We start from the raw sequence: 55614 nt of genomic DNA, 5'->3' as shown, positions 1-55614 counted from the left end.
CCGCGGCGCGATCGTCGTCGTACAGAGCCAGGTGCTCGACCACCCGGTACCCAGGCGGTAGCGGGATGTCGAGGTCGACCTTGTCGGTCTCACTCCGGTTCACCACGAACACCGTGAGTTCCCGGGTGTTCTCGTCGTACGTCGCTGTGCTCCACAGCGCCGGGACCCGGCCGAAGGCGGCGGTGTCCACGTCCGGGCCGTCGGTGACCACGGTCTGCAGGACGGTCGGGCCGGCGTACTTCGCGGTCAGCGCGAACGGGTGGAAGATGGTCTGCCGCCAGGCCGGGCCGCCGGGCTCGGTGCGAATCGGGCCGATCACGTTCACCAGTTGCGCCAGGCAAGCGATCTTCACCCGGTCGGCGTGCCGGAGCAGGGTGATCAGCAGGCTGCCGACCACCACCGCGTCGTCGACGGTGTAGGTGTCCTCGATCAGCGGGCTCACCTCGCGGATGCCGAGACCGAGCTCACCCGGGAAGTGCTGCTGGTACCAGACGTTCCACTCGTCGAACGACAGGGTGATCTCCTTGTCGCTGCGCCGGAGCGCCTTGACGTGGTCGGCGGTCGCGATGATCGAGGTGATCATCCGGTCCATCTCCTCGGCAGCGGCCAGGAAGCTGGCCTGATCACCGTCGCGAGGCTCGTAGTAGGCGTGCAGGCTGATGTGGTCGACGAGGTCGTAGGTGCGCTCGAGGACGACCCGCTCCCACTCGCCGAAGGTCGGCATCCCGGCGTTGCTGGACCCGCAGGCGACGAGCTCGAGCCCGGGGTCGACGCGGCGCATCGCGTTCGCGGTCTCCTCGGCGAGCCGGGCGTACTCCTCGGCGGTCTTGTGGCCGATCTGCCAGGGGCCGTCCATCTCGTTGCCCAGGCACCAGACCCGGATGTCGTGCGGCTCGGGGCTGCCGTTGGCCACCCGGCGGTCGGGCAGCTCGGTGCCGGCCGGGAGATTGCAGTACTCGAGCAGCTCGACGGCCTCCTTGATCCCGCGGGTGCCGAGGTTCACCGCCCAGATCGGGTCGACGCCGGCCTTGCGGGACCAGGCGACGAACTCGTCGGTGCCGAACTGGTTCGGCTCGATCGCCCGCCAGGCCAGGTCCAGCCGGCGCGGCCGCTGGTCCTTCGGGCCGACGCCGTCCTCCCAGTCGTAGTTGGAGACGAAGTTGCCGCCGGGGTAGCGGATGGTGCTGACGCCGAGCTCGCGGACCAGCTCCAGCACGTCCTGGCGGAACCCGTCGGCGTCCGCGGACGGGTGCCCGGGCTCGTAGATCCCGGTGTAGACGCAGCGTCCCATGTGCTCGACGAACGAGCCGAACAGCCGCCGGTCGAGCGCCCCGACGACGAACGCCGGATCCACCACAAGCCGTGCCACGAAGCCTCCCAGCGATCTTTACAACGATTAACACGGATTTCTACAACGATTGACATCTGCTGTAAAGGGTTGGGCGCTGTCTGGTGATCCCCTGCCGTAGCGAGCAGGTGCTCGGTGCGGTGGCTCGGCGTGCTGGAGTGAAGGCCTCGATGTGGTTTCATCGTGGTCTTTGCTCCAGTGCGCCGAGGTGCCGTGCCGAGTGCCGCGCAGTAGGCAGGGGATTGCCAGACAGGGCCCTTGACCCCGCACACTGAGTGACATGCCGAGAATCCAGTCAGTCGTGATCCACTGCCGTGATCCGTACCTGCTCGCGCCGTTCTGGAGCCTGGCCACCGGCCTGCCCATCCATCCGGACGACGTCAAGTCGCTGTCCTCGCACTCGCTGGAGGACGACGAGTCCGTCCTGCTCGGCGCGCGGGAGGGCTTCCACGTCTGGATCACGCCGGCCGACGAGCTCAAGCCGGCCGGCCGGATCCACCTCGACGTCACCGGTGCGGACGACGACCTGCGGTCGCTGCTCAAGGCCGGCGCGGCGGTCGTCCGGGAGCTGCCGCACTGGACCGTGCTGTCCGATCCGGAAGGCAACGAGTTCTGTTTCGTCCCGGCCGTGGCACACTCGGGCTCGTCGACCACGTGAGCGGGCCGGGTGACAGCCGGGTGAGACGGAGGTACGGATGACGACCAGGCTGAGTGATGTGGCGGCCCGCGCCGGGGTGTCGGTGAAGACGGTGTCGAACGTCATCAACGACTATCCGCACATCACCTCGCAGACCCGGGCGAAGGTCGAGGCCGCGATCGCGGCGCTGGACTACAAGCCGAACGTGAGCGCCCGTTCGCTGCGCAAGGGCCGGTCGGACTTCATCGCGCTGGCGATCCCGGAGATGGCCTCGCCGTACTTCGCGGAGCTCGGCGCCGCGATCAGCCGGGCCGCGAAGAAGCGCGGGATCACCGTGCTGATCGACCAGACCGAGGGCGAGTCCGGGGCCGAGAAGCTGGTCCTGGACGGCATGCGCGGGCAGCTGATCGACGGCATCATCTTCTCCCCGATCACCACCGCTCCGGCCAAGATCGGTACGGCGGGAACCGCGAAACCCCTGGTCCTGCTGGGCGAACGGCCGACCGGCGGCTCCTTCGACCACGTCGCGGTCGACTCGGTCCAGGCGTCCTTCGACGCGACCACGCACCTGGTGTCGATCGGCCGGCGCCGGATCGCGGCCATCGGCGTCGGCGGGGGCGCCGGCACCGGCGCCGTACGGCGGAAGGGCTATCGGAAGGCGTTGAAGGCCGCCGGGCTGCCGCACGATCCGGCGCTGGAGCTGGCCGGGACCGGGTACCACCGGCCGGACGGCGCGGCGTCGATGCGCGAACTGCTGGCGCTGCCCGAGCCGCCGGATGCCGTGTTCTGCTTCAACGACCTGCTCGCGCTCGGAGCCCTGCGCACGTTGGCCGACGCTGGGTTGAAGGTGCCGGACGATGTCGCCGTCGTCGGGTTCGACGACATCGAGGACGGCCGCTACCACTCGCCGTCACTGACCACGATCTCGCCGGACAAGGAGTGGCTGGCGGAGAACGCGGTCGGCCTGCTCCTGGAGCGCATCGCCGGCAATGCCGAGGCCGCACGTCGCGACCTCAGCGTGCCGTACACATTGGAGATCCGAGAGTCGACCGCCGGCTAGAAGACCGCGACTCTCGGCGGTTCAGCGAGGGACGACCTTTGCGATCAGCGGTCGGGGATTCCGGCCAGCTGCTTGGCCAGGCCGTTCTGCGTCTTGTTCAGCCGGCCGACGAGCCCGAGTACGGCGTTGCGCAGCGGGCGGACCGGTCGCGGAACGTTGGCCAGCCGGGTCAGTCGATGCGCCAGCCCGACGACGCGGAGAGCCTCGGTGCGACTGGTCGCAGCGTAGGTGTCGAGCTCCGACTCATCGCCTTGACCGAGGGCTGTGGACAGCGCTTCAGCAAGGGCGATCGCGTCGCGGAGGCCGAGGTTCATGCCCTGGCCGCCGGCCGGGCTGTGAGTGTGCGCGGCGTCGCCGGCCAGCAGCACGCGCCCGGCGCGGTAGTTCTCCGCCACCCGCTCGTGGATCCGGAACCGCGAGCCCCAGATCACCTCGGTCACCACCGGCGCGGTCTTCCGCGGTCCGCGAGCAGACAGCAACTGCTGGGCGTAGGCGAGGTCCGGGTGCTCCGGCGCCTTGTCCACCGACGCGACCAGCCGGAACGATCCGTCCGGCAGCGGCGCGATCACCAGCAAGCCAGCAGTCGCGAAGGACAGCGAGACCTCCTCGGCCGGCAGTCCGTCGGCCCGGACATCCACCAGGCTGAAGTTCAGCTGCAGGGTGTTGCCCGGCATCTGCAGCCCGGCCAGCTCGCGGATCGTGCTGTGCATGCCGTCGGCGGCGACGACGTACTGCGCCTGGATCACGTCGCCGTTGTCCAGCGTCACCTCGGCGCCGTCCGCGGACTGCGTCAGGCCGGTGGCGGAGTACGGGCGAAGGACGGTCCCACCGAGCTCTTCGAGGCGCTCGAGCAGGATCTGCTCGGTCTGCCACTGCGGGATCATCAGTGTGAACGGGTAGTCCGTGGGCAGATCGCGGAAGCTGACCGGGACCAGGCGGCGGTCGCCGTCGCGGATCGCGAAGTCCTGCAGTTCGAGGCCGAGCTCGATCAGGCGCTTGGTGACGCCGATCCGCTCGAGCATCTCCAGGGTCCGGGCGTGGATCACCGAGGCGCGCGAGGTGTTCGAGCCCTCGGCCTGCTTGTCGACAACCACCACGGAATGTCCGCGCAACCGCAGCTCGGTTGCCACCGCGAGCCCGACCGGGCCCCCGCCCACCACTACGACCTCGACACTCTTCGGAGTCATCGTTGCCCCTTTCCGTATTTATCAACGCCTGTTGACTTTTACTCTAGGGACGGTCGCCGGAAAAGTCAACAAGTGTTGGCATATGCTGGAGGCATGGCGGAACGGAAGTCGGACCGGACCCGGGCGGCGATCCTCGCGGCGGCGCGGGAGCGGTTCGGTGCGGACGGGTACGAGCGGGCCACGATCCGGGCGATCGCGGCCGACGCGGCGATCGACCCGGCGATGGTGATGCGGTACTACGGCAACAAGGAGAAGCTGTTCGCCGCGGCGGCCGAGTTCGACCTGCGGTTGCCCGACCTCGGCGGCGTACCGCGAGACGAGCTGGGGGAGGCGCTGATCCGGCACTTCCTGACCCGCTGGGAGGGCGACGACACGCTCCGCGCGTTGCTGCGGGCAGCGGTCACGAACGAGTCAGCGGCCGAGCGGATGCGGGAGCTGTTCGCCGCGCAACTCGCCCCCACTCTGCGCGAGTTGAAGGTCGACCAGCCCGCAGTCCGTGCCGGGCTGATCGCCACCCAGACCCTCGGCCTCGCCCTCTGCCGCTACATCCTCGAGCTCGGCCCGGTCACCGCACTGACGCATGACCAACTGGCGGCCGTTCTCGGCCCGACTCTGACTCGCTACCTCACTGCCCCGCTGGGCTGATCCAGCGCTGCGTGGCGGGGAGAGCTTCCTCCAGGGGCGGGAGGTGGGGGTGCCACTTGAGCTCCCACTCGAGGGACAGTGGGTAGTCCTGGCCGTCGAGGGCGCCGAGCAGGTCCTGGATCGGGAAGTCGCCGGTGCCGATCGCGACCGGGCGGTACTTCTGCTGCGAGTCCGACTCCTTGATCTGGACGAACTCCAGCCACGGCTTCAGCAGCTCGAACGACTCCGCCGGGGTCTCGCCGTGGCTCCAGGTGTGGGCGCTGTCCCAGATGACCTTGGTGTTGTGGCCGGGGACATCGGAGTCGAGCAGCGTGAGCAGCCCGGCCATCTTGCGGCCGGCCGAGTGCGAGTCGTGGGTCTCCAGCAGGATCTGGCTGTCTCGCGGTGCGCTCGTGACCCGGTCGAGGGCGCGGATCTCGCCGGCGCTCGGCGAGTCCGCCGTACCCGCGGCAGCGCTCGGATCAGGGTCGCCGGGGAAGACCCGGACGCCGCGGGCGCCGAGGTCGGCGGCGAGCTCGAGGTGCGCCTCGAGCGGCTGCTCCTCGACCGCGCAGAGCTTGACGTAGCTGCTGACCGCGAGGATCTCCAGGCCGGCGTCCTCGATCCGGGTCCGCAGCTCACGCCGCTCGGCCGCGGTCAGGCCGGTGTTCGTGAACTCCTCGTCCGCGGCCCGCAGTTCCAGGCCGGAAATGTCGTTGCTTTTGGCAAGTTCCAGGACATGGTCGAGAGACGCTCCGGGGCAGCCGAGCGTGGAGAAGGCGAAAGTCATACGGCCTATTCGATCAGACCCAGCGGCGGCGCGGGTGGGTGCGCGGAGTGGTGCTGGTCTGGTCGGCCTGCTCCTGGTGCTCCGGGGCCTGCGGCTGCTCGTACGAGTACGGCGACTGCTGCTGGTACTCCGGCTGCTGCTGCTCGGGCTGCGAGTAGTAGCTGCCGTTGTAGTCCGTCGAGCTGTACGACGACTCCGACGCGTAGCTCTGGTTGTAGCTGTCGTACGACGGCTGGACGTTGCTGTACTCCGACCCGCTGTACGACGTCGGGCTGTAGGAGTCGTACGACGCCGACTCGTAGCCGTTGCCGCTGGAGTAGTCGCTGGCAGACGAGGACGAGTAGCCGTAGTCGGTGGACTCGTAGCTGTTGCCGTTCGAGTAGTCCGACTGACCGTACGACGCGTAGTCCGAACCGGACTCGAACGACGACTGGTAGCTCGCGGACTGGTCGTCGTACGAGCTGTAGTGGCTGTCGTCCGAAGCGGGGGTGTACGACGGCTCCGGACCGTACGACGGGACGGTCGGCAGCGGCTTGGACGGCGTCAGGAAGTCGTCCTGCTGGGGCGTGACGACCGGAGCCGGCTCGTAGTAGCCGGAGGACGCCGACACCGGCGACGAGCTGTGCGACGACGGTCCGTAGACCTCGTGGCTCTGCGCCGGCGCCACCTCGTGCGAGCGCGAGGCAGCGGGCTGGATCGCCGACGGGCTGTCCACCGCGACCCGAGCGGCCCGGCGGCCGGCGCGCGCAACAGGCGCGGGCTCAGGCTCGGGCGCGGGGGTGGGGTCGGCCTCCACGGGGGAGGTCGACGTCAGGTAGTCGGAGGTCGACTCGTACGAGTAGGTCTCGGAGTAGTTGCTCGCCCAGGACGGCGCCTCGGGCTGCGGCTGGTACTCGGGCTGGAACTGCTCCTGCGGCTGGTACTCGGCCTGCGGCTGCGGCTGGTATTCGGCGGCTGGCTGCTGGTACTCCGCGACCGGCTGCTGATACTGCGCGGCTGGCTGCTGGTAGTCGGCGGCCGGTTGCTGGTACTCCGCGGCCGGGGGCTGGTAGGAGTACGGCTCCGGCTCGACCACGGTCAGCGGCGGCGCCTCGTTCAGCCAACTGCTGCTCGACGCCGACGTCGACAGCGGGTCCTCGGTGTTGCTGAGGTAGTCGCTCCAGCTGGTCCGCTCGTAGCTGGTCTCTTCGGGCTTCTTCTCTTCCTGCCACGCGGTGACAGCGTCGAACTGCTCGGTCGCGGGACCGGCGTCGTCCTTGTCGTCGTCCTGCCAGCTCTGCACGACCGGCGCGAACGGGCTCCACTTCGGCGCCTCCTCGACCGGCGCGTCACCACCGAAGGCCGCGGGCGCCGCGGGCGCACCACCGAACGGGTTGCCACCACCGGAGAAGCCACCGGCCGCCGCACCGTCGCCCGGGAAACCGGCGGCGGGGGCAGGAGCGGGGGCGAACGGGCTGGCAGCCGGGGCCGGAGCGGGACCGCCGCCGGCCATCTGCAGCTCCGGCTGCCGCTCGAGCCGCAGTGCGGGCGCCGTAGCGCGGGCCGGGCTGTTGGCGATCGGCTCGTGGATCGCAGGCTGCTCGTCGGTGTCGTCGTTCGCGTACGTCGGTACGGCGGTCAGCTTCGGCTCGCGCTGGTCCCACCACGGGACCCACTCGCGGCTGGTCTGCATCGCGTTGATCTTGCGGATCACCATCGTCGCGGCGATCGCGGAGACCGCGGTCAGCACGAGGGACGCCGTACCGGCCAGGGCGATGCCGCGCAGCGACCCGACGGTCGCCTCCATCCACATCAGGAAGCGGCGGACCACCACGTCGAACGCGAGTGCGCCGATCCAGGTCACCCACCACACGGACGTGAGGGCGGGAGTCCTGAACCGGCGCAGGTCGTCGGTGTACACAGGGGTCTTCGGATCGCTGGCCAACCAGACGTCGTCGACGATCTGCTTGGGGTACCAGAGATTGGGTCCGGGACAGAACCAGCTGGCGAGCACCCAGCCATGGCTGCGGCGATGGTCGGCCTGGCAGAACACCTCGGAGTTGACCCGGGCCCGCCAGAGCCAGATGACGAAGACGACTGCGGCGGCGACCGAGATGACCACGTTGGGCACCGCGGTGACCTTGGCGATCGCGTCGGCGCGGTTCAGGTCCGCGTCGTCGACGTTCGGCATCCCGCCCAGGTAGCGGTTGACGACGGAATACGTGTTCCAGTCCGACCAGGTGGAGAGCAGATGGGTGAGGGTCGACGCGCCCAGGAGTCCGATGGCGATCTTTCCGACCGTCCCGACCTGCTGGAACTCTTCAGCTGCGTGCGGCTGCCAATCTTCTTCATGGTTCTGGACAGCAGACAGTACTGCTGGCTGCGGGTGGCTCACGTTCGTCCCTCGCGTTGCTGGAACTCCGTCTGTTCGGCGTTTCGGCCAAATCCTGCCCCCGCATGACCGAGCCACATTGATACCACGAAGTAAGTACCCGTGTGGAGCCGGGTCCAGCACGGAGGGTGTCGACTTAACGTGTTCTTTTCGTCCGCCCATCACCACTTGTAACGACGGATCGGACAGTGCGTGACGGTTTGGTTTACCTCGCAGGGGGTTGGAAGCCGGGCTGCGACTCGCCGATCGACCACCACGGCACCCAGGCCCGGTTCGTCTGCAGCTCGTCGATCCGCTGGATCAGGATCACCGCCAGCACGGCCGCCGCGGTGGTGAACAACGCCGAGATCGTGGACAGTACGACGTTCGTCCGCAGGTCGGGGAGCTCGGTCGCACCGCCGATCACCCCGCGCTGGACGATGTTGCCGGTGACCAGGCCGACCACCCAGGTGAGCCACCAGGCCCAGACCAGCCGGGTGCCCGGGATGCCGCGCAAGGTCGCGGTGTGCGGCGGCGTCCGCGGGTCGCTGGCGGCGACGATGTCGTCGACCACCTGCTTGGGGTACCAGAGGTTCACCACCGGGCAGATCCAGCTGCCGAGCACCCAGCCGCGGGTGAACCGGTGCTCGCCGCGGCAGAACATCTCCGCGTTCCACCGGACCCGCCACAGCCACACGACGAACACCGCCGCGGCCGCCAGCAGGGCGAGCGCGGCAACGATCCCGAGCGAGCCGGAGATCAGGTCCGCCTCGGCCAACTGGTCCGGGTCGTCGCCGTACTGCTTCACCGTCTGGTACGAGTACCAGTCGGACCATGCGGTCGCCCAGGTCGACACGGTGACGACCCCGATCAGGATCGACGCGGCCAGGCCCATCGCCCGCTCGGAGCTGAACCAGCGGTCCAGCGGCTGGGTCGACATGTGTCACAAATAGCACAACACGGCGTGACCAGGCGAGAACAACAGGTGCTGGAGGAGGGCGTGTCCGACGCCCTAGCTTGGTGTCGGCCGCGGTCGATGTCGCGAAACGGCCAGAAAGTGTCGGTGCGGGGCGGCAGGATGAGGGTATGCGCTGGTCCGTCATCGACTCACCCATCGGCGACCTGTCCCTGGCCGTCGACGACGCCGGGCTGTGCCGGCTGAACTTCGGGCGGGTCGACCGGCACCTGGAGCCGGACCCGCTGCTGACCGAGACCGCCGAGCAGCTGAAGGCGTACTTCGCCGGCGAGCTCAAGGAGTTCACCGTCCCGCTGTCGGTGCGCGGCGGCTCCGAGTTCGAGCGCGCCGTCTGGGCCCAGCTGAGCCGGATCCCGTACGGCGAGATGCAGACGTACGGCGAGGTCGCGAAGATCGTCGGGGACGCGGGCGCGGCCCGGGCCGTCGGCACCGCCTGCAACCGGAACCCGATCGCGGTCGTGGTGCCCTGCCACCGGGTCGTCGGCGCCGGCGGCAAGATGGTCGGCTTCGGCGGCGGCATCCCGCTGAAACGGCACCTGCTCGAGCTCGAGGCGCGGATCACGCTCGAGACGCTCTGGAGCTGATGCGCGTCCGGAAGCGAAAAGGTGTCCCCACCAGCACGCTGTGAAACCTGACGAAGATCTGACACCGGGCGACGCGTGCGAAGCCGTCCGGTGGGCTACTGGCGGGCTAAGGTCGCTAACAGCGATCACATCGTCACGTTTGAAGCGGGCGCTTCACCTGTGGCGTTTTGGCCCGCGTACCTCCCTGCCCCCCGGAAGACGCATAAATGAACAGAACTCACTCGACCGCACACCTCCACCCCGACCTGAGCGCCCTGATGGACAAGAGCGCCGAGGACTGGTCCGCACCCGAGATCCAGAGTGCTGCCCGCTCGGCCCTGAAACTGCACGCACCCGACCGCGAGCCGCTGACCTGGGTCAAGCGGTTCAAGATCGTTCCCTGGCTGCACCGCAACGACGCCGTCTGCCAGCACTGCGGCGGCACCTACCCGTGCATCACGCACCGGTACGCCACCCAACTGCTGTCGGCAGGCCGCTACACGATCGCCAAGCCGCAGCCCGAAGACGATGAGAACACCCAGCAGAACCTGAACTGAGCCGATTCTCGTCCGGCGTCGTTCGCGCAAGGCGACGTCGAAGGCAAAACGAAGGCCGCGAACCCCCTTCCGGGGGTCGCGGCCTTCGCCGTTGCGGTGGTCGGAACATGCAGTCGCCGGTCACCCGGCGGCCGGATGCTGCTGTCCGGTCAGGTGTCGGACGGCTTCGGGTTGCTCGTCTTCCGCGGGGTGGTCTTCTTCGCGGCGCCGTTGGCGGCCGCGTTCACCTCGGCGTCCGCGTCCTCCTTGGCGGTCTCGGTCGTGGCCGACTCCGCCTTCGGGGCGTCGGTCTTGCCGTTCGACTCGGCCTTGGCGTCCGGCTTCGACTCGGTCCGGGTCTCGCTCGGGCGCGACGTCGTACCGGCCGGGGCGGAGCTGTAGTCGCGGCCGCTGGTCGGGGTCGACTGCCAGGCCGGCTCCGGCGGGGTCAGCAGCTTCTTCACGGCCGCCGCGGCCAGGGCGCCGAAGCCCAGGAACAGCACGACCTTGCGGAGGCGGTGGCTCTTCTTCCTCGGTACGTCGAGCTCACCCTTGAGCGCGGCCTTGGTGGCCCTGCCCCGGCGCGAGGTCTCCTCGACGACCGGCTCGGCGGCGGCCGCCAGCGACGCGAGCGCCGCGGTCACCTTCGGCAGCACGTCATCGTTGAACCGCTCGCGGGCCTTCTCGGCCGCGTGCTCGGTGGCCGGGCCGACCTTGGCCAGCGCGTCGTCGATCACCGGGCTCGCCTTCTCCACCGCGACTCCGGCGTAGTGCGCGCCGCGCTCGACGGCCTTCTCGGCGTACGGCGACACCTTCTCCCGTGCGGTGCCCACAGCCGGACCGATCTTCTCCGACGCGGACTCGGCAAGCGGCCGGACCCGATCCTTCGCGGTCTCGACCCGGCCCTTGGACTTCGACAAACCCACGGTTCCCTCCTCGGTGCCGCCCGCCTCGGTGGGCAGCCATCTGGCCCATCGGCGGTATGGACGCAACTGATACGACTCTGGACAAATCCGGCTTCGTCTGCATCGTACGACGTACCCAGCCGACAAACCCGCTCCCGAGCATCCAGCCAGGCAGCTTGTAACGATCCATCCCACTGAGCCCCCGGTGCCCACCCACCCCCACCGCAACCCCAGGCCCCCTGACCCTCGAGCCTCAGAGCGGAGTGGATGGTCGTGCTTTTCGGGCGGTCGGTGGGGGTTTGCTTGGGGGCGCATGACAGGATCGATGACGTAAGCCGTAACGAATAGGAGTGACTCCCGTGGCCGAAGAGCTGTACGCGACCCTGCAGACGACGAAGGGTGACGTCGTCATCAGGCTGTTCCCCGATCACGCGCCGAAGACGGTGAGCAACTTCGTCGGCCTGGCCGAGGGCACCAAGGAGTGGACGGACCCGCAGACCGGTCAGCCGAGCAACGCCAAGTTCTACGACGGCCTGACCTTCCACCGGGTGATCGACGGCTTCATGATCCAGGGCGGCTGCCCGCTCGGCACCGGCACCGGCAGCCCGGGCTACGCCTTCGACGACGAGATCCACCCGGAGCTCAAGTTCGACCGCCCGTACCTGCTGGCGATGGCGAACGCCGGCATCCAGTTCGGCAAGGGCACGAACGGCTCCCAGTTCTTCGTCACCGTGGTCCCGACCCCGCACCTGAACCGCAAGCACACGATCTTCGGCGAGGTCGTCGACGACGAGTCGAAGAAGGTCGTCGACGCGATCGCGACCGCGAAGACCGCGCCGGGCGACCGGCCGATCGAGCCGATCGTGATCAACGCCGTTGTCGTCGAGCGCCGCAACGCCTGATTCTTCTCTGCGGGCCGGGCCGTGTGCCAGCACAGCCCGGCCCGCGCCGACACTCTGGGGAAGGACCGCCCGTCGTGACCGAGACCGTCTGCTACCGGCACCCGGATCGGCCCGCCGGGGTTCGGTGCCAGCGCTGTGACAAGCCGATCTGCCCGGAGTGCATGAAGAGCGCCGCGGTCGGTTTCCAGTGCCCGAACTGCTTCGCCGACGGCGTGAAGTCGGTGCCGCGGACCCGGACGTCGCTGGGCGGCATCCAGCGCGGGAACCCGCAGGTCGTCACGATCACGATCCTGGCGATCAACATCCTGGTGTTCATCGCGGTGCGCGCGGGCAGCAGCCGGATCGTCAACGACCTGGTGATGGTCCCGGTGCTCGTGGAGTCGGAGCCGTGGCGGCTGCTCACGTCGGCCTTCACCCACGTGCAGATCTTCCACATCTTCGCGAACCTGTTCATGCTTTACCAGGTCGGTCCGCCGCTGGAGCAGATGCTCGGCCGGACCCGGTTCATCCTGCTGTACGTGCTGTCCGCGCTCGGCGGCAGCGTCGCGGTCTGGTTCCTCGCCGCTCCGGTGTCGGCGACCCTCGGCGCGTCCGGCGCCGTCCTCGGCCTGGTCGGCGCGCTGCTGGTGATCAGCCGCGCCCGCGGCATGGACGTCACCTGGATCCTCGGGTACGTCGCCGTCACCGCAGTCATCTCGGTCCTGCTGCCGAACATCTCCTGGCAAGGCCACCTCGGCGGCTTCGTCGTCGGCGCAGCCGTCGCCTGGCTCTTCCTCCAAGACACCAAGCGCCGCCGCAAGAACAAAGCCCGGACATGACCCCCGACGAGATCACCGGCGTGGACTCCTTTCTGTACGGGTGTGTCGGCTGATGCGGTACCGGCTGTTCGGGCCTACCGGTCTGCGCGTGTCCGAGCTCTTCCTCGGCGCGATGCGGTTCCACTCCGTCGACCAGGCCCGGCCGATCGTCGACCGGTACGCCGACGCGGGCGGGAACATGATCGACACCGCCGACGCGTACGGCGCGAGCGAGGACATCGTCGGCGAGATCCTGGCCGGCCGCCGGGACCGCTTCGTGCTCGCCTCGAAGTACACGCTGTCCCGGGACCGGACCGACATCAATGCCACTGGCAACCACCGGAAGAACCTCCGGCTCGCGCTCGAGTCCAGCCTGCGCCGGCTGCGCACCGACTACCTCGACGTCTACTGGGTGCACTACTGGGAGCGGCACACCCCGATCGAGGAGACGCTGCGCGCACTCGACGACGCGGTCCGGGCCGGCAAGATCCTGTACGCCGGGATCTCCGACGCACCCGCCTGGCTAGTTGCTCGCGGCAACACGCTGGCCGAGTGGCGGGACTGGTCCGGGTTCGCCGGGCTGCAGGTGCCGTACAGCCTGCTGCAACGCGACATCGAGCGCGAACTGCTGCCGATGGCGGAAGCGTTCGGCATGACCGTCGCCGCCTGGGCGCCTCTTGCCCACGGCAAGCTCGCCAAACCCGCCGGCCCCGATGCCGACGAGCGCGAGCGGGCTGTGCTGGCCGCAGTACAAGAGGTCGCGAAGGAGTTGGACGTCACGCCGTCACAGGTGGCGCTTGCGTGGACCCGAGTGCACTCGCGCGCCGTCCACCCGTTGGCCGGGGCGAGCTCGGTCGAGCAACTGGCGGACAACCTGGCCGCGATCGACCTCGCCCTGCCCGCGGACGCCGTACGACGCCTGGAGTCCGCGACCGCGTTCGAGCTCGGCTTCCCGCACAGCTTCATCACCCCCGACCTGCTCGACCCCGAGCACATCGACGCCCGTTGAATCTTAAATGGCCTAGGCCACAATTCCTGATCGTTTCGGTGAACGCCCATCACCACCGCGCCCACCGCTCGTCGTACCAGGTGACGTCCCGACGGGGGACCAACTTGGTAAGGACATCCCGATGAGTCCACGTGCGGTAGACAAGCGAGCACGGCCAGGCAACGAGCACCACCACTGCTCGTCAGCGCAGCAGCAGGCAGGTGTCGCCGAACTCGTGCCAGAGGTAGCTCCGGTTGAGGGCCGCATCGTAGGCGCGTTGGACGGTGTCGCCGCCTACGACCGACTCCAGCAGGAGCAGGTGCGAGGCTTCGGGCGCGTGCATACCGGTGACGAGGCCGTCGACGACGCGGACCGGGTGGTCCGGGCCGAGGACAAGGTCGGTCCAGCCGTGCGAGGCAATGACCGTGCCGTCGGCGGCGACCGCTGACTCGACTGCTCGCACTGCGGTGGTCCCCACTGCGATCACCCGGCCGCCGTTGGCCTTCACCCAGTTCACCAACCGGGCCGTGTGCGCCGGCACGTCGTACCGCTCGGGCAACGGTGGTTCGTGGCTGTCCAGCGAGGACACACCGCAGTGCAGCAGGATCGGCGCGATCAGTACGCCTTCCGACGCGAGGTGACTGACCAGCTCGAAGCTGAACGGCCGCGCCGCACTGGGCATCTCCGCGCTTCCAGGCTCGCGTGCGAAGACAGTCTGGTACGACGCAAGCGGCCAACGCCGGCCGACGTACTTGTAGGTGATCGGCCGGCCGTGCCGCTGCAGATAGCCCACCGCGTCGGGTACTGGCGGCTTGGCTCGCCACAGCCGCGTGGAGTCCGGCTGGTACGGCGCCAGCAACGTCAGCACGCCCTCCGGCAGCTCCACCTGGTCGCCGGACGTGCCGCCGAACATCGGTGCGCCGCCGTTGCGCAGCTCGACGACCCAGGTGCCGTCGTCGAGTGCAGTGGAGAAGTGAACCACGACAGGCGCCACACCAGAGCCGGTGATCCACGAGCCGTCGACTGCGGCGGGCAGCGTGCCGGACGTGTTCACCAGCAGGAGGTCACCGGGTCGCAGGTGCTCACCGATCCGGTCGAACCGGGTGTGCGTGACGGTCGACCCCTCCGCGACCAGCAGCTTCACCTGGTCCCGGGACAGACCTCTCGCCTCGGGTGGTTCGGTGGCGTTCAGCGAGTCGGGCAGGACGAACCTCGTGTGGGGGTGCACCCTCACGACGTCACCGCCGGCGCGAACTCGGCCGCTCGGTACCGGCCACTCTTGGGACGGCTGTCGAGCAGCTGCAGGAACGCCGGTACGACGGTCGCCGGCTCGGGCCGGTCCGAGATGTCCTCACCCGGGAACGCAGCCTGGTGCATCGCCGTACGAAGGTCACCCGGGTCGACGGCGTAGACGGCCAGCGACGGGTGCTCGGCGGCCAGGACTGCGGTGGCGTGGTCGAGAGCGGCCTTCGCGGAGCCGTAGCCGCCCCAGCCTTCGTACGCCTCGACTGCCGCGTCGGAGCTGATGTTGAGCAGCACACCGGATGCTGCGGTGAGTTCAGGGAGCAGTGCCTGGGTGAGTGCGATCGGTGCGATCACGTCGACCTCGTACACGCGTCGCAGCTCGTTGAGGTCGGCCTGTCCGAGCGGCTGCAGCGGACTCGGGCCGAGGTAGCTCGCGTTGTTGACCAGCAGGTCGAGTCGGCCGCCGAGCTCGATCACCGCGTCGACCAGATCGGCACGGTGCTCGGGATCGGTGACGTCGCCGGCCAGCGGTACGACGTCGGTGCGGCCGGCCAGCGCGTCGGCGGCGTCCTTGAGGGCGTCGGCGCCGCGGGCGTCGATCACCAGGGCCCACCCGCGGTCGGCCAGCCCGTGCGCGAGCGCCAGCCCGAGACCGGCGGACGCGCCGGTGATGAGAGCGACAGGACGGTTGGATGCTTCAGGAGTCATGCCACCAACCGTCATACTTCAAGTCAACTTGAGGTCAAGAGAATCCCCGGATTCATCACGTTGTCCGGGTCGAGCACCCTTTTGACCGCCTGCAAAGCTTCGACTGCGAGCGGTCCGATCTCCTCCGCATAGGCAGTCCGATGGTCGGTGCCGACGCCGTGGTGATGACTGATCGTGCCGCCGGCCGCTGCGATCGCCTGGCTGGCGGCGGCCTTCGCCGTACGCCACTGCGCGACCGGATCGTCTGTCTGCGCCGAGATCACCGTGAAGTACAGCGACGCACCGGTCTCGTAGACATGCGACACATGGCAGAGCACGAGCGGCGGCGTGCCTTGCTCGGTCAGCGACTTCACCAGCGCCTCGGTCACCGCAGCCTTCAGCCCCGGCAGCTTCGACCAGAACGCCGCCGTCTCGAGCGTCTCCACCAGCGCGCCCTCGTCCAGCAACGGATCCCGCAGGTACGGCGCCCGGTACCGCCCCACGCGCCAGGTCTCCCCCGGACCTTCACCCAAGTTCTGGCCACCGGCCGCGGTCAGCGCCTCAGCCGTCGCCGCGTTGTACGGCCCATCGAACCCGACGATCGCGAGTACGCCGCCCGACCCGCCACCCAGGACATCCGGATCGGCGAGGTTCACCGCAGTCTCCGCCTCGTCCGACAACCGCAGCACGGTCGGCAACGGCCCGTCCTGCGCCAGCCGCCGGATCGCAGCCAGCCCGGCCTCGAAGTTCTCGAACCGCCAGCCCTCGAAGTGCCGCTCGGCCGGCCGCGGCCGGATCCGTACGACGACCGACGTGATGATCCCGAACGCGCCTTCCGACCCGAGCACCAACTGCCGCAGGTCTGGACCGGCCGCGGACATCGGCGCCCGGCCGAGCTCCACGGTCCCGCGCGGAGTCGCGAGCGTCAGCCCGACCACCATCTGGTCGAACCGCCCGTAGCCCGCCGACGACTGCCCACTCGACCGCGCGGCCGCGTACCCACCGATCGACGCGCCCTCGTAGGACTGTGGAAAATGCCCGAGCGTGTACCCGCGCTCGGCCAGCAGCGCCTCCGCGGCCGGACCACGGACGCCTGCCTGCAAGGTCGCCGTACGCGAGATCTCGTCGATCGCCACGAGTTGGTCGAGGCGGCGCAGGTCGACCGTGATGAAGCTCCGGTCGGCAGCCAGGCCGCCGACGACCGACGTACCACCTGAGTAGGGGACGACGGCCAAGTCTTCCTCGGAGCAGGCGGCGAGCAGGGCCTGCACCTCGTCGTGCGAGCCGGGGTAGACGACAGCGTCGGGCATGTCGGTGGTGTCGCCCGCGCGATGCCTGAGCAGGTCCGGAGTCGAGTAGCCGCGAGTGTGCGCCCAGCGGGAGTCCAGGTCGGTCGTGACGTGATCTTCGCCGACGATCGTGGCCAGGAAGTGCAGTTGCCCGGTCGTCAGGCCGGGCCGGCATTCCGGATCCACGGGTGCCGAAGCGGGTCGCCGTACGCCGAGATGCTTCAGCGCGTCGACGGCCGCAGCCGGGAGCTCGACGCGGTGGTCGGGGTCGCCCCAGCGGCCCGGCGTGAGATGCACCACCGGCAGGTCCGACTCGGTCATTCTGATCTCCCGATCGCTGGGCTGGAGGGGTAGCGTCCGTGGCAGGTGCGACCCCCTGGCTCCCACCTGCCACGGACAGTTCCCGGACGCCACAGTCGCTGATACACTCTGACGTGTGATGTCTCAGCGTAGCAGCGAGTCGGCTCAGGAAACAGCGTCCGAGACCAGTACGCGTCCAACGCCCGCCAACGCGATCGGCGAGGAGCGGATCCTGGACGCGTCCTACGAGCTGCTGCTCGCGATCGGGATGCGCCGGATGACGATGGCCGACATCGCCCGGCACGCCGAGGTCTCCCGCGCGACCCTCTACCGGCGCTGGCCGAACGTGCAGGCCGTGGTCGCCGCGCTGATGACCCGGGAGTGGACCACCGCGCTGATGTCCGCGTTCCAGCCGGACGCGGTGGACGGCCGGTCCCGGCTGGTCGAGGGCGTGGTCGAGGTGGTCGCCAAGACCCGCGTGCACCCGCTGATGCGCAAGATCATCGAGCTCGACCCGGAGTTCCTCACGCCGTACCTGCTGGAGCGCCGCGGCAGCAGCACGGTCGCGCACCTCGCGCTGGTCGAGGAGGGCATCAAGGCCGGCCAGACCGACGGCTCGATCCGGTCCGGCGACCCGGTCTGGCTCGCCCGGCAGATCATTCTCGTCTCGCTGGCCTCGGCCGTGTCCGGGCCGGTGATGGCCTCCAAGGACGAGTACCCGCATCTCGATGACGAGCTGCGGGTGATGCTCACCAGGTATCTGACGCCATGATCAGCGTGGGCAACGCCAGCCTGAACGCGGCGCGCCGGACCCGCGAGCTGGAGTGGCTGGACACGGTCGGCAAGGTCGACGTGCTGGTCATCGGCGGCGGAGTCACCGGTGCAGGTGTTGCCCTGGACGCGGCCGCGCGCGGCCTGACCGTTGCCCTGGTGGAGAAGCACGACCTCGCGTTCGGCACCAGCCGGTGGAGCTCGAAGCTGGTGCACGGCGGGCTGCGGTACCTGGCCTCCGGCCACGTCGGCATCGCGTACGAGAGCGCGGTCGAGCGCGGCATCCTGATGAAAACGACCGCGCCCCACCTGGTCCACCCGGTGCCGCAGGTCGCTCCGTGGTTGCCACAGGCAAGGTTGGCGCAGGCCGCGCTGCTGCGGGGCGCGTTCCTCGGCGGCGACGTCCTCCGCACGTTCGCGCGGACCAGCGACGACTACCTGCCGCACTCGCGCCGGGTCAGCTCGGCCGAGATCCTCCGCTACGCGCCGACGCTGCGTCCGGACGGCATGCGCGGCGGCTTCCTGACCTGGGACGGGCAGTTGTACGACGACGCCCGCCTGGTGGTCGCGATCGCGCGGACCGCAGCGCAGTACGGCGCTCGCGTGCTGACCCGGGTCGCAGCCACCGACGTCACCGGGCGAGGCGCCGTACTGGTCGACCAACTGACCGGACAGCGGCTGCAGATCGACGCGTCGGTCGTGATCAACGCGGCCGGGATCTGGGCCGACCAGGTTGCCTCGGAGATCAAGCTCCGGCCGAGTCGGGGGACCCATCTGGTCCTGCCGCAGTCGGCCTTCGGCGGGCTGTCCGCCGTACTGACCGTTCCGGTGCCCGGTCAGCTGCGGCGCGTCGTGATGGCGATCCCGGCGCCGGACGACCGGGTGTACGTCGGGCTGACCGACGAGGAGGCCCCCGGACCGGTCAGCGACGTGCCGCACGCGACCGATGCCGAGATCGACTTCCTGCTGTCCACAATCAGCTCGGCAGTGCAGGTGCCGCTGACGCGGTCCGACCTGCTGGGGACGTACGCCGGCCTGCGGCCACTGCTCGACACCGGTCACCACAAGGGCGAGGACAAGACCGCGGACATCTCCCGTCGGCACGCGGTGATCACGAGCGCCGACGGGCTGGTGACGATCGTCGGCGGGAAGCTGACGACGTACCGGCGGATGGCGCAGGACACGCTCGACAAGGCGCTGCAGCAGTCCACGCTCTCGGTACGACGCCCGTGCTTGACGCACCGGATTCCGCTCGTGGGCGCGGCCGACCGCGTGCGGTTGGCTGCCGTGCGGGCGCCGTCGCGGTTCGTCCAGCGGTACGGCGTGGAGGCGCCGGACGTGATCGCGGGAGCGCCGTCGTTGCTGGAGCCGATCGCGCCGCGGTTGCAGACCACGTTTGCGGAGCTGCTGTTCGCCGTACGGCATGAGGGTGCGCTGACCGCGGACGACGTCCTGGATCGGCGGACGCGGATCGGGTTGTCGGCGGCGGACCGCGAGCTGGCGATGCCCGCCGTCCGGGAGGCGTTCGCCGGCGTCTGACCTCGGCCTGTGGATAACGGGTTGAACGCTCCCAGGGCTGGGTTAACTTGGCTGCGAGGGGGTGAAGAGGTGACGCAGCCGTACCCGCGGCCTGGTGGTCCGCAGCCGTTCCGGCAGCCGTATCCGGTGCCGCATCGACCAGGGCCGTATCAACCTGTGCCGAGTCAGCCCGTGCCGCCGCGGTACCGGCCGTTGCGGAAGATCGCGCTGGTCAGCATCGCGCTGATGGGCCTGACCGCGGTCGGCGCGGTGATCCAGACCGCGCTGATGTGGAGCTCGTACGACGAGGTCAAGCGGTTCGTGTACGGGTTGCTCTCCGAGGAGGAGCTCGACCGCGCGGTCAGCTCGATCGCGGGCACCGGGCCGCTGCTCAACCTGGTCAGCTACCTGCTGATGGGGACGGCGATCGCGTTCCTGATCTGGCTGTGGCAGGCGCGGGAGAACGCGGACTTCCTGCACTCACCGTTCGCCCCGCGGGCCCGCGAGCAGCAGGGGCAGCTGCACCGGCATGCGAACGGCTGGGTCGTCGGGTCGTGGTTCTGCCCGGTCGTGCAGTTCTGGTACCCGCTGCAGATCGTCCAGGAAGTCACCGCCGCGAGCGAGCCGCCGTCGGAGCACGGGGTGTCCCGCCGCGGCCCGATTCGGGCGCTGCTCTACGGCTGGTGGGCGACGTGGACCGGGTTCTGGGTGATCGTGGTCGGCGGTAGCGGGTTCGCGGTCATCGCGTTCATCGTCTGGATCGTGCGCCTGGTCGACGCGGCCGACACTGCGGACCAGACCGGCGACTACGTCGACATCTACGACCTGCAGGACTTCATGGTCCGGGTCGCGCTGAGCGTCAACATCGCCTTCACTGTGGCAACCGTGCTCCTGATCGCGGCCGCTGTCGCCGCCTCCCTGCTTCTGCTTCGCGTCACGCGCTGGCAGCACGACCAGTCGACGATGCCGCCGCCGACTGTTGCGCCACCCGAGCCGCCGCAGTACGCGCCGCGCTACAGCCAGCCCGGCCCGACGTTCCCGTCGTACCGCCCGCATCAGGGGTAGGCGAGGACGGCGGTCGCGTCGTCGTACCGCTTGCCGCGGAAGCTCGCCGCCGGCGCCTTTTCGTCGTAGGCCCAGACCCGCTCGGCGAGTTCGCGGGGTCCGTCCGCGCTGAGAACGTTGAGCAGGTCGTCCCAGGTGTGGCCGTAGCGTTCGACGTACCGAGCCGCACCGTCGGACAGTACGGCGATCACCTCGACGTCGGCGCGGTCCGTCGTACCGGCGACCGCCTCGTAGGCAGCCTTGGGCTGGGTGCTCGCGACCCAGAAGCCGCCCGGCTGGTTTCGCAGCCGTCGGACCGCGTCGAGCGTGTACTCGGGCAACAGATCGATTCGGTCGTCGCTGTGCACGGACACCTGTCCGCCGGCCGACCTCATCACCACGGGCGAGTCAGCCAGGACGAGGTGTTCGACGGTGTCCGCGCCCACCCGCACCATCGCGACTGTGGACGACGGGCTGTCCGGATTGTCGAGGTCACAGCTGTCGGCGTGGCCGGCGCAGACCGCCGCGATCGCCTCGGCAAGCAGGTCCGGCAGCGGCGCAGTCGAGCGAGACAGCAGAGGTACGACGAGCTGAGCGCCCAGCTGACCGACCAGCCAGGCCACCGTGTGCCGGCAGCCGGAGTCGACGCCTCGCGGTGCGGTGGCACCGTCGAGGACGACCACGAAGTCGGGTCCGGTCAGGACGAGATCCTCGTTCACCGCCGGCGGTCGACGGTCGGGCGCGGGCTGGGTGAACGAGCGGATCTGCACCTGCCCAGTCTCTACGGTCGCGCGGCCCAGCTGTCGGCGAGGGACTGCTCGAGGGAGATCTTCGGGGACCAGCCGAGCTGCTTGCCGATCAGCGCAGTGTCCGCCTGCTGCCAGGTCGCGCCGCGAATCGTGTCCGGTCTGGCCTCCTCGACGATCTTGGCCGGCTGTCCACTCAGTTCGAACAGCTGACCGGCGACGTCGCGCGCCAGACTCGCCCGTCCGGTGCCGACGTTCAGGACCGGCGGCGGCTTGGCATCGGCAAGCGCCACCGCGACCACCGCTTCGGCGACATCGCGGACGTCGACGAAGTCGCGCCAGACGTCGAGCGACCCGGCCTCGATCGTGTGCCTGGACCGCAGGTCCCGGATCACCCGGCCGGTCAGCGTGCTCTCCGGCGCGTCCGGACCGATCACGTCGAACACCCGCAGGACGACCGCGTCGGCGCCGTTGCGCTGGGCGCGGAGCACGAGCTCCGAGCCGGCCAGCTTGGTGAGGCCGTACGGACCGGCCGGGCAGGGTTCGGTCTGTTCGTCCTGGCTGGTGCCTTGCGGTGCACCGCCGTACTCGGCGGCCGAGCCGAGGTGGACGAAACGGGCATGGCTGGCGTGGTCCCGGGCCGAGGCGAGCAGGGCCTCGACCGCGATCACGTTGGCCCGGACCAGGGTCGCGGAGTCGCCCAGCGTGGCGCCGGCCGCGTTGATGACGACGGTCGGTTTGTACATGCCGATCTGGGTGTCCAGCGCGTACGGGTGCATCGCGGCCAGGTCGCACAGCCGGTGCGGCTCACCCCGGCTCCGGCTCAGGCCGCGGTACTCGATGCCGCGGTCGGCGAGCAAAGCGCAGATCCTGGCGCCGAGGAAGCCTCCCGCGCCGAACACCATCACCCGCTCAGTTCCGGTCACTCCTCCATCGTGCGGTCCGTACTTGTCGGTCCGCCTTCCGTTCTCCGTCGTACCCATCACAAATGCACCAGCCGCCGACTTGCGGCACTGTGTCGGTACGGCGTGACAGGCTGGCCGGGACGTCTCAGCGACAGGGGACACCTCACTGACAGGGGAGCGCGATGCCAGACCGAGTGGACGGGCGGCCGCCGGCGCCGACCGAGTCGACGATCCGCGACTGGGATGACGCGGACCCGTCCGGCGAGACCTACCGCCGGGTGCTGTTCATCGACTCCGACCTGACCGAGGTGGACAACCGCGGCGGGGTCTTCGAGGAGTGCACGTTCCGCGGAGTCCGGTTCAACGCGTCGACGCACACCGACGCCGCGTTCGTGAACTGCACGTTCGTCCGCTGCTCGCTGTTCGACACCACGTTCACCCGGTGCAAGTTCGTCGGCAGCTTCTTCGACGACTGCACCTACAACCTGCTGAAGGTGTCAGGCGGCGACTGGTCGTTCACCGGGCTCCCGGGCGCGGACCTGCGCGGGACCGAGTTCACCGGGGTGAAGTTCCGGGAGGCGGACCTGACCGGCGTCCGAGCGGCCAAGGCGGTGCTGCGTGATCTCGACCTGTCCGGCGCGTCGCTGCACCGGGCCGACTTCACTGCGGCCGATCTCCGTGGCTCAGACCTCTCCACCCTCGACCCACTCACGGTTGAGCTGAAGACCGCCCGGGTCGACATCACCCAGGCGATGGTCATCGCCACGTCGCTCGGCCTCGATGTACGGCCTTAGGTCAGCAGACAGCTCCTGAGCCTGTGGATATCTCCGTGTGATCGTGTTGGCATCCCCCGTTTCATCCACAGCCTGTGGATAACTATCCGGATAACTTCGTACTCGCTCTGTGAGAATCTCACCGCGCCCGAGCGATCTGACGGAGGCCGTTCGCCGGCTTGGTGACCGGGACGGGCACTGGAAGCGGCCAACGGACCAGTTCGCGACGGTGCCGGGCCGGGGGCCGCCCGCGGACCACGAGCATCGCCGAGTGCTCGACGACGTACGGGACGGCGACCAGGCGGCGGTCGCGGATCAGGGTCTGCAGGCCGGCGGCCAGGCCGACGCCGGCGAAGGCGCCGAGGGTGTTGGCGACCAGGTCATGGAGTTGGCAGGAGCGGCCGAGTTGCGGGACCAAGGCCTGGATGGCCTCGACCGAGGCGGACATCCCGATGCCGGCGGCGATCCCGTCGCCCGGCCGGCCGCTGGCCAGCGTCAGCATCCCGGCGGCCGGGACGAACAGCAGCACGTTGAGCAGGCCCTGGATCGAGGTCAGGCCGCCGGTGGTGGTCAGGTAGGTGCCGCACTGGCCGATCTGGCCGAGGTTGTGCGCAGTCGGGCTGAGCGTGGCCGCGAGCACCAGCGCGAGGGCGCCGGGCAGGCAGAACGCCGCCAACCGGGGGACCAGGTCACCCGGCCGCCGCAGCTTCGACAGCGCGATCGGCAGCGCCATTCCGGTCAGCACGAGCCAGGTGTCCAGCAGATGGGGGATGCCGCGATAGGTCTCGAGCACGCGTCCGAAGCCTCCCGTGGTCGACCGGCCGACAGCTGTCTTCCTCGCCGAATTCGCTTCCTGACAAGACGATCAGCCGACCGCTCCCACAGTCGCCAGGCTTGTCCGGACATCTGCACGCACCCGCAAACAATCCGTGACAATCCGAGCACAAAATGTCACCAAAGACCCATGCCTAAGGCAACGATCATTTGCTGCAGCCTGCACCGAGGCGCTAGCGGCGGTTCCGTGCGACCGCGGCCGCGGACTCCTCGTCGCCGGATGCGCGGAGGCCGTCGATCACGCCGTCGATGTCGGCGTCCGGCCGGTTCTGGCTGAGCTTGACCTTCGCCTCGATCCGGCTGATCGCGAGCTCCACACCGACGATCGCGCGCAACTGCCCGGCGACGAACTTCTCCGGTGCGTCATCCACAGACCACGGCTCGGCTCGGCCGGCTTCGTGGTGGTCCGACAGCCGCCGTACGACGTCCTCGACCCAGGCCGGGTCGTCGTGCACGGTCAGCTTCCCGTAGACGTGCGCCGTCACGTAGTTCCACGTCGGGACGACCCGGCCGTGCTCGCGCTTGGAGGCGTACCAGGCCGGCGAGACGTACGCGTCCGGGCCGCGCATGATCACCATCGCCTCACCGATCACGTACTGCTGCCAGTGATCGTTGTTGCGGGCAAGGTGCCCGAGCAGCACGTTCCTTGAGCGGTCATAGACGAACGGCAGCATCGTGGCCACCAGCCCGTCCGGCGTCATCGTCACCAGGTCGGCTGCCCCGTGGTGGGTCAGCAGCTCGTGGACCGCCTCGTCATCGGCAGCGAAGTGCTTCGGAACGTACACGGCACCAGCCTCACCGACGCGCGCATCGGCCGATAGATCCAATCCGCGCAGGCTTCGTCAGTCCACTCAGTGACTGACTTCGTGCTCCCACTGGTCGCGCGGCTGCGTGTGGAGGCGCCAGTAGTGCTCCGCGATGTCGTCCGGGTCGTACGCCGTACCCGGAGCGACTGCACCGCCGACCGTCACGCTCGCAGCGTGGATGCCGGAGTCGCCGTACTGCTGGTCGAGCAGTGTCACCAGCGTCCGTACGCCGGCCTTGCCGAGCGACAGACTCGCATAGCCCGGCTTCGGCTCGGGCATCCCGCCGGTGATGATGAACGACCCGCTGCCGCGCTCAACCATCGCCGGTACGACGTGCGCCGCCGTGGTGATCGCCCCGACCACGTTGACCGCCCACGCGTCCAGATGCAGCTGCGCGGTCAGGTCGCCGACGGCGTCCGGCTGGATGATCGCCGCGTTGTAGACGACCACCTCCGGTACGCCGTACTGCTCGACGACTCGGTCGAGCGCCGCACGCAGGCCCACCTCGTCCGTGCTGTCGGCCGTCAGCGCGAGTACGTCACCGGTGATCCCGTCCGCGACCGACTTCACGGTCGCTTCCGACCGGGCGATCAGCCCGACACTCAACCCTGCCCGTGCAAACCGCCGCGCCACCGCCGCGCCGATCCCAGGCCCTGCTCCTACCACCACAGCTGCTGCCATGCCGGAACCTTAAAACCTCACATCAATGTCAGAGTCAAGTCAGTTCTTGAGTTTGGCGGCCGACTCGTAGTCGCGGCGCCAGTCGCCGGTCGGTGCGAGGATCACCCGCTCGGTGCCGGCGGCCTCGTACGCCTCGAGTTGCTCGGGCGAGTCCAGCTGCGGCGCGACGACGGTTGCCTTGATCGGCGCCCGGTCGTGCAGCCCGTTGATCTGGTCGAGGGCGGTTTTGACCTCGTCGGGCGACATCGCGATCGTCGCCCAGCCGTCGCCGTACCTGGCCGCTCGCCGGAAGGCCGCCTTCCCGTTGCCTGCGACAACGATCGGCGGGACGGGCGCACCGGGTGCGATCGTTGCCTCCACGCCGTCCTTCAGCGTTGCCGGCTTCCCGGCGATCAGCTCCGGCAGTACGGCGAGGGCCTCGTCCGTCAGCCTGCCACGGTCGGCGAAGGACACGCCCGCCGCCCGCCAGCCGATGTCGCCGTGCGCGAGGTTGCCGGTGCCGACTCCGAGGACGAGGCGGTTGCCGGACACGAGTTGCAGCGTGCTCACCTGCTTCGCCGCCCAGGCGACCGGTCGCAGTGCCAGCAGCATCACGTTGAACCCGACCGTGATCCGCTCGGTCACCGCCGCCGCGGTCGCCAGCACCACCGAGCTCTCCAGCATCGGCGCGCTCGCGATCAGATGATCCGTCGACCACACCGAGTCCAGCCCGATCTCCTCCGCGAACCGCGCACTCTCCCGGACGTCCCCGAGAATCGGCTTCGATGGGTCCGGCGTCGACGTCGGCAGGATCACTCCGATCTCAACTGTCATGCTCACCCTCAACCCGGTTCGTTGCCGAGTTGTTCCGCTCGAGGACTCATGGTGTCCGCCATTCGCCCTAGGGTCGTCGGCGTGAAGGTGTTGAGCCCACGGGCCCTTGGACGTGCGCTGCTCGAGCGGCAACTGTTGCTCGAGCGCGTCGACCTGCCTGTGGTGGCGGCGGTCGAGCGGGTGTTCGGGCTGAACGCGCAGAACCCGAATGATCCGTACCTGGCGCTGTGGACCCGACTCGAGTCCTTCACGATTCCCAGCCTGACTGCGGCGATCGAGGATGGGTCGCTGGTGCGGTCGACGATGATGCGGGCTACTCAGCACTTGATGTCGGTGGACGACTTCTGCTTCGTGCGGCCGGCGCTGGCGCCGTTGTTGCGCCGCGTGCAGCGCAACGCGTTCGGCCGCCGTACTGCCGGAGTCGATCTCGACGCGTTGGTTGTTGTGGTGCGAGAACTGCTTGCCGATGGGCGGACGATGACTCGGCCGGAGTTGGGCCGACTGCTCGCCGAACGCTGGCCGGTCGACGAACCGACAGCACTCGGCTGGACAGCGCAGTACCTGCAGCCTCTCATCCATCCGGCGCCGAGCGGGACGTGGAACGTGTACGGCGCAACGCCGTTCGCGCTCGGGCCGATCGGGATCGCGGACGTGCGCCGGATGGTCTTGCGCTACCTGGCCGCCTTCGGGCCGGCGACCGTTGCGGACGCGCGAACGTGGTCCGGGGTGAGCGGGCTGCGCGAGGTGTTCGCCGACCTGCGGCCTTCGCTGCAGGTGTACGCCGACGAGTCCGGGCGCGAACTGTACGACCTCCCCGATGCCCCACTGCCTCCCGAGGACATCGAGGCACCCATCAGATTCCTGCCCTCGTTCGACGCGACCCTCCTCGCCCACGCCGACCGCACCCGCATCATGACCAACGAGATCCGATCCCAGGTCTGCATAGGCGCCGGCGTAGCCCCCACCCTCCTCCTCAACGGCACCGTCGCCGCCACCTGGACCACCCAATCCACCCCCAACACCACCGTCCTACAAATCCACCCCCTCCGCCCCCTAACCAACCAGGAAGCCATCGAGTCCGAAGCTTTACGCCTCCTGACCTTCACCCACCCGACCAGCAGCAATCGCATCGAGTTCCTCCCACTCGAGAACTCGGGCGCGCACTAACTGCTGCCGTTCGAGGTGTGCCCGGAGAAGGCGGTGGACGCCGTCGAGAACGGAGATGCGACCGTCGGGCCGCCGTACGACGTCGATCGGGTAGCGCAGGTCAGCGGCCATCGTCCGCGCGTACTGGTCTCGGTAGGTCTCCGGGTCGGCAGCAACCTGCATCGGGCTGATGCGAAACGCTCTGCCCTGATGTGTCCAGAACGGAAGCTCCAGGTGCCACGCCAACTCGGCGACGTGGAGCTCGACGACTGGAAGGTCCAGCTTCCACAGCAGCTCGGGATCCCAGTGGAAGTCGAGGATGACGTCGTACAGCTCGGGCGGCACCTCGCTCGACAGCGGGAAAGGCCGTCGGCGGGGTGGACTGTTGTCGTGCATCGGGGGAAGGATAGGCGGGCCGGCTGGGGAGGTCGTGTGACTCATCTGCTTCGTGACAGTGGTGCGATGACGGTCTATGGCGGTCCAGCGGCCTCCGCGGTGGCCGGATCCGGAGTATCCACAGCACCTGCTTTTCGACATCGTCGTACCGGACACCGAAGCAACCGGCGCATTCGTGGGGTTGAGCGAGTGGTGTTCGACCTGGACGACGATGATGACCTGCCGAACCTGGCGTTCCAGCACGCGTCTGTCCGGCCGACGCGGTTCCCCGACCCGGACTGCCCGGACCAGATCCACTTCGACTACCGCTTCCCGGACGGCGCCCAGCGCGCGGTCCGGCGGGCCGTGGACATCGGCGCGATCCACCTGCGACCCAGCGAGTCCACGTCCCAGTGCTACGCGGACGCGTTCTGCCTATGAGACTCGGTGCGCTCACGATCATGTCCAGCCGGCCGCGGGAACTGGCCCGGTTCTACTCGCGACTGCTGAACTGGCCGTACCTCCGGGAGGAGGAACCGCGGCCGGGCGAGCCGCCGGAAGCCGGGTACGCCCTGGTCTGCCCGCCCGAGGGGGTCGCCGAGCCGGCGCTGAACTTCGACTACGAGGCCAATTACCGGCGCCCACAGTGGCCGGCAGTCGCTGGAGATCAGACGTCGACCATGCACCTCGACCTCGGCGTCGACGACCTGGACGCTGCGGTCACCTGGGCTCTCGAATGCGGCGCCACCCTCGCCCCCGTCCAACCACGGCCCGACGAACACCGCGTGATGCTCGACCCCGACGGCCACCCCTTCTGCCTCTGTCTGAACTGAGGCTCACCAGGTGGCGCGGGCCGCGACGAAGCTGCGGCCCTCGTAGAGGACCTCGCCACCGATCTCCCCGGCGAGCTGCTGTCCGGTCAGGTAGCGCTTGTAGATCCGGTGCCGGGACCCGTCGTTCAGCGTCCGATCCATCCACTGCTCCGGCCCGACCCCCGGCCGGATCGCGGTGTCGACCACGACCAGCTCGGCGGCCACCCGCCGTACCTCGGCCAGGAACACCTCCCGCTCATCCGGCGGCAGGTGCCCGTAGAAGTGCCCGGTCAGCACCCGATCAAAGGCCCGGGCGCCCACCGGCAACCGCAGCGCATCACCCACGACACCCCGCGGCACCCGCGGCCTGGCGACCTCGAGCATCGCCCGACTCCGATCCAGCCCGACCGTCATCCCGCGCAGGTGCTGCGTGAGAAACCCGGTGCCACAGGCAACATCAAGCGTCCGCGCCGCCGGCAACGCACGGATCACCTCGACCAACCGGTCGACGTCCTCAGCCCACCCCGGCGGATTCCGCCCCGCGAACTGACCGAGCCCGAGGTACCACTCGTCGTACTCCCCGGCCCGCCGCTCGTAGTAGGCCGCCGTACCGTCGTCGCGCGCGAAGGCAGGCACCGGATCCGACATACGTAAAGTCCTACCCTTCGAGACCCGCCCCGCGAAAGCCCTTGACGACGCGGAGCACCGGGGCAGTCTCGACGGTGTGTACGCCGGCCAGCGGGGACACGTGGTCCGTGAGGTAGGCGTAGAGGTGCGCTGAGTCGCGGCAGATCGCGTGCGCGACGACGTTCGTCGGCCCGGTGGTGACCGCGACGAACGAGATCTCCGGATGCGCGGCCAGCGCGTCAGCGACGAACGCCGCCGGCTGAGCAGTTATCCACAGCCGAGCCTCGGCCCGGTATCCGAGCGCCGCCGGCGGGACTTCCACATCGAACCTCAACACCCCGGTACGGCGGAGGTAGTCCAGCCGCCGCGCAACGGTCGACTGCGACCACCCGGTCGCTCGGACGAGTTCGGCGTACGGCGCCCGGCCGTCGACTCCGAGGACCTCGAGCAGCCGCCGATCCCGCGTATCGAGAACCACCGCGGCATCCAGCAACTCCGGCCCCGGCCGCCGGCGCAGCCGTGCCTGCCGGTCCGCGTCGAGGATCTCGATCGCGCCCCAACTCGGCGGGCGACCGGTCGGCAGGAGCTCGTGAGCAGTCACCCCGAGTACGCCGCGACTCCATTGCAGCTCCCCGATCAGCACCTCATCGTCGCTCGACGGCTGACAGTCGCAGCTGACCTCGGTCCCGCCTGACAGCACCTGGACCCAGAACGTGTCCGCCCGCTGGGCCAGGGCGTCCGCGATCGGCTCGGCGACATCCGGCGTACAGCGAATCCGGACCGTCCACCACCGATACCCGAGCCGAACTCCGTCGGTGATGCCGACCACCCGCAGTACGCCGCCCGCCTGCAACCGCCGGTACCGACGAGCCACCGTGTGCTCCGAAATCCCGAGCACCCCCGCGACAGCACTGAACGGCACCCGCCCATCGATCCGCAGCGAGTGCACCAGCCCGCGATCGATCTCGTCCAAGGTGACGGATTGGGCCACAAGTCGACTCTATCGCGCTAGATATCCCCAGCACTATCCACAGGTGTGCACAACCCGTGGATTTGGGGTTCTGTCCTTGCGGCTGGTTCGGCGGAAGAGTGAGGCGGCCCGACCGATGGCCAGTCCCGGAGCCTCATCCAACGATCGCGGGCGGAGTTGCGCCTCACGCGGCGTGAGAGATTAGCGTCGGTCGTGGGTGATCACATGGACGATCGGCGGTGGAAGGTCGGCGAACTGGCGGCAGCGGCGGCCGTCACCATGCGCACCCTGCACCACTTCGACGAGATCGGTTTGGTGTGCCCCGCCGAGCATTCGGCAGCGGGACACCGGCTCTGTACGAGCGAGGATGTCCGACGGCTGTAGCAGGTGCTCGCGCTTCGTGATCTCGGGATGCCTCTGAACGAGGTCGCCGGGTCTCTGGACCATGCCGTCGATGACCTCCGGTTGCCCGTACAGCGTCAGCTCGACCAGGTCAGTCAGCGGATCAGCGCGCAGCAGCATCTCCGTCGGCGACTCGAAGCGATCCTCCGCGCCATGCAACAGGCTCGGGATCCCTCGAAGCGAAGCTGAACGAGGAGGCGCAAGCTCACGTCGCGCGGGGAACGGACCCGAGCGACCCGGCCGTGCAGGCGCTCGCTCAGCGCTGGACTGATCTGATGGACGAGATGACCGGGGGTGACAGACGCGTCCTTGCCGCCATGTACGCCAAGTTGGACGGCAAAGGACCGGAAGCCGCGACCCTCGGCGTCGTCAGCGCCGAAGCGTGGGACTACATCAAACGCGCCTTCGCCGTCGGCTTCGGCCGGCCATCGTGAACCATCAGGTCCGCGGCAGTCGCTCGCAGGGGATTGCTCTCCGCCAAGCTGCGGCGCCCTCCGGCCCTTTGATGTGAGACGGTGCGCCGCAGGGCGTACTCGCGCTCAGGACCCATTGCCGTTCAATCAGAGACGGCGGCTGCTCTGTTCCGGCGCCGTTGCGTCACGAGACAATGCCGTCGGATGAGGCAGGCGAGTCTACTCCCGAGGAGGCCTGATGATCCGCGCTCTCGATGGCATGCCCGCCGGTGTCCTCGGCTTCGAGGCCGGCGGCGAACTCAGTACGTCGGACTACGCCCAGGTTCTGGCCCCGGCGCTCGAGGCCGCGTCGGCCGACGGTAGCAAGATCCGTGTCGTGCTGGTCTTCGCTGGTCCCTTCTCCGGCATGGAGCCCGGCGCCCTGTGGGAAGACCTCAAGCTCGGCATCCGCGATTGGAACGCGTGGGAGCGGATCGCACTCGTGACCGATATCCGATGGATGCGGGACGGTTTGCGCTTCTTCGCATGGGCCGTGCCCGGCGAGGCTCGGGTCTTCGATCTTGACCAGCGAGACCAGGCAGCCGAATGGGCGGCAGGCTCTCCGTGAACGATGAGCCTCGGGACAGCCTGGAGGCAGTCGTCGAGCCTCGCACGATCCACGTGTGGGTCACGGCAGGCGAGCTCGCGGGACCATGGGGCGGTCGACCGCGGGCGAAAGCCCGCAAGTTCGCGGGCGGGCGACAGCACGCAGAGGGCGCGCGGCAGCGCGCAACCCGAGGGTGGGTGGGAGCGGCCGGCGAGCACGCGACGAAGGAGCGGGCGTAGCGGACGCGTGGGTCGACCACAGTCCGCGGCGCGGCGCCGCGTGGGGAGGAAATTGTGGAGACGAGGGGACTTGAACCCCTAACCCCTGCCTTGCAAAGGCAGTGCTCTGCCAGTTGAGCTACGCCCCCGTGGGGGTTTGGTCAGCGGCCCGGGGTGACCGGGTCGACGGCCTCGGCCCAGAGGTCCTTCTCGGCGCGGGACTGCTGGGTCTTCTTGTACGCGAAGTATCCACCGATGCTGGCCACCAGCACCAGCAGGATCTTCTTCAGCACCGGGACTCCTCGGATCGGGGTTCACGATCGTGATGGTGGGCCTAACTGGACTTGAACCAGTGACCTCTGCCTTATCAGGGCAGCGCTCTAACCGTCTGAGCTATAGGCCCGCGTTGCGGGGGTCGAACCCGGGAGAGATTACCGCACCAAGTGCCCTACTCCCAAACCGGTTCCGGCCAGGCCGCGGACGGGCCCGGCCGGAGACCGCGAATGCCTGTCAGTCCTCCGATGCCAGCGTGACTTCGAGGCCGCCCAGCAGGGTGGCGGCGATGTTGTAGAGGAAGGACCCGAGCGTCGCGAGCGCGGTGATGATGAGGACGTCCGCGCACGCGAGCAGCGTGGTGAATCCCATCACCTTGCCGGTGTTGATGTAGTTCTCGATCCGGAACGGCTCGGCCGCCGGCGTCCCCAGCACCTCGGTGACGGTGTTGTTGATGTTGTCGAACACACCGGCCGCACCGATCGCGGACCAGACGATGAAGACCGCGACCCAGGTGACGATGCCGAACGCGATCGCCAGCAGGAACGACGTCTTCATCACCGACCACGGGTCGATCCGCGACATCCGCAGCCGCGCCTTGCGGGTCTGCGGCCGACTCGAGGTCTGCGGCCGGCTCGAGGTCTTCGGCGCCCTCTCGGCCTTCGCAGCCTTGTGCTCCGCCTTCTCGTGCTTGTCCGGCTTCGCGTCCTTGACCGCGCCGGCCTTGTCCAGCACCGCCTGCCGGGCCGCGCTGACCCGGTCGCCGATGCTGGCCGGCTTCGCGCCGTCCTTCCCGGTCACTCCGTACGACGAAGCACCAGCCGCCGGCGCACCAGCGGCGGGAGCGGACCACGGCTCGGGACGCCCCGGCGTACTCGGGCTCGGCGTGACCTGACCCGGATTGGCCGGACGGGAGGCCGGACGAACCGGCGGCTGCTGCGGCGGCCGCACCGGCGCGGACTGCGGCGTACCGGACCGGCCGGCCGGCGACTGACCGCGACCAGACGAGCCCAAACCAGATGAGCCCGGGCCGGCGGAGCCGGAGCCAGACGACCCAGGTCCAGACGAGCCAACGCCAGACGGACCGGACGGTGACGCACCGGACTGGCCCGGTCGCGGCTGGCCACCGGACGGCCGGTAGTCACCGGATCGGGGCTGGCCGTTGCCGCTCGAGGCGGCGGTGGAACGACCGTTGGAGGCCGGGTCGGCCGGTGGCGTGGACGGCTTCTTACCGGAGCTGTCCGTCGCACCGTCGGGCCATGTCGGCCTCGCGCGGTTGGTCATCAGTTGCCCTCCTGGCCGGCTTCGTCGTCTTCGACGGTAGCCGCGCCGTCGACGTCCGTCGAACGCTGGTCATCAGTCTGGACGCTCTCAGGGGTGGTTTCGGTTGTCGATCCGTCCACATCCTGGGCACCTTCTTCAGAGGATGTACCCGCTTCGGCGTCCTCGGATTCGTCGCCGTTGCCGTTCAGGCTGAGATCGGTGTTCCGGGCGATCGCGACCACCGCGTCGGACTCGCCGACGCCGGCGAACCGGACGCCCATGGTGTCGCGGCCCTTGACCGGCACACTGTCCACCCGGCTGCGGACGACCTGGCCGCTGGCCTTGATCGCCAGCACCTGGTCCTCGTCGACCACGATGATCGCGCCGACCAGCGAGCCGCGCTCGTCGTTCAGCTTGACCGCCTTGATACCGAGACCGCCGCGGCCCTGCTGCCGGTACTCCGACACCCGGCTGCGCTTGGCGTACCCGGCGTCGGTCACGGTGAAGACGTACTGCGCGTCCTCCTCGGAGCCGGCCCGGATCACCGACATCGACAGCAGCTCGTCACCGGAGCGGAACTTCATCCCGGTCACGCCGGAGGTGGCCCGGCCCATCGGGCGGAGCTGCTCGTCGTTCGCGGTGAACCGGATCGACTGGCCCTTGCGGGACACCAGCAGCAGGTCGTCCTCGGCGGTGGCCAGGTCGGCGCCGATCAGCTCGTCGTCCTCCTCGCGGAAGTTCACCGCGATGATACCGCTCTGCCGGGCAGAGTCGTAGTCGGTCAGCGCCGTCTTCTTGACCAGGCCCTTCTTGGTCGCCAGCACCAGGTAGTCAGCCTGCTCGTAGTCACGCAGCGTCAGCACCTGGGCGATCTCCTCGTCCGGCTGGAACGAGAGCAGGCCGGCCACGTGCGAGCCCTTCGCGTCCCGGGCGGACTCGGGCAGCTGCCACACCTTGGCCCGGTAGACCCGGCCCTTGGTGGTGAAGAACAGCATCCAGTGGTGGTTCGTGGTGGCGAAGAAGTGGCTGATCTCGTCCTCGGCCCGCAACTGGGCGCCGCGGACACCCTTGCCGCCGCGGTGCTGCACCCGGTACTGGTCGGTCTTGGTCCGCTTCGCGTACCCGCCGCGGGTGATGGTGACGACCACGTCCTCGTCCGGCACCAGGTCCTGCACGGACAGGTCGCCGTCGGCCGCGATGATCTCGGTACGGCGCTCGTCGCCGTACTTGTCGACGATCTCGGCGAGCTCGTCGCGGACGATCGTGCGCTGCCGCTCCGGGCTGGCAAGGATGTCCTCGAGGTCGGCGATGATCGCCTCGAGCTCCTGCAACCGCTCGATGATCTTCTGCCGCTCCAGGGCGGCCAGCCGGCGCAGCTGCATGTCCAGGATCGCCTGGGCCTGGATCTCGTCGATGTCGAGCAGCTGGATCAGGCCGCTGCGGGCCTCGTCCACGTCGGGGCTGCGCCGGATCAGCGCGATCACCTCGTCGAGGGCGTCCAGCGCCTTCACGTACCCGCGGTAGATGTGCGCGTTCTTCTCCGCCTCGCGCAGCCGGAACCGGGTCCGCCGCTGGATGACCTCGATCTGGTGGTCGATCCAGTGGCTGATGAACAGGTCCAGGCTGAGCGTGCGCGGCACACCGTCCACCAGCGCCAGCATGTTGCACCCGAAGGTGTCCTGCAGCTGGGTGTGCTTGTAGAGGTTGTTCAGTACGACGCGGGGCTGAGCGTCCCGCTTCAGCACGATCACCAGCCGCTGGCCGGTCCGGGACGAGCTGTCGTCGCGGATGTCGGCGATGCCGTTGATCTTGCCGGTGTTCACCAGCTCGGCGATCTTCTGCGCCAGGTTGTCCGGGTTCACCATGTACGGCAGCTGGGTGACGACCAGGCTGGTGCGGCCCTTCGCGTCCTCCTCGATGTCGACGACCGCGCGCATCGTGACCGAGCCGCGGCCGGTGCGATACGCGTCGTCGATGCCCTTGTAGCCGACGATCAGGGCGCCGTTCGGGAAGTCCGGGCCCTTGATGTTCTGCAGGCAGGCCTCGAGCAGCTCTTCCTGGGTCGCGTCCGGGTGCGCCAGCGACCACTCGACGGCGGCCGCGACCTCGCGCAGGTTGTGCGGCGGGATCTGGGTCGCCATCCCGACCGCGATCCCGGACGAGCCGTTGACCAGCAGGTTCGGGAAGCGGCTCGGCAGGATCACCGGCTCCTGCGACTTACCGTCGTAGTTGGGCCGGAAGTCGACGGTGTCCTGGTCGATGTCGCGGACCATCTCCATCGCCAGCGGCGCCATCCGGCACTCGGTGTACCGCATCGCGGCGGCCGGGTCGTTACCCGGCGAGCCGAAGTTGCCCTGGCCCTGGATCAGCGGCGCCCGCATCACCCACGGCTGGGCGAGCCGGACCAGGGTGTCGTAGATCGCCGAGTCGCCGTGCGGGTGGTACTGACCCATGACGTCACCGACGACGCGGGAGCACTTCGAGAAACCACGGTCCGGCCGGTAGCCGCCGTCGTACATCGCGTAGAGGATGCGGCGGTGCACCGGCTTGAGGCCGTCGCGGACCTCGGGCAGCGCGCGGCCGACGATGACCGCCATCGCGTAGTCGAGGTACGACTGCTGCATCTCGGTCTGCAGGTCGAGGGGCTCGACCCGGTCGTGGCCCGGCGAGGTGGGGGTCTCGGTCATGAAAAGCTCGTCCCGTTCAGTTCAGTACGTCGGTCAAGTGGGGCGGGCGGAGCGCAGCCCGGGGCAGAGCGGGCCGCGCGTCCATCAGATGTCGAGGAAGCGAACGTCCTTGGCGTTGCGCTGGATGAAGCTGCGCCGCGCCTCGATGTCGTCGCCCATCAGCGTCTGGAACGTCTCGTCGGCACGCACCGCGTCGTCCAGCGTGATCTGCAGCAGCACCCGATTGGCCGGGTCCATCGTGGTCTCCCACAGCTCGTTCGCGTTCATCTCGCCGAGACCCTTGTAGCGCTGGATCGGGTTCTCCTTGGGCAGCTTCTTGCCCGCCTCGGCGCCGGCCTCGAGCAGCCCGTCGCGCTCCCGGTCGGTGTAGGCGAGCTCGTGCGCCGAGTTGCTCCAGCGGATCTTGTACAGCGGCGGCTGGGCGGCGTACACGTGCCCGCGCTCGATCAGCGGCCGCATGAACCGGAACAGCAGGGTCAGCAGCAGGGTCCGGATGTGCTGGCCGTCGACGTCGGCGTCGGCCATCAGCACGATCTTGTGGTACCGGAGCTTCTCCTCGTCGAAGTCCTCGTGGATGCCGGTGCCGAGCGCGGAGATGATCGCCTGCACCTCGTTGTTCTGCAGGACCTTGTCGATCCGGGCCTTCTCGACGTTCAGGATCTTGCCGCGGATCGGCAGGATGGCCTGGAACTTCGGGTCCCGGCCGCCCTTGGCGGAGCCACCGGCCGAGTCACCCTCGACGATGTAGACCTCGCACTCCTCCGGGTTGGTCGACTGGCAGTCGGACAGCTTGCCCGGCAGCCCGCCGCCGCCCAGCAGACCCTTGCGGTTGCGGGCCAGGTCGCGCGCCTTCCGGGCCGCGATCCGGGCACTCGCCGCGGCGGTCGCCTTGCGGATGATCTCGCGGCCCTCGGCCGGGTTCTGCTCGAACCAGGCGCCGAGCTTGTCGTTCACGACCCGCTGGACGAAACCCTTGACCTCGGTGTTGCCGAGCTTGGTCTTGGTCTGTCCCTCGAACTGCGGCTCACCCAGCTTGACCGAGATGATCGCGGTCAGGCCTTCCCGGATGTCGTCACCGGTGAGCCGGTCCTCCTTCTTCTTGATCATGCCCTGGTCCTCGCCGAACGAGTTGACCAGCGAGGTGAGCGCGGCCCGGAAGCCTTCCTCGTGGGTGCCGCCCTCGTGGGTGTTGATCGCGTTCGCGAAGGTGTGCACCGACTCCTGGAACGAGCCGCTCCACTGCAGCGCGACCTCGAGGCTCATGCTGTTCTCGCCGTTGGCCGCGGCCTCGAACGAGATCACGTCGCGGTGCACGGTCTCCCGGATGCCGGTCAGGTACTTCACGTAGTCGACCAGGCCGTTGTCGTACTTGAACGACTGCTCGACCGGGTTGCCGTCCTCGGTGTGGTCCGGCCGCTCGTCCCGGATCACGATCTCCAGGCCCTTGTTCAGGAAGGCCATCTCGCGGAACCGGGTGGACAGCGTCTCGTAGGAGTACGTCGTGGTCTCGAAGATGTCCGGGTTCGCCCAGAAGGTGATCGTCGTACCGTGCTCGTCGGACGGGCCGACCTCGGCCAGCTCCTCGTCCGGCACGCCCATGGTGAAGGACTGGGTGTACTCCTGGCCGTTCTGCATGACGTCGACGCGGAGCCGGGTGGACAGCGCGTTCACCACGGACACACCGACACCGTGCAGACCGCCGGACACCTTGTACCCGCCGCCGCCGAACTTGCCGCCGGCGTGCAGCACGGTCAGTACGACTGTGACGGCCGGCTTGCCCTCGGACTCGACGATGCCGACCGGAATGCCGCGGCCGTTGTCCACGACCCGGATGCCGCCGTCGGGGAGCAGCGTGACGACGATCTTGTCGCAGACGCCTGCCATCGCCTCGTCCACCGCGTTGTCGACCACTTCGGTGACCAGGTGGTGCAGTCCGCGCTCACCGGTCGAGCCGATGTACATACCCGGCCGTTTCCGGACCGCGTCGAGGCCCTCGAGGACCTGGATCGCGCTGGCGTCGTACTCCCGCTCCACGACGTTGGAGGGGACCTCACTGTCGGGTACGACGGTGCCGATGGGGTCGGCGGACTGGTTGGCGTCGATCTCGGTCGGCTCGTCGGTCACCGGTGGTTGTCCTCCTCAGACCTCGCGTCTGCGAGGCATCGCGGCACAGTGGAAGCCGCCCTCTGCAGTGTTGTCAGAGGTGCGGCTCGCCCTACACGGTCCATTCTACCTGTCGACCGAAGCAGAACCTGCCATCAGGAGGCCGAAACTGTGGACTGGGCGTCTTTTCGCCCTCCTCGCCATGTCCCCTCTCGCGGGTAGGGGGCTCAAAAGCGCTCACGGGCCCTCAGCGGCCTCCGAGAGATCCGGGTACGGCGGTCTCGGGATCGAGACCGAACCCACCGGTCCAGACCACTGAGCGTACGACCCGACAGGGGGCCGTCGCGGACCCACGGACCTTTAGGATCGCTGCCGTGGAAAGTCTCGACGACGTCATCGACGCCATGATCGCCGACCGGGTGATTCACCGGCACCGGCGCAAGTGGCTGATCGCGATCGCCCTCGTCGTCGTACTCGCCCTGGTGATCCTGGCCACCGGCGGCTGGAAGGAGCGGAAGGGCCGGACGGTCCCCACGCTGACCGCGCCGGTGACCGTCGAGTCCGGCAAGTGGGAGTACAACTTCACCAAGGCCGAGATCCGGGTCAAGAAGGCGGGGGAGTACACCGACGCCGAGACCGAGCTCCGGGTCTACTTCGACCTGAAGAACATCGACGAGGAGGAGAAGACCAGCGACAGCCTGGAGGGCAAGCTGCTGGTCTTCGTCCCGGGCGGCGGCGCGGAGTATGTCAAGTCCAACGGCGGCGACTGCCGCGGCGCGCTGAACTGGAAGGTCGTCTACGGCCTGCCTCCGGAGAGTTGCTACACCACCTTCGAGGTGGCACCCGACTTCACCTCGAACCTGGTCGAGATCGGTGTCCTGGGTGAGCGGTACGAGGGCGACGACAGCCTGTTCGGCGCCAACGACGATCCGTACTGGCAGAACGAGCGGCCGGACGCCGTCGTTCAGCTGAAGCCCGAGACCGTCGACGTCACGGAGGGCGACAAGTGAAGCTCTATCGGCCGGCCACCGTGCTCGTCGGCATCCTGTTCGTCCTGCTCGGCGGCGTCACCCGGCTGGCTGCTCCGGAACAGGTGTTCGAGGACCAGCATCTGATCGCCGTAGGCGGCACGATCGGCGAGCCGCTGAAGTACGCCGGCTCCGACTCGACCGTGACCATCACCCGGATGAAGTTCGCCAAGACGCTGGTCGAGGAGGACGGCAGCGACGACGACAAGCCGTTCGAGACGAACGGCGTCTACGTCGCCCTCGAGTGGGACACCGTGCGCGGGATCGAGAAGCCGGCCAACACCGGCCCCAGCCTGGTCGCCGACGGCGGCACGATCTACCATCCGATCGGCGGACTGACCGACTCCGGGATCGACTTCCCCGAAGCGGGTTTCGCCAAGACCGGCGCGATCGTCTTCGAGGTGAACCCGACCGACCTCAAGGGGCTCAAACTGGAGATCCGGCCAAGTATGTTGTTCACCGTTCTGAACTCCTACGTCGAGGTCGACCTCGGCATCCCGAGTGAAGAGGTCGCCCAGGAACTCGTCGACGGCGCCGACGCGCAGTACGTGCTGCAGGACCCGGTGATCCGGGTGGCGTCGTCATGAGGGGCCTGAACCGAGCCGCCCGGCTGGCCGCCCAGATCTCGCTGCTGCTGGCGTTGATGTCCACCAGCGTGTACATGGTGACCCGCGTCTACCTGGACGACGAGGAGCGGATCTACAACGAGGGCAACATCAACGAGGTCGCCACCAGCGGCGGCCCGGTGACGATCGGCCACGTCGAGTGGAAGCTCGACTCGCTGCAGCCCTACACCCGGATCGTCGACAAGAAGGGCGAGGAGATCGGGATGGGCAGCACCGCCGGCGCCGTCCTGATGATCGCCAAGCTGACCGCGACCCCGCGGAAGGGCGTCTACCTCAAGGACGGCGGCTTCACCTGCGGCGCGGACCTGTGGGACGACCGCGGCAACGTCTGGCAGGCCGGGCAGAACACCTCCGACTGGGAGCTGCCGACCAACTGCTACGCCGACGACAGCGACGACGACGGCAAGGACGAGGGGTTCGAGCTCGACAAGCCGCGTCAGGTGGCGATGATCTACGTCATCCCGGCGGACGCCGCGTCGCACGTCGTGGGTGTGAGCATGCAGGACCGGAACGGCTTCCGCCGAGTCCTCATCACTCCCTGAGCCATCCCGCCGTACGGCGATCCCGACCGAGCATCCCGCCGTACGCCGATCCGACCGAGCGCCTCGCCGTACGGCGATCGGGCCGGAAGGCTCAGGCGGAGGGCTGGGCCGACTTCTCGGCTTCGGCGGCCTCGGCGGCTGCGGCCTCGGCCCGCCGCTCGCTGCTCACCGAGATGCACAGGTCGAACGCGGCCGCGAGCAGCGCGATCCGCAGCGTCTCGAAGATCGCGTTGTCGATCATCGACGCGAGCTCGGCGTTCATCAGGCCCCAGCGCTCGCCGTGCACACCGATCGCCCGCTGGATCGCCACGAACGCCCACTCGTCGGCGAGCACCCAGAACGTGTAGACCATGCAGACAACGCCCAGGAACACCGGCCCGACCCGCACCAGCAGCCGGAACGCGTTCAGCGTCGGGTAGAACTTCTCCCGCAGACCGCCGAGCACCAGGTTCGGCGCCTTGCTGGTGAGCGCGACCACCCGGTTCTGCTTCGGGGCCTCGGCCTCGAGCTGGCCACCGAACCGCTGCTCGATGCGCGTGCCGCGGAAGACGCCGCCACTGGACAGCACCCGGTGGCCGAACACGACCGTGGTGATCGCCAGCCAGGTCAGCGGCTCGGCGACGCCCAGCTTGAACAACGGCCAGAGGGTCTCCCAGAAGAAGCCCCAGAGGAACTCGAGGCCGGCCGGGACCGGGATGTTGATGCCGGCGAAGAAGTCCTTCAGCCCGTCCCACCAGTCGACCGACCAGTACCAGAACGAACGCACCTCGAACCAGTCCTTGGCATCGTCGATCGCGAACGGCACGACCACGACGGTGATCAGCAGGAAGAACGCCTCGGCCCAGACCTGGACGAACTTGGCCGGCCGGCTCGGCCAGCGGTCGTCGACCGCCTGGATCACCCGGCGCAGCACCAGCAGGATGACGATCGCCGGCAGGTACTTGTGCCAGGCCCCGTTGGCCAGGTCGAAGAAGCCCGAACCGGGCTGCATGCCGCGCTCGACCATGTTGCTGACGTTGAGCATGGAGACCTGGTCCTCCAGGAATCCCCAGGCCGACCAGACCGCGACCAGCGGCAGCAGTGTCACGGCCAGCAGCTCCAGCAGCCCCTGCTGGGTCGGGTCCGACGTCTCCTCGGCCTGGTTGCTCGCCGCGTCCCGCCAGCGGTACAGCGAGTTCGCACAGGCCCGGATCATGCCGACGTACGCGGCGATCTGGATCAGCACACCGGCCGAGAACACACCGACGCCGATACTCGAGTGCGAGTGCTCGGCCAGCCAGATGGCGCACTCCATGCAGACCTTGAACCCGACGTACCCGGCGAAGAACCAGGTCACCATGGGCAGCAGGTTCCGCCACCACAACCGGAAGGTGTCTCCGATCAGGCGGACCATCTCGATGAAGCCGTCGACGATCGTGCGCATCGCGCCTGATCCTAGGGGAGGGGCGGGTCGCTGGAGCAATTCGCTCTCGGCGGTCGGTCAGCCGTAGGTGTCGCGGGGTCCGCGGCCGCCGCGGATCGTCCGCGGGCCCTTCCGCCAGGACGGGGCGTGCGGTCCCTGGACGTTGACGCGGGTGACGGTGCCTTCGCCGAGCTCGGCGTTCAAGCGGCGGACCAGGTCCGGGGCGAGCATCTTCAGCTGGGTCGCCCAGGCGGTGGAGTCGGTGCGGACGGTGAGCTCGGTGTCCTGGTAGCTCTCCGGCTTGCAGTGCTCGGCCATCTCCGGCCCGACGATCGCCGGCCAGCGCGCCATCACGCCGTGTACGGCGACGTCCACCTCCCAGCCCTGGTCCCGCATCAGCCGGCCGAGGGTGTTGGTCAGCTTCTGCGGATCCCGGTCGTCCGGCCGCGCGCTGCTGACCTGGGCGCCGTCGATCCGCGGCCGCCGGCGGGTCCGCTTGACCGGCTTGACCGGGCTCATACCCTTCAGTCGGCCGGCGAGCGATTTCGCCAGGTCCAGCCCTTGCTTGTCGTGCTCAGGTTCGCCCGGCGGCTCCGGAGCGGCCTCGCTCTCGAAGCCGCTCTCAGAGGAATTCCGGGGTTCAGGCACGGCTGACGGTCCCGTCACCCACGTCGAAGCGCACACCGCTGAGCTCAGCGGGCACGTCAGCGCCCACCGCCGCGGTCACCAGCACCTGCTCGGCCGGGGCGACCAACTCGGCCAGCCGGTCGCGGCGCTGCGTGTCCAGCTCCGCGAACACGTCGTCCAGGATCAGCACCGGCTCACCCCCATCCGCCTTGAGCAGTTCGTACGACGCCAGCCGCAGCGCGAGCGCGAACGACCAGGACTCACCGTGACTCGCGTACCCCTTCGCAGGCAAGTCCCCGAGCCCGAGTACGACGTCGTCGCGGTGCGGACCGACCAGCGACACCCCACGCTCGAGCTCGTCCTGCCGCTTCTCGTGCACCGCGTCGAGCAGCACCTGGGCCAGCTCCTCGCGCGACACCACACCGGGCTCGAGGAGGACCGACGACTTGTACTCCAGCCGGGCATCACCCTTGCCTCGGGCAACAGCGTCGTACGCGCTGGAGACCATCGGCCGAAGGGCTTCGAGCAGCTCGAGCCTGGTCGCGAGCAGCTCGGAGCCGGCGCGGGCGAGGTGCGAGTCCCACACCTCCAGCGTGCGCAGCTGTCCCTCGGCGGCGCTCGACCGGTTCTGCCGGCGGGCCATCGACGCGCTGCGGAGCAACGAGTTCCGCTGCTTCAGCACCCGGTCGTAGTCCTGCCGCACGCCGGCCATCCGCGGCGCCCGCAACGTCAGCAGCTCGTCCAGGAACCGGCGGCGTTCGGAGGGGTCGCCCTTCACCAGCGCCAGGTCCTCGGGCGCGAACAGCACCGTGCGGAGCAGTCCGAGCACTTCCCGCGGCCGCGGCACCGGCGACCGGTTCACCCGGGCCCGATTTGCCTTCCCAGGATTGATTTCCAGCTCGACGACCACGTCCCGGTCGTACTGGCTGCGGATCTCGGTGCGCACGATCGCTCTGCTGGCGCCGGCCCGCACCAGCGGGGCGTCGTTCGCCACCCGGTGCGAACCGAGCGTCGCGGTGTAGTGGATCGCCTCGACCAGGTTCGTCTTGCCCTGGCCGTTCGGCCCGACGAAGGCCGTCACGCCCGGGGCGAGCTGGACCTCCGCCTGCTGGTAGGACCGGAAGTCGAGCAGACCCAGGGCGGTGACATACACCTCAGTGCTTCGTGGGCGGCGTCGCGTACGACGGGTCCTCGGCGCCCTTGACCGCGTGGCCGCCGAACTGGTTACGCATCGCCGCGATCGCCTTCATCGCCGGCGAGTCCTCCTGCCGGGAGGCGAACCGGGCGAACAGCGACGCGGCGATCGCCGGCACCGGTACGGCGTTGTCGATCGCGGCCTCGACGGTCCACCGGCCCTCGCCGGAGTCCTCGGCGTACCCGCGGATCTTGTCCAGGTGGGTGTCTTCCTTGAGCGCGTTCACCATCAGGTCCAGCAGCCAGGACCGGATCACGGTGCCCTCGCGCCAGGACTCGAACGTCTCCGGCACGCTCTCCACGACATCCGCGGCCTCGAGCAGCTCGAAGCCCTCGGCGTACGCCTGCATGATCGCGTACTCGATGCCGTTGTGGACCATCTTGCTGAAGTGGCCGGCGCCAACCTTGCCGGCATGCACGAAACCGAAGTCGCCCTCGGGCTTGAGCGCCTCGAAGATCGGCATCAGCGTCGCGACGGTGTCGTTCTCGCCACCGCACATCAGCGCGTAGCCGTTCTCCAGGCCCCAGACGCCGCCGGACACACCGCAGTCGACGAACTGGATGTCCTTCTCGGCCAGCTGAGCTGCCCGCCGGGTGTCATCGGTCCAGCGGCTGTTGCCGCCGTCGATCACGATGTCGCCGGGGGAGAGCAGGTCGGCGAGCTCGGTGATGACCGGGTCGATGGCCTGCACCGGGACCATCACCCAGACCACCTTCGGCTGGCCGTCGGCGGTCAGCTTGCCGACCATGTCGGCCAGGTCCTTGGCGTCGGAGATGTCCGGGTTGTGATCGAACCCGACCACGGTGTGCCCCGCGTTGCGGATCCGCTGGCGCATGTTGCCGCCCATCTTGCCGAGACCGACAAGGCCGAGCTCCATCGTGCAATCCCCTTGTTCTGTTGGCTTTCAGCTGTTGAGGCGGACCGGCATCAGCACGTACCGGAACTCGCTGATCGGTTCGCCGTCGAAGTCCCGCACACCGGTCAGCTCGGCCGGCTTGGTCGCCTGCGTGAAGGCCAGGTGGGCGACCGGCGTGCCGATCGCGTTCAGGCCGTCGAGCAGGTACGTCGGGTTGAAGCCCACAGTAACCGGCTCACCGGAGACCCGTGCCTCGATCGACTCGGACGCCTGCGCCTCGTCACCGCTGCCGGCGTCGAGCGTCACGCTGTCCTCGCTGAAGGTCAGCCGCACCGGGGCATTCCGCTCCGCGACCAGGGCGACGCGCTTGACCGCCTCGACCAGTGTCGCGGTGTCGATCCGGACCCGGGTCGCGATCGCCGAGTCGGTCGGGATGATGCCGCGCACCTTCGGGAACTCGCCGTCCAGCAGCCGGGTAGTGGCTCGCCGGTTGCCGCCGGACACCTCGCCCTCGAAACCGACGATGCCGTCACCGGTACCGGGAGCGGCCAGCGACACGATCACGTCGGACCCGGTCATCGCCTTCGCGGTCTCGGACAGCACCCGGGCCGGCACCAGCGCGGCCGCGGACGCATCGGGGGACTGCGGGTTCCACTCGAGCTCGCGGATGGCCAACCGGTAGCGGTCGGTGGCGAGCAGCGAGATCGTGGATCCCTCGATCTCCACCCGGACACCGGTCAGCACCGGCAGCGTGTCCTCGCGGCCGGCCGCGGTCACCACCTGGGAGACGGCCTGGGCGAAGACGTCGCTCTTGACCGTTCCGCTGGCGGCCGGAAGCTCCGGCAGGGCCGGATATTCCTCCGTGGGAAGTGTCTGGAGCGTGAACCGCGAACTGCCGCAGGTCACTTGTGCCTTGGCGCCGTCGACGGCGACGTCCACAGGCTGGTTCGGAAGGCTCTTCGAGATGTCGGCGACGAGCCGGCCGGAGATCAGGCACTTGCCGCTGTCGGCCACCTGCGCGGGCACGGTGACCCGCACCGAGGTCTCGTAGTCGAAGCCGGACAGGGTGATCTGCCCGTCCTCGGCCTCGACCAGAAGGCCGGCAAGGATCGGGACGCTGGGACGACTGGGCAAACTGCGCGCGGCCCAGGCCACCGACTCGGCCAGTACGTCGCGCTCGACGCGAAACTTCACCGCTGGGTGCCTCCTGATTCGGCTGTGTGCCAGGCAGATCCTGCCACGGACAAGTGTGATGTGCGCCAACCGGGCGTGACGTGGCGCTCCGGGCGGGTCGCGTCGCCGTCGTTCCTGTGCTTCTGAGAACAGCCTGACAGGTCCGTCAAACCGGCGCGAGACCGGGGTTTTCCCCAGATCGGGCCGCTCGTTCGTTTTGTGGACTGGGAACTCTCTACAGATTCCATAGGGTTCTTAGCACCGGTGGATACTGTGGAAAAGCGACGAGTTCGCAGGTCAGACCCCATTTCGGCCTGGGGATGCCGTGTGGACGAATCTCGCTTGGGCTGGGGACGCCTGCGGATGACGAAATCTGTGCCCACAGCGAATCCACAACACACACGGCTGTGTCCACCGCGATACCCACAGTTTTCCACAGGTGTATCCCCAACCTGTGTGGTTCGTGTGACCGCGCTGTAGCGCTCGGCGTACAGGCTCCCGGGCGCGGTCACGGACCTCATTGCTGCTTGGCCTGGTGCTTGATCCGGTTGGTCAGCTCGGTCACCTGGTTGAAGACGCTGCGGCGCTCCGACATCAACTGCCGGATCTTCCGCTCGGCGTGCATCACCGTGGTGTGGTCGCGGCCGCCGAACTGCTGGCCGATCTTCGGCAGCGAGAGGTCGGTGAGCTCGCGACACAGGTACATCGCGATCTGCCGGGCGGTCACCAGCACCCGGCTCCGGCTCGAACCGCACAGGTCGTCGATCGACAGACCGAAGTACGACGCGGTCTGGCCCATGATCATGCTGGCCGTCACCTCGGGCTTGCTGCCCTCGGGGATCAGGTCCTTCAACACGATCTCGGCCAGGCTCAGGTCGACCGGCTGCCGGTTCAGGCTGGCGAACGCGGTGACCCGGATCAGCGCGCCCTCGAGCTCACGGATGTTCGTCTGCACCTTCGACGCGATGAACTCCAGCACCTCCGGCGGCGCGGTCAGCCGCTCGGTGGCCGCCTTCTTCCGCAGGATCGCGATCCGGGTCTCCAGGTCGGGCGGCTGGATGTCGGTGATCAGACCCCACTCGAACCGGTTCCGCAGCCGGTCCTCCAGTGCCTCCAGGCGCTTCGGCGCCCGGTCGGAGCTGATCACGATCTGCTTGTTCGCGTTGTGCAGGGTATTGAAGGTGTGGAAGAACTCCTCCTGGGTCTGGATCTTGCCCTCGAGGAACTGGATGTCGTCGATCAGCAGTACGTCGACATCGCGGTACCGGCGCTGGAACTGGGACGCCTTGTCGTCGCGGATCGCGTTGATGAAGTCGTTGGTGAACTCTTCGCTGGAGACGTACCGGACGCGGGCCCCGGTGTAGAGGCTGCGGACGTAGTGCCCGATCGCGTGCAGCAGGTGGGTCTTGCCCAGCCCGGAGTCGCCGTAGATGAGCTGCGGGTTGTACGCCTTGCCCGGTGCCTCGGCCACTGCGACCGCGGCGGCGTGCGCGAAGCGGTTCGAGCTGCCGATGACGAAGGTCTCGAACGTGTACTTCGGGTTCAGCCGGGCCTCACCCTGGGCCTCGGTGGCTGGCTGGGGCGGGGCCGAGCCGTTCGGCGGTGGTGCGACCGAGCCGAACTGCTGCTGCGGAGCTCCCAGCTGCGGTGCGCCGAGCTGTGGCGCCTGTCGGGTCGGCTGGTCGTAGTGCTGAGCCGGCTCCGGGCGCTCCTGCGGTGCGGGCTGCCCGAAGTGCTGCCCAGGGTGCTGTGCATGCTGCCCGGGGTGCTGCGCGGTGGAGCTGGGGGCGGTCCGCGGCGACTGGATCGGCGGCTGGTAGGAGCCCTCAGTCCGCAGCGGCTCCCGTACGGCGGGCTGCGGCGGCGCCTGCGGTTGGCGTAGTTCGGGGTCGAGAGACGGGTCGACGGTCACGGCGATCCGGATGTCCCGGCCGAAGCTCTCGGTCAGTATGCGCTCGAGGTCCGGGCGGAGCCGGGTCTCGAGCTGGCCGCGGGTGAAGTCGTCGGGCACCGCGACGATGGCGGTGCTCTCGTGCAGCGTGACCGGCCGGGAGTTGGTCAGCCAGGCGCGCTGGTTCGGCGGCAGGCCCGCGAGCACCCGGGTCCAGGCGTCACCGAGGTCCATCACCGGGGCCGGTTCCGCGACATCAGGCACGGCCGGTCTGGTCTCCGCACTGCTGTTGTCCGCACGCCCATCACCCTCGCTTCGCCCCACGCCGGTCGGTTCGCGCTCACTGCTGTATTGAGGAGCGAGACCACCACGTTGATTCAGTTCCCCGCTGTAATCCTGCGGCTGCTGCTCGTTGCCGTGGTGAGCTGCCGGCTGCTCGGCGCCGTACTGGGGTTGCTGCGGGTAGCCGCCGTACTGCGGCGGCTGTGGCTGAGCGCCGTACTCGGAGGTCTGCTGTGGCGTGCCGTAGTCGGGGGACTGCCGTGGTGCGCTGTAGTCCGGGGTCCGCTGTGCGGTGTTGTAGTCCGGGGACTGCTGCGGGCTGCTGTACTCCGGGGTCTGCTGGGGCGTGCTGCCGAAGCCTCGGCCCTCTGCCTCGAACGCGACGCTCTGGCCGAAGCGCTCGGCGCGGGGCACGTCGACGGAGTACTTGTCGTTCTGTACGTCGGCGTACGACAGGTTGTCGGCGACGGTCGGCGCGGAGCCGAAGTACGGCGTGCCCGGAGCGGTCGTGCCAGGGAGATCGGTGGCGGCCCGCTCGAGCTCCGAGCGGTAGGCGTCGGGGCGGTAGCCGTCGCCTGCCGGAGCCGACGGGTAGCCGAGCTCGCTCGGCGTGGTCGGAGGGGTGGCGCCCTCCGCGGGCTCGGCCCGCGGCACCGGACCCGGCTCGGGGGTGATCCCCGGCCTGAACTCCGCTCCGGCGTCCCCTGCGAATTCCGCACTGGCGGAATGGTCCTCGACCACGCGTTGCTCCCCGAATCCATCGCTGCGGTGGCCGGCGCGTTCCGGTGACCCGGGCGGCGCGACCGTTAGACCCGACACCGTGCGGTCGCTGCGTCGTCTCCGGCTCGGCGCGACCGCCCTTGTCCGCCGCCGGCCGCCGCACTGTCCACACGGTTGTCCACAGATGTGAACGACGGGTGGAGCAGGTTGGTTACCAGTTGCGGGATGTGGGACCTCTGGTGTGAGGGGCTGACGCTAACAAGTCGAGCCAGGCTGCTTCAAGCCGTCATCCACAGGCTATGAACCCAAAATTGGGGGCAACCTGCGGCGTGTCGAGTTGACGCCGGAGCGTAGTCATGGTGGCAGAGCCCACGGTGACGGTCACCTGACCGTTCGTGTGTCGACTATTCTGTCCACAAGCCTGTGGAAAACCCTGGGGATGACTGGTTTGACCCATCCACAGGCGGCCACGTACCGTGGATCGGTCGGTGTTGAGCCGGCCGTTTCGTGCTGCGCTCCCTGCGGGACCACAAACCGGGTTCTTGAGTGGTGTGCAGGACTGCACCAGCGGCAGATCTATCAGTGGATTTGTCGACAATTGTGATCTCGAGTAACCGGAGTCATTCCAGTGAGCAAGCGGACGTTCCAGCCGAACAACCGTCGCCGGCACAAGAAGCACGGCTTCCGTCTTCGGATGCGTACCCGTGCGGGTCGCGCCATCATCGCCGCCCGCCGTGGCAAGGGCCGTCAGCGCCTCGCGGCCTGAGCGGTCTTCTCGACGGTGACCACCCCGTGTTGCCTGCGTCGAACCGGTTGCGCCGGTCCGACGACTTCCGTCGCGCAGTCCGGTCCGGACGGCGTGCGGGCAGGCGCGCGGTGGTGGTCCATCTGTTCCGGCGGGACGAGGCCGCGGCCGATCCCGCTCGCGTCGGATTCGTGGTGAACAAGGCGGTGGGCAACGCGGTTCTGCGGAACCGGGTCCACCGCCGCCTGCGCGCCGTACTGGCGACGCGGCTCCCTGATCTGCCGGCCGGCAGCCTGACTGTTGTCCGTGCCCTTCCGTCGTCCGCCTCGGCGTCGTACGACGAACTGGTCGCGGACGTGGACGGCGCTTTGGCGCGGTTGCTGGGGTCACGATGAGGATCAACCCCGTCAAGTACGGGATCATAGGTTTCCTGAAGCTCTACCGGACCTTCGTCAGCCCGATGTACGGGCAGGTGTGCAGGTTCTACCCGAGTTGTTCGGCGTACGCCCTGGAGGCGGTCGAACGCCACGGCGCGGTGCGCGGTTGCTGGCTGGCGATGAAAAGGCTGATTCGCTGCCACCCGTGGAACCCCGGAGGCTACGACCCCGTTCCACCCACAGATGTCGACCAGCGCGGAGACTCGATCTCCGCCAATCAGCCCGGATCGTCCACCGACGCCGGGCCCGTGCAGCGAGGTGCTTGAGTGACTCTTCTGGCCATCCCCCAGCTCGCGTTGTGGGACGGGATCGTAGACCTGTTCAACGCCGTCATGACGCCGCTGTACTGGGCTGTCTCGGCGCTGCTCGTCGGATGGCACTGGCTGCTGAGCCTGGTGCTGGACCCGGACGGCGGCTGGGCCTGGGCGCTGTCGATCGCCGGTCTGACCATCGTCATCCGGACCCTGCTGATCCCGCTGTTCGTGCGGCAGATCCGTTCCAGCCGGAACATGCAGCTGCTGCAGCCCAAGATGAAGGAGCTGCAGAAGAAGTACGGCCATGACCGGGAGAAGCTCGGTCAGGAGATGATGAAGCTGTACAAGGACACGGGCACCAACCCGTTCTCCTCGTGCCTTCCGCTGCTGCTCCAGTCACCGGTCTTCCTGGCCCTGTTCCGGGTGCTCGACGGCGCCTCGAAGGGCGAGGCGCACAGCAGCATCATCGAGCCGCAGATCGAGTCGCTGCGGCACGCCACGATCTTCGGCGCCGAGATCTCGCAGACCTTCCTGCGGGCCAGCGGCGAGGGCGCGATGAACGTCAAGATCGTCGCGGTCGTCCTGATCATCCTGATGACGACGACGATGTTCATCACGCAGCTGCAGCTGATGCGCAAGAACATGCCGAAGGAGGCCCTCGAGGGCCAGGCCGCGCAGATGCAGAAGATCATGCTGTACGTCTTCCCGATCTTCTTCCTGATCGGCGGCTTCAACTTCCCGATCGGTGTGCTGATCTACTGGTTCGTCTCGAACCTCTGGACGATGGGCCAGCAGTTCTACGTGATCCGCCGCAACCCGGCTCCCGGCACCCCGGCGTACGACGCCATGGAGGCCCGCAAGCGCGAGCACAACCTGCGCGCCGGCCGCCCGGCCGAGGAGGGCCTGGCAGGCGAGGAGGGTACGACGGAGACCCTCACGGACCGCCGTCCGGCGCAGCGGCAGCAGCCGAAGCGGCAGTCGCGCAGCGATCGCAAGGGCGGCGCCGCGTCCACAGGTGCCTCGTCGACTGGTAGCGAGTCGACTGCCGACACCTCCGCCAGCAACGGGCAGGCGTCGACGAACGCCAAGCCCGAAGCGGCCAAGAAGACTCAGGCCGGTGCTGCCAAGAAGCAGCCGGCCGGCAAGAAGGGTACGACGGCGAAGCGCCAGCCCGCGGCCAAGTCGGCCGCGCAGAAGAAGGCGGCGCAGAAGAAGTCGGGCGGCTCCCGCTGACCGGTCGCCGGTCACCCTGCCTGCTTGTGTACACCTGGGTCCCCGTGGGGCGGATCTCGACATTGCGAAGGAGTTGGCCGTGACCGACGGCATGCAGAACACCGAGGCGGCGGAGCAGCCCACCGCCAAGACGACCACCTCGGACGAGCGGCTCAAGGCCCTCGAGGCGGAGAGCGACATCGCGGCCGACTACCTCGAGGAGCTTCTGGACATCGCCGACCTGGACGGCGACATCGACATGGACATCGACGGCGACCGTGCTGCCGTGTCGATCGTCGGCGCCGAGCTGAACAACCTGGTCGGTGAGAACGGCAAGGTGCTGGAGGCGCTGCAGGAGCTGACCCGGCTGGCGGTCTACCGCGAGACCGGCGAGCGCTCCCGGCTGATGCTGGACGTGTCGAACTACCGGGCGAACCGTAAGGCGGAGCTCGAGGAGGTCGGTCGCAAGGCCGTCGAGGAGGTGCAGGCGACCGGTGCTCCGGTGCGCTTGGACCCGATGACGCCGTTCGAGCGGAAGGTCGTGCACGACGTCGTCGCGGCGGCCGGGCTGACCAGCGAGTCCGAGGGCGAGGAGCCACGCCGCCGCGTCGTCGTCCAGCCGGCCTGATCCGATGACGGGACAGGCCCGCTTGTGACCGAACCTGTTTCACGTGAAACGCCGCCGCTCGTGGAGAAGTTGTATCCACGGGCGGCGGTCCGGCTTGCGGCGTACGCCGAACTGCTCGCTACCCAGGGGACGCTGCGGGGCCTGATCGGCCCGCGTGAGGTCCCGCGGCTGTGGGACCGGCATCTGCTGAACTGCGCCGTACTCGAGCGCCTCATTCCTGAGGACTCCACGGTGGCCGACGTCGGCACCGGAGCCGGCCTGCCCGGGATCGTGCTGGCGCTCGTCCGTCCTGACCTTCAGGTGGCGCTCGTCGAGCCGCTGCTCCGGCGCACCACCTTCCTGCAAGAGGCGGTCGACGTACTCGGTCTGGAGAACGCCACGGTGGTGCGTTCCCGGGCCGAGGATCTTCCGCCGGCGTCGTACGACGTGGTGACTTCGCGAGCTGTCGCCCCCTTGGGCAAACTGGCCAAGTGGTGTCTGCCACTGTGCGCCGAAGGGGGACTGATGCTGGCGATGAAGGGGTCGTCTGCCGAGGAGGAGTTGGAGGCCTCGGAGCGCGAGCTCGCGTCGCTCGGGGCAGAGGTTTGGCACATTCACCAACTCGGTGCGGATGAACTGGCCCAGCCGACGACAGTCGTGAGTATTGTGGCCGGACGTGCTGCAGGGGGATCCCGGCACGGAAGACGCGGGAGGTGAGCGGGTTGGTGAGTCGTGCCCTCGGATGGCCCGAGAAGAGCACCGGTGAGCCGAAGACAGCGCAGGGCATTGGCTGGCCGGCAGACCCTCAAACCGCCATCCGCCTGATCACCTCGGACCCGACCACCGACCCCTCTGCTTCTCCGGGCACGACGCCTGAACAGTCGATCGCTACGGAGCCGATTGCACCTCACAGTCCTGCTGCTTCGACTGCCCCGACCGCTCCGCCTGTCGATGGTGCTGCCCTTCGGGCTGCGGCCGCAACGGGTCTGAGCATCACTCCGGCATCGGATCCGGCGTCCGTTTCACGTGGAACGGCAGAGTCGCGAGATGATGCCTCCGGGGCCGAATCGGCGTCACTGGTGGACGCCGACAAGGACTTCGACGAGTCTCCACGACCTGTGGATGACGACCCCATGAAACTGCCCCTGCACACGGGAATTCGTCCACAGAGGCCTGTGGACGAAGCTGGGGGCAGACCCGCCCCGACCCCAACTGACATCCTCTTCGGGCCAAGTCCCGCACCTATCGGAATGGGCGCTATGACTGCCGCACAGATCGCCGCGCGGGCCACCTCGGACGAGCTTCAGCGACGACTTCTCGAGACTCCGATCGCCGCCGCCACCGAACGGACCCTGCTGGTGAATGAAGGACGCACGATGGGCCGGGAGTTTCCGCTGCCCGCTGAAACCCGGGTCTTCGTCGTCGCCAACCAGAAGGGTGGCGTCGGGAAGACCACGACGACCGTGAACGTCGCCGCCGGTCTCGCGCTGTACGGCGCCCGCATCCTCGTCATCGACCTGGACCCGCAGGGCAACGCGTCGACCGCCCTCGGCATCGACCACTCGGAAGGGACCCCCGGCGTCTACGAGGCGATCATCGAGGGCGAGTCGCTGAGCAAGCTGCTGCAGCCGTGCGCCGAGCACCCCGGCATCCAGGTCGTCCCAGCGACGATCGACCTGGCCGGTGCCGAGATCGAGTTGGTCAGCATCGTGGCCCGCGAGAGCCGCTTGAAGCGCGCCCTCGACGCGCACCTGGAAGAGACCGAAGCGGCCGGCGAGAAGTACGACTACGTCTTCATCGACTGCCCGCCGTCGCTCGGTCTCCTGACCGTCAACGCACTGACCGCGGCGCGCGAGGTCCTGGTCCCGATCCAGAGCGAGTACTACGCACTCGAGGGTCTGTCCCAGTTGCTCCGGCACATCGACATGGTGAAGTCGCACCTGAACCCCGGGCTCGATGTCTCCACGATCCTGCTGACGATGTACGACGCCCGGACCAAGCTGGCCGGCGAGGTCGCAGCCGAGGTTCGTGGCCACTTCCGGGACGCCGTACTGCGGACCGCCGTACCGCGTTCGGTCCGGATCTCCGAGGCGCCGAGCCACGGGCAGACCGTGCTCGCGTACGACCCCGCGTCCGCCGGAGCCCTCTCCTACTTGGAGGCCTCCCGCGAGATCGCGATGCGGAACAACGCCTGAACCGAACGCCTCTGGCGCCGGTCGAGCACTGCTCGGCCGGCGCTTCGTTTGTCCAGCCCGACGTTTCACGTGGAACATCGTCGAGCCTGTTTCACGTGGAACAGGCCCGGCAGACGGTCAGCCCTGTGGATGCCCGTTCGAAGAGCTGGATGGGACCAGTTACGGTTGCTCAGGCAGCTACCGGCCCCGAACGGCGTTTCACGTGAAACGAGCCCGCGGGCAGTGGTACTCCAAGAACATCAGCAGGTTGTCGAACTCGAGGGAGCGCGATGAACACCCGACTCGGACGCGGACTTGGTGCGCTGATCCCCAGCTCACCCGCTCCCGGTAGCACCACAACGCTCGGCAGCAAGTCCAGTTCGATTCCCGGTGCACCGCCGGCGACCATCAGGACCGAGCCCGAACTGACCGCCGTACCGGGTGCGTCGTTCGCGGAGATCGAGGTCGACAAGATCACTCCGAACCCGAAGCAACCGCGCACCGTCTTCGACGAGGAGGCGATGGAGGAGCTGGTCCACTCGGTGAAGGAGATCGGCCTGCTGCAGCCGATCGTCGTACGGCGCCTGGAGGCCGACAAGTACGAGCTCGTCATGGGCGAGCGTCGTTGGCGCGCGACCCAGCAAGCCGGCCTGGCCACGATCCCGGCCATCGTCCGCGACACCTCGGACGACGTGATGCTCCGGGACGCGCTGCTGGAGAACCTGCACCGCAGCCAGCTGAACCCGCTCGAAGAGGCAGCCGCCTATCAGCAGATGCTCGACGACTTCGGCTGCACCCAGGAAGTCCTTGCCACTCGCATCGGCCGGTCGCGTCCGCAGATCTCCAACACCCTCCGGCTGCTGAAGCTGCCGGCCTCGGTCCAGCGCCGCGTCGCCGCCGGCGTCCTCTCCGCCGGCCACGCCCGCGCACTCCTCGGCCTGCCCAGCGGCGACGCGATCGAACGCCTCGCCCAGCGCATCGTCGCCGAGGGCCTCTCGGTCCGCACCGTCGAAGAGATCGTCGCCCTCGGCGACATGAACTCCGACGACGCCACCCCCCAACGCCGCCGCGCCAAGCCAGTAGCCCCCCGCCTCGTCGACCTGGCCGACCGCCTCTCCGACCGCTTCGAAACCCGAGTCAAGGTCGACCTCGGCAAGACCAAGGGCAAGATCACCGTCGAGTTCGCTTCCCTCGACGACCTAGAACGAATCGTCACCCTCATGGACCCCAACAAGCCCACCCCCTGACAAACCCCCACCCCACGGCCCCGAAGCCTCCGCTCCGGGGCCGTCCTCATACCCACGAACCACAGCCCGCCGAGACACAGCGTCCTGTTGGTTGCAGCCCCCAAGACACCAACAGCTGCATCCAACGCGACGCGGTCAGGCCCGGCTACGGAGTGCCTGGAGGAGGAACGCGTAAGTCCGGACGCGGTCGACCGCGCCCGTGGCTCCGAGAACCTCGACGATGGCACCCAGCCACGCGTGGGGAAGTAGCCAGCAAAGATGACGATCGTCCCCGCTCAACCGACTCGCCGACGCCGTGACGGATGCCGGAACCAGAGCGCTTCCAAGCGGCTCGAAGGCGTGAACCAGAGCCGGCGCGTCCCGGTCCGCTGCGGAGAGAGCTCCGGCGTACACCGTGCTGACCGTCGCGCCGTTCCGCCCGAAGGGATCTGGTGCACGATGCGTCGCGAGTGCACGCCGTATCGAGCGCGTCGAGCGCCTCCTGCGTCGACGAGAGGTCGCGTCATGGCGGAGATGCTGGGTTGCCCCGGCGCTCGCCGTCCGCAAACGGTTGTCGACGGCAGCTGAAAACTGACCAGTGGGCGGCAACTGAAAATTGACCAGCTTCCCGGAGAGATCCTGGCTTGAACCGAGCCGGGGAGGGAGC

57 protein-coding genes, 2 tRNA genes and 1 pseudogene (1 of these 60 only partly in view) are annotated in these 55614 nt (G+C 68.7%); 30 read left to right on the top strand and 30 right to left on the bottom strand.

What is annotated here, in order from left to right; all coding sequences use genetic code 11:
• Positions 1 to 1369, bottom strand: the 5' portion of a protein-coding gene (locus AB0H36_RS25080; RefSeq protein WP_360527947.1) for an alpha-N-arabinofuranosidase. Its footprint begins 125 nt before the window's first position; the window shows 1369 of its 1494 coding nt (coding positions 1-1369); its start codon is at positions 1367 to 1369; the stop codon falls past the left edge of the window.
• A 259-nt stretch (positions 1370 to 1628) separates the two neighbouring features.
• Here AB0H36_RS25080 and AB0H36_RS25075 point away from each other — a divergent pair, with 259 nt between their 5' ends.
• Both AB0H36_RS25075 and AB0H36_RS25070 read left to right on the top strand, forming a co-directional pair.
• Positions 1629 to 2006 (top strand): VOC family protein, encoded by a 378-nt coding sequence (locus tag AB0H36_RS25075; RefSeq protein ID WP_360527944.1) that lies wholly within the window; start codon positions 1629 to 1631, stop codon positions 2004 to 2006.
• Between the two features lie 37 nt (positions 2007 to 2043).
• Positions 2044 to 3045 carry a LacI family DNA-binding transcriptional regulator gene (locus AB0H36_RS25070; protein ID WP_360527941.1) on the top strand — a complete coding sequence of 334 codons (1002 nt, stop codon included), beginning with the start codon at positions 2044 to 2046 and terminating at the stop codon, positions 3043 to 3045.
• Between the two features lie 44 nt (positions 3046 to 3089).
• Here the strand turns inward: AB0H36_RS25070 and AB0H36_RS25065 are convergent, their stop codons facing one another.
• Positions 3090 to 4232: an NAD(P)/FAD-dependent oxidoreductase gene (locus AB0H36_RS25065; protein ID WP_360527938.1), complete on the bottom strand. Its 1143-nt coding sequence runs from the start codon at positions 4230 to 4232 to the stop codon at positions 3090 to 3092.
• Positions 4233 to 4325: 93 nt separating this feature from the next.
• Between AB0H36_RS25065 and AB0H36_RS25060 the strand changes: the two genes are divergently transcribed.
• Complete coding sequence (locus tag AB0H36_RS25060; RefSeq protein ID WP_360527935.1) at positions 4326 to 4877, top strand: TetR family transcriptional regulator; 552 nt, start codon at positions 4326 to 4328, stop codon at positions 4875 to 4877.
• Here the strand turns inward: AB0H36_RS25060 and AB0H36_RS25055 are convergent.
• The 3 genes from AB0H36_RS25055 to AB0H36_RS25045 form a co-directional block, all read right to left on the bottom strand.
• Positions 4858 to 5646: a TIM barrel protein gene (locus AB0H36_RS25055; protein WP_360527932.1), complete on the bottom strand. Its 789-nt coding sequence runs from the start codon at positions 5644 to 5646 to the stop codon at positions 4858 to 4860. The two genes, AB0H36_RS25060 and AB0H36_RS25055, sit on opposite strands and share 20 nt — an antisense overlap.
• Before the next feature lie 13 nt (positions 5647 to 5659).
• Positions 5660 to 8020: a DUF4328 domain-containing protein gene (locus AB0H36_RS25050; protein ID WP_360527929.1), complete on the bottom strand. Its 2361-nt coding sequence runs from the start codon at positions 8018 to 8020 to the stop codon at positions 5660 to 5662.
• Between the two features lie 202 nt (positions 8021 to 8222).
• Positions 8223 to 8936 carry a DUF4328 domain-containing protein gene (locus tag AB0H36_RS25045; protein WP_360527926.1) on the bottom strand — a complete coding sequence of 238 codons (714 nt, stop codon included), beginning with the start codon at positions 8934 to 8936 and terminating at the stop codon, positions 8223 to 8225.
• A 146-nt stretch (positions 8937 to 9082) separates the two neighbouring features.
• Between AB0H36_RS25045 and AB0H36_RS25040 the strand changes: the two genes are divergently transcribed.
• Positions 9083 to 9556: a methylated-DNA--[protein]-cysteine S-methyltransferase gene (locus tag AB0H36_RS25040; protein ID WP_360527923.1), complete on the top strand. Its 474-nt coding sequence runs from the start codon at positions 9083 to 9085 to the stop codon at positions 9554 to 9556.
• 206 nt (positions 9557 to 9762) lie between these two features.
• Complete coding sequence (locus tag AB0H36_RS25035) at positions 9763 to 10092, top strand: hypothetical protein (protein ID WP_360527920.1); 330 nt, start codon at positions 9763 to 9765, stop codon at positions 10090 to 10092.
• A 149-nt stretch (positions 10093 to 10241) separates the two neighbouring features.
• Here the strand turns inward: AB0H36_RS25035 and AB0H36_RS25030 are convergent, their stop codons facing one another.
• Entirely contained in the window at positions 10242 to 10997 is a 756-nt protein-coding gene (locus tag AB0H36_RS25030) for a hypothetical protein (protein WP_360527917.1), read from the bottom strand.
• A gap of 350 nt (positions 10998 to 11347) precedes the next feature.
• Here AB0H36_RS25030 and AB0H36_RS25025 point away from each other — a divergent pair, with 350 nt between their 5' ends.
• The 3 genes from AB0H36_RS25025 to AB0H36_RS25015 all read left to right on the top strand — a co-directional run bounded on the left by AB0H36_RS25025 (position 11348) and on the right by AB0H36_RS25015 (position 13684).
• Positions 11348 to 11878 (top strand): peptidylprolyl isomerase, encoded by a 531-nt coding sequence (locus AB0H36_RS25025; RefSeq protein WP_360528068.1) that lies wholly within the window; start codon positions 11348 to 11350, stop codon positions 11876 to 11878.
• Positions 11879 to 11952: 74 nt separating this feature from the next.
• The gene (locus AB0H36_RS25020) at positions 11953 to 12696 is read left to right on the top strand and encodes a rhomboid family intramembrane serine protease (protein WP_360527914.1); all 744 of its coding nucleotides are present in this window, start codon (positions 11953 to 11955) and stop codon (positions 12694 to 12696) included.
• Between the two features lie 52 nt (positions 12697 to 12748).
• The gene (locus AB0H36_RS25015; protein WP_360527911.1) at positions 12749 to 13684 is read left to right on the top strand and encodes an aldo/keto reductase; all 936 of its coding nucleotides are present in this window, start codon (positions 12749 to 12751) and stop codon (positions 13682 to 13684) included.
• A gap of 181 nt (positions 13685 to 13865) precedes the next feature.
• Here the strand turns inward: AB0H36_RS25015 and AB0H36_RS25010 are convergent, their stop codons facing one another.
• From AB0H36_RS25010 to AB0H36_RS25000, 3 genes are read right to left on the bottom strand one after another with little or no spacing between them, the layout of a single operon-like run.
• Positions 13866 to 14897, bottom strand: coding sequence for an S-adenosylmethionine:tRNA ribosyltransferase-isomerase (locus tag AB0H36_RS25010; protein ID WP_360527908.1), 1032 nt, complete (start codon positions 14895 to 14897; stop codon positions 13866 to 13868).
• On the bottom strand, positions 14894 to 15616 hold the full coding sequence (locus AB0H36_RS25005) for an SDR family oxidoreductase (RefSeq protein WP_360527905.1): 723 nt from the start codon (positions 15614 to 15616) through the stop codon (positions 14894 to 14896). The genes AB0H36_RS25010 and AB0H36_RS25005 overlap by 4 nt, the downstream gene beginning before the upstream one ends.
• 23 nt (positions 15617 to 15639) lie before the next feature.
• Positions 15640 to 17205, bottom strand: a complete 1566-nt coding sequence (locus AB0H36_RS25000; protein ID WP_360527902.1) for an FAD-binding oxidoreductase — start codon at positions 17203 to 17205, stop codon at positions 15640 to 15642.
• Between the two features lie 118 nt (positions 17206 to 17323).
• Between AB0H36_RS25000 and AB0H36_RS24995 the strand changes: the two genes are divergently transcribed.
• The 3 genes from AB0H36_RS24995 (at position 17324) to AB0H36_RS24985 (ending at position 20538) form a co-directional block, all read left to right on the top strand.
• Positions 17324 to 17956 (top strand): TetR/AcrR family transcriptional regulator, encoded by a 633-nt coding sequence (locus AB0H36_RS24995; RefSeq protein WP_360527899.1) that lies wholly within the window; start codon positions 17324 to 17326, stop codon positions 17954 to 17956.
• Positions 17953 to 19494 carry a glycerol-3-phosphate dehydrogenase/oxidase gene (locus AB0H36_RS24990; RefSeq protein WP_360527896.1) on the top strand — a complete coding sequence of 514 codons (1542 nt, stop codon included), beginning with the start codon at positions 17953 to 17955 and terminating at the stop codon, positions 19492 to 19494. Before AB0H36_RS24995 ends, AB0H36_RS24990 begins: the two co-directional genes overlap by 4 nt.
• A gap of 156 nt (positions 19495 to 19650) precedes the next feature.
• Positions 19651 to 20538, top strand: a complete 888-nt coding sequence (locus AB0H36_RS24985) for a DUF4328 domain-containing protein (RefSeq protein WP_360527893.1) — start codon at positions 19651 to 19653, stop codon at positions 20536 to 20538.
• On the opposite strand, the gene AB0H36_RS24980 is transcribed toward AB0H36_RS24985, so the two are convergent.
• Positions 20529 to 21287: a protein phosphatase 2C domain-containing protein gene (locus AB0H36_RS24980; protein ID WP_360527890.1), complete on the bottom strand. Its 759-nt coding sequence runs from the start codon at positions 21285 to 21287 to the stop codon at positions 20529 to 20531. The two genes, AB0H36_RS24985 and AB0H36_RS24980, sit on opposite strands and share 10 nt — an antisense overlap.
• 11 nt (positions 21288 to 21298) lie before the next feature.
• Positions 21299 to 22189, bottom strand: a complete 891-nt coding sequence (locus AB0H36_RS24975) for an NAD(P)-dependent oxidoreductase (protein WP_360527887.1) — start codon at positions 22187 to 22189, stop codon at positions 21299 to 21301.
• Between the two features lie 161 nt (positions 22190 to 22350).
• Here AB0H36_RS24975 and AB0H36_RS24970 point away from each other — a divergent pair, with 161 nt between their 5' ends.
• Positions 22351 to 22962: a pentapeptide repeat-containing protein gene (locus tag AB0H36_RS24970; RefSeq protein WP_360527884.1), complete on the top strand. Its 612-nt coding sequence runs from the start codon at positions 22351 to 22353 to the stop codon at positions 22960 to 22962.
• Positions 22963 to 23080: 118 nt separating this feature from the next.
• Here AB0H36_RS24970 and AB0H36_RS24965 read toward each other — a convergent pair whose 3' ends face one another.
• The 4 genes from AB0H36_RS24965 to AB0H36_RS24950 form a co-directional block, all read right to left on the bottom strand.
• The gene (locus AB0H36_RS24965) at positions 23081 to 23734 is read right to left on the bottom strand and encodes a VanZ family protein (RefSeq protein WP_360527881.1); all 654 of its coding nucleotides are present in this window, start codon (positions 23732 to 23734) and stop codon (positions 23081 to 23083) included.
• Positions 23735 to 23948: 214 nt separating this feature from the next.
• Positions 23949 to 24560, bottom strand: a complete 612-nt coding sequence (locus AB0H36_RS24960) for an FMN-binding negative transcriptional regulator (protein WP_360527878.1) — start codon at positions 24558 to 24560, stop codon at positions 23949 to 23951.
• A gap of 66 nt (positions 24561 to 24626) precedes the next feature.
• On the bottom strand, positions 24627 to 25262 hold the full coding sequence (locus tag AB0H36_RS24955; protein ID WP_360527875.1) for an SDR family NAD(P)-dependent oxidoreductase: 636 nt from the start codon (positions 25260 to 25262) through the stop codon (positions 24627 to 24629).
• Between the two features lie 39 nt (positions 25263 to 25301).
• Positions 25302 to 26075: an LLM class flavin-dependent oxidoreductase gene (locus tag AB0H36_RS24950; RefSeq protein WP_360527872.1), complete on the bottom strand. Its 774-nt coding sequence runs from the start codon at positions 26073 to 26075 to the stop codon at positions 25302 to 25304.
• An 81-nt stretch (positions 26076 to 26156) separates the two neighbouring features.
• Between AB0H36_RS24950 and AB0H36_RS24945 the strand changes: the two genes are divergently transcribed.
• On the top strand, positions 26157 to 27242 hold the full coding sequence (locus tag AB0H36_RS24945) for a winged helix DNA-binding domain-containing protein (RefSeq protein WP_360527869.1): 1086 nt from the start codon (positions 26157 to 26159) through the stop codon (positions 27240 to 27242).
• Here the strand turns inward: AB0H36_RS24945 and AB0H36_RS24940 are convergent.
• Positions 27162 to 27617, bottom strand: a complete 456-nt coding sequence (locus tag AB0H36_RS24940) for a hypothetical protein (RefSeq protein WP_360527866.1) — start codon at positions 27615 to 27617, stop codon at positions 27162 to 27164. The genes AB0H36_RS24945 and AB0H36_RS24940 overlap by 81 nt on opposite strands.
• 189 nt (positions 27618 to 27806) lie before the next feature.
• On the opposite strand from AB0H36_RS24940, the gene AB0H36_RS24935 reads away from it, so the two are divergent.
• Together AB0H36_RS24935 and AB0H36_RS24930 are read left to right on the top strand one after the other, a co-directional pair.
• Positions 27807 to 28037, top strand: a complete 231-nt coding sequence (locus tag AB0H36_RS24935; protein WP_360527863.1) for a hypothetical protein — start codon at positions 27807 to 27809, stop codon at positions 28035 to 28037.
• Complete coding sequence (locus AB0H36_RS24930; protein WP_360527860.1) at positions 28034 to 28429, top strand: VOC family protein; 396 nt, start codon at positions 28034 to 28036, stop codon at positions 28427 to 28429. Before AB0H36_RS24935 ends, AB0H36_RS24930 begins: the two co-directional genes overlap by 4 nt.
• 3 nt (positions 28430 to 28432) lie before the next feature.
• On the opposite strand, the gene AB0H36_RS24925 is transcribed toward AB0H36_RS24930, so the two are convergent.
• Positions 28433 to 29056: a class I SAM-dependent methyltransferase gene (locus AB0H36_RS24925; protein WP_360527857.1), complete on the bottom strand. Its 624-nt coding sequence runs from the start codon at positions 29054 to 29056 to the stop codon at positions 28433 to 28435.
• Between the two features lie 10 nt (positions 29057 to 29066).
• Positions 29067 to 30026 (bottom strand): AsnC family transcriptional regulator, encoded by a 960-nt coding sequence (locus AB0H36_RS24920; protein ID WP_360527854.1) that lies wholly within the window; start codon positions 30024 to 30026, stop codon positions 29067 to 29069.
• Between the two features lie 204 nt (positions 30027 to 30230).
• Here AB0H36_RS24920 and AB0H36_RS24915 point away from each other — a divergent pair, with 204 nt between their 5' ends.
• From AB0H36_RS24915 to AB0H36_RS24900, 4 genes are all read left to right on the top strand, one after another.
• A complete protein-coding gene (locus AB0H36_RS24915; RefSeq protein ID WP_360527851.1) occupies positions 30231 to 30389 on the top strand; it encodes a MerR family transcriptional regulator in 159 nt (52 codons plus the stop codon).
• Positions 30390 to 30416: 27 nt separating this feature from the next.
• Positions 30417 to 30596 carry a hypothetical protein gene (locus tag AB0H36_RS24910; protein WP_360527848.1) on the top strand — a complete coding sequence of 60 codons (180 nt, stop codon included), beginning with the start codon at positions 30417 to 30419 and terminating at the stop codon, positions 30594 to 30596.
• Entirely contained in the window at positions 30593 to 30841 is a 249-nt protein-coding gene (locus AB0H36_RS24905) for a TipAS antibiotic-recognition domain-containing protein (RefSeq protein ID WP_360528065.1), read from the top strand. Before AB0H36_RS24910 ends, AB0H36_RS24905 begins: the two co-directional genes overlap by 4 nt.
• 217 nt (positions 30842 to 31058) lie before the next feature.
• On the top strand, positions 31059 to 31427 hold the full coding sequence (locus tag AB0H36_RS24900; protein ID WP_360527845.1) for an STAS/SEC14 domain-containing protein: 369 nt from the start codon (positions 31059 to 31061) through the stop codon (positions 31425 to 31427).
• A 273-nt stretch (positions 31428 to 31700) separates the two neighbouring features.
• Here the strand turns inward: AB0H36_RS24900 and AB0H36_RS24895 are convergent.
• The 6 genes from AB0H36_RS24895 to gyrB all read right to left on the bottom strand — a co-directional run bounded on the left by AB0H36_RS24895 (position 31701) and on the right by gyrB (position 37923).
• Positions 31701 to 31773 (bottom strand) — tRNA-Ala (locus AB0H36_RS24895).
• A gap of 12 nt (positions 31774 to 31785) precedes the next feature.
• A complete protein-coding gene (locus AB0H36_RS24890; RefSeq protein ID WP_325052860.1) occupies positions 31786 to 31914 on the bottom strand; it encodes a DLW-39 family protein in 129 nt (42 codons plus the stop codon).
• A gap of 36 nt (positions 31915 to 31950) precedes the next feature.
• Positions 31951 to 32027 (bottom strand) — tRNA-Ile (locus AB0H36_RS24885).
• Between the two features lie 107 nt (positions 32028 to 32134).
• A complete protein-coding gene (locus tag AB0H36_RS24880; protein ID WP_360527842.1) occupies positions 32135 to 32911 on the bottom strand; it encodes a DUF3566 domain-containing protein in 777 nt (258 codons plus the stop codon).
• A gap of 269 nt (positions 32912 to 33180) precedes the next feature.
• Positions 33181 to 35847 carry a DNA gyrase subunit A gene (gyrA, locus tag AB0H36_RS24875; RefSeq protein WP_360527839.1) on the bottom strand — a complete coding sequence of 889 codons (2667 nt, stop codon included), beginning with the start codon at positions 35845 to 35847 and terminating at the stop codon, positions 33181 to 33183.
• An 84-nt stretch (positions 35848 to 35931) separates the two neighbouring features.
• Complete coding sequence (gene gyrB / locus AB0H36_RS24870; protein ID WP_360528062.1) at positions 35932 to 37923, bottom strand: DNA topoisomerase (ATP-hydrolyzing) subunit B; 1992 nt, start codon at positions 37921 to 37923, stop codon at positions 35932 to 35934.
• Positions 37924 to 38324: 401 nt separating this feature from the next.
• On the opposite strand from gyrB, the gene AB0H36_RS24865 reads away from it, so the two are divergent.
• From AB0H36_RS24865 to AB0H36_RS24855, 3 genes are read left to right on the top strand one after another with little or no spacing between them, the layout of a single operon-like run.
• Positions 38325 to 38960 (top strand): hypothetical protein, encoded by a 636-nt coding sequence (locus tag AB0H36_RS24865; RefSeq protein WP_360527836.1) that lies wholly within the window; start codon positions 38325 to 38327, stop codon positions 38958 to 38960.
• The gene (locus AB0H36_RS24860) at positions 38957 to 39565 is read left to right on the top strand and encodes a hypothetical protein (RefSeq protein ID WP_360527834.1); all 609 of its coding nucleotides are present in this window, start codon (positions 38957 to 38959) and stop codon (positions 39563 to 39565) included. Before AB0H36_RS24865 ends, AB0H36_RS24860 begins: the two co-directional genes overlap by 4 nt.
• Positions 39562 to 40146, top strand: coding sequence for a hypothetical protein (locus AB0H36_RS24855; RefSeq protein ID WP_360527831.1), 585 nt, complete (start codon positions 39562 to 39564; stop codon positions 40144 to 40146). Before AB0H36_RS24860 ends, AB0H36_RS24855 begins: the two co-directional genes overlap by 4 nt.
• A gap of 91 nt (positions 40147 to 40237) precedes the next feature.
• Here AB0H36_RS24855 and AB0H36_RS24850 read toward each other — a convergent pair whose 3' ends face one another.
• The 6 genes from AB0H36_RS24850 to dnaA form a co-directional block, all read right to left on the bottom strand.
• The gene (locus AB0H36_RS24850) at positions 40238 to 41569 is read right to left on the bottom strand and encodes a hypothetical protein (RefSeq protein ID WP_360527828.1); all 1332 of its coding nucleotides are present in this window, start codon (positions 41567 to 41569) and stop codon (positions 40238 to 40240) included.
• A 57-nt stretch (positions 41570 to 41626) separates the two neighbouring features.
• A complete protein-coding gene (locus tag AB0H36_RS24845; protein WP_360527825.1) occupies positions 41627 to 42196 on the bottom strand; it encodes a DciA family protein in 570 nt (189 codons plus the stop codon).
• Positions 42189 to 43328 carry a DNA replication/repair protein RecF gene (gene recF / locus AB0H36_RS24840; protein WP_360527822.1) on the bottom strand — a complete coding sequence of 380 codons (1140 nt, stop codon included), beginning with the start codon at positions 43326 to 43328 and terminating at the stop codon, positions 42189 to 42191. Before recF ends, AB0H36_RS24845 begins: the two co-directional genes overlap by 8 nt.
• Position 43329: 1 nt before the next feature.
• Positions 43330 to 44247: a phosphogluconate dehydrogenase (NAD(+)-dependent, decarboxylating) gene (gnd, locus tag AB0H36_RS24835; protein WP_360527819.1), complete on the bottom strand. Its 918-nt coding sequence runs from the start codon at positions 44245 to 44247 to the stop codon at positions 43330 to 43332.
• Positions 44248 to 44274: 27 nt separating this feature from the next.
• A complete protein-coding gene (dnaN, locus tag AB0H36_RS24830) occupies positions 44275 to 45420 on the bottom strand; it encodes a DNA polymerase III subunit beta (RefSeq protein WP_360527816.1) in 1146 nt (381 codons plus the stop codon).
• A 496-nt stretch (positions 45421 to 45916) separates the two neighbouring features.
• A complete protein-coding gene (dnaA, locus tag AB0H36_RS24825; RefSeq protein WP_360528059.1) occupies positions 45917 to 47524 on the bottom strand; it encodes a chromosomal replication initiator protein DnaA in 1608 nt (535 codons plus the stop codon).
• A 1396-nt stretch (positions 47525 to 48920) separates the two neighbouring features.
• Here dnaA and rpmH point away from each other — a divergent pair.
• From rpmH to AB0H36_RS24785, 8 genes and pseudogenes are all read left to right on the top strand, one after another.
• Positions 48921 to 49058, top strand: coding sequence for a 50S ribosomal protein L34 (gene rpmH / locus AB0H36_RS24820; RefSeq protein WP_130386492.1), 138 nt, complete (start codon positions 48921 to 48923; stop codon positions 49056 to 49058).
• A 26-nt stretch (positions 49059 to 49084) separates the two neighbouring features.
• Positions 49085 to 49432: a ribonuclease P protein component gene (gene rnpA, locus AB0H36_RS24815; RefSeq protein WP_360527813.1), complete on the top strand. Its 348-nt coding sequence runs from the start codon at positions 49085 to 49087 to the stop codon at positions 49430 to 49432.
• Positions 49429 to 49740: a membrane protein insertion efficiency factor YidD gene (gene yidD, locus AB0H36_RS24810; RefSeq protein ID WP_360527810.1), complete on the top strand. Its 312-nt coding sequence runs from the start codon at positions 49429 to 49431 to the stop codon at positions 49738 to 49740. The genes rnpA and yidD overlap by 4 nt, the downstream gene beginning before the upstream one ends.
• A 9-nt stretch (positions 49741 to 49749) precedes the next feature.
• A pseudogene (gene yidC / locus AB0H36_RS24805) lies at positions 49750 to 50724 on the top strand (membrane protein insertase YidC); the annotation flags it as partial.
• Positions 50725 to 51052: 328 nt separating this feature from the next.
• A complete protein-coding gene (locus tag AB0H36_RS24800; RefSeq protein WP_360528056.1) occupies positions 51053 to 51568 on the top strand; it encodes a R3H domain-containing nucleic acid-binding protein in 516 nt (171 codons plus the stop codon).
• 60 nt (positions 51569 to 51628) lie between these two features.
• Positions 51629 to 52264: a 16S rRNA (guanine(527)-N(7))-methyltransferase RsmG gene (gene rsmG, locus AB0H36_RS24795; protein ID WP_360527807.1), complete on the top strand. Its 636-nt coding sequence runs from the start codon at positions 51629 to 51631 to the stop codon at positions 52262 to 52264.
• A 542-nt stretch (positions 52265 to 52806) separates the two neighbouring features.
• Complete coding sequence (locus AB0H36_RS24790) at positions 52807 to 53742, top strand: AAA family ATPase (protein ID WP_360527804.1); 936 nt, start codon at positions 52807 to 52809, stop codon at positions 53740 to 53742.
• Between the two features lie 269 nt (positions 53743 to 54011).
• Positions 54012 to 54968: a ParB/RepB/Spo0J family partition protein gene (locus AB0H36_RS24785; RefSeq protein ID WP_360527801.1), complete on the top strand. Its 957-nt coding sequence runs from the start codon at positions 54012 to 54014 to the stop codon at positions 54966 to 54968.
• Positions 54969 to 55614 lie beyond the last annotated feature (646 nt).

It is taken from the genome of Kribbella sp. NPDC050820, from assembly GCF_040653975.1.
In the GTDB taxonomy this organism is placed as follows: Bacteria; Actinomycetota; Actinomycetes; order Propionibacteriales; family Kribbellaceae; genus Kribbella.
Note: the sequence above shows the minus strand (reverse complement) of the source record. Positions and strands in the feature narration are given on the sequence as shown.

Excerpts from the sequence above, each read along its gene's own strand:
- AB0H36_RS25075 (WP_360527944.1), top strand. The coding sequence starts at position 1,629 with ATGCCGAGAATCCAGTCAGTCGTGATCCACTGCCGTGATCCGTACCTG.
- AB0H36_RS25070 (WP_360527941.1), top strand. The coding sequence starts at position 2,044 with ATGACGACCAGGCTGAGTGATGTGGCGGCCCGCGCCGGGGTGTCGGTG.
- AB0H36_RS25065 (WP_360527938.1), bottom strand. The coding sequence starts at position 4,232 with ATGACTCCGAAGAGTGTCGAGGTCGTAGTGGTGGGCGGGGGCCCGGTC.
- AB0H36_RS25060 (WP_360527935.1), top strand. The coding sequence starts at position 4,326 with ATGGCGGAACGGAAGTCGGACCGGACCCGGGCGGCGATCCTCGCGGCG.
- AB0H36_RS25055 (WP_360527932.1), bottom strand. The coding sequence starts at position 5,646 with ATGACTTTCGCCTTCTCCACGCTCGGCTGCCCCGGAGCGTCTCTCGAC.
- AB0H36_RS25045 (WP_360527926.1), bottom strand. The coding sequence starts at position 8,936 with ATGTCGACCCAGCCGCTGGACCGCTGGTTCAGCTCCGAGCGGGCGATG.
- AB0H36_RS25040 (WP_360527923.1), top strand. The coding sequence starts at position 9,083 with ATGCGCTGGTCCGTCATCGACTCACCCATCGGCGACCTGTCCCTGGCC.
- AB0H36_RS25035 (WP_360527920.1), top strand. The coding sequence starts at position 9,763 with ATGAACAGAACTCACTCGACCGCACACCTCCACCCCGACCTGAGCGCC.
- AB0H36_RS25015 (WP_360527911.1), top strand. The coding sequence starts at position 12,749 with ATGCGGTACCGGCTGTTCGGGCCTACCGGTCTGCGCGTGTCCGAGCTC.
- AB0H36_RS25005 (WP_360527905.1), bottom strand. The coding sequence starts at position 15,616 with ATGACTCCTGAAGCATCCAACCGTCCTGTCGCTCTCATCACCGGCGCG.
- AB0H36_RS25000 (WP_360527902.1), bottom strand. The coding sequence starts at position 17,205 with ATGACCGAGTCGGACCTGCCGGTGGTGCATCTCACGCCGGGCCGCTGG.
- AB0H36_RS24995 (WP_360527899.1), top strand. The coding sequence starts at position 17,324 with ATGTCTCAGCGTAGCAGCGAGTCGGCTCAGGAAACAGCGTCCGAGACC.
- AB0H36_RS24990 (WP_360527896.1), top strand. The coding sequence starts at position 17,953 with ATGATCAGCGTGGGCAACGCCAGCCTGAACGCGGCGCGCCGGACCCGC.
- AB0H36_RS24970 (WP_360527884.1), top strand. The coding sequence starts at position 22,351 with ATGCCAGACCGAGTGGACGGGCGGCCGCCGGCGCCGACCGAGTCGACG.
- AB0H36_RS24955 (WP_360527875.1), bottom strand. The coding sequence starts at position 25,262 with ATGGCAGCAGCTGTGGTGGTAGGAGCAGGGCCTGGGATCGGCGCGGCG.
- AB0H36_RS24950 (WP_360527872.1), bottom strand. The coding sequence starts at position 26,075 with ATGACAGTTGAGATCGGAGTGATCCTGCCGACGTCGACGCCGGACCCA.
- AB0H36_RS24940 (WP_360527866.1), bottom strand. The coding sequence starts at position 27,617 with ATGCACGACAACAGTCCACCCCGCCGACGGCCTTTCCCGCTGTCGAGC.
- AB0H36_RS24930 (WP_360527860.1), top strand. The coding sequence starts at position 28,034 with ATGAGACTCGGTGCGCTCACGATCATGTCCAGCCGGCCGCGGGAACTG.
- AB0H36_RS24925 (WP_360527857.1), bottom strand. The coding sequence starts at position 29,056 with ATGTCGGATCCGGTGCCTGCCTTCGCGCGCGACGACGGTACGGCGGCC.
- AB0H36_RS24915 (WP_360527851.1), top strand. The coding sequence starts at position 30,231 with ATGGACGATCGGCGGTGGAAGGTCGGCGAACTGGCGGCAGCGGCGGCC.
- AB0H36_RS24910 (WP_360527848.1), top strand. The coding sequence starts at position 30,417 with ATGCCTCTGAACGAGGTCGCCGGGTCTCTGGACCATGCCGTCGATGAC.
- AB0H36_RS24900 (WP_360527845.1), top strand. The coding sequence starts at position 31,059 with ATGATCCGCGCTCTCGATGGCATGCCCGCCGGTGTCCTCGGCTTCGAG.
- gyrA (WP_360527839.1), bottom strand. The coding sequence starts at position 35,847 with ATGACCGAGACCCCCACCTCGCCGGGCCACGACCGGGTCGAGCCCCTC.
- AB0H36_RS24855 (WP_360527831.1), top strand. The coding sequence starts at position 39,562 with ATGAGGGGCCTGAACCGAGCCGCCCGGCTGGCCGCCCAGATCTCGCTG.
- AB0H36_RS24850 (WP_360527828.1), bottom strand. The coding sequence starts at position 41,569 with ATGCGCACGATCGTCGACGGCTTCATCGAGATGGTCCGCCTGATCGGA.
- gnd (WP_360527819.1), bottom strand. The coding sequence starts at position 44,247 with ATGGAGCTCGGCCTTGTCGGTCTCGGCAAGATGGGCGGCAACATGCGC.
- dnaA (WP_360528059.1), bottom strand. The coding sequence starts at position 47,524 with ATGGACCTCGGTGACGCCTGGACCCGGGTGCTCGCGGGCCTGCCGCCG.
- yidD (WP_360527810.1), top strand. The coding sequence starts at position 49,429 with ATGAGGATCAACCCCGTCAAGTACGGGATCATAGGTTTCCTGAAGCTC.
- AB0H36_RS24800 (WP_360528056.1), top strand. The coding sequence starts at position 51,053 with ATGCAGAACACCGAGGCGGCGGAGCAGCCCACCGCCAAGACGACCACC.
- AB0H36_RS24790 (WP_360527804.1), top strand. The coding sequence starts at position 52,807 with ATGACTGCCGCACAGATCGCCGCGCGGGCCACCTCGGACGAGCTTCAG.
- AB0H36_RS24785 (WP_360527801.1), top strand. The coding sequence starts at position 54,012 with ATGAACACCCGACTCGGACGCGGACTTGGTGCGCTGATCCCCAGCTCA.